57 protein-coding genes (2 of these 57 cut by a window edge) are annotated in these 55,444 nt (G+C 64.0%); 41 read left to right on the top strand and 16 right to left on the bottom strand.

The genetic code is table 11. The features are described 5' to 3' along the window. Positions 1 to 576, top strand: partial view of an SCO family protein gene (locus tag KTQ36_RS09665; RefSeq protein WP_255554504.1) — the 3' portion only. It extends 24 nt beyond the left edge of the window; the window shows 576 of its 600 coding nt (coding positions 25–600); its start codon lies beyond the left edge, outside the window; it ends in the stop codon at positions 574 to 576. Here KTQ36_RS09665 and KTQ36_RS09670 read toward each other — a convergent pair. Next, positions 573 to 1,433, bottom strand: coding sequence for an alpha/beta fold hydrolase (locus KTQ36_RS09670; RefSeq protein WP_218633454.1), 861 nt, complete (start codon positions 1,431 to 1,433; stop codon positions 573 to 575). The two genes, KTQ36_RS09665 and KTQ36_RS09670, sit on opposite strands and share 4 nt — an antisense overlap. 41 nt (positions 1,434 to 1,474) lie before the next feature. On the opposite strand from KTQ36_RS09670, the gene KTQ36_RS09675 reads away from it, so the two are divergent. Both KTQ36_RS09675 and astD read left to right on the top strand, forming a co-directional pair. Continuing rightward, entirely contained in the window at positions 1,475 to 2,857 is a 1,383-nt protein-coding gene (locus KTQ36_RS09675) for a protein adenylyltransferase SelO family protein (protein ID WP_218633455.1), read from the top strand. Positions 2,858 to 2,889: 32 nt separating this feature from the next. Next, positions 2,890 to 4,320, top strand: a complete 1,431-nt coding sequence (astD, locus tag KTQ36_RS09680; RefSeq protein ID WP_218633456.1) for a succinylglutamate-semialdehyde dehydrogenase — start codon at positions 2,890 to 2,892, stop codon at positions 4,318 to 4,320. On the opposite strand, the gene KTQ36_RS09685 is transcribed toward astD, so the two are convergent. Next, positions 4,317 to 5,807, bottom strand: coding sequence for a replicative DNA helicase (locus KTQ36_RS09685; RefSeq protein WP_218633457.1), 1,491 nt, complete (start codon positions 5,805 to 5,807; stop codon positions 4,317 to 4,319). The two genes, astD and KTQ36_RS09685, sit on opposite strands and share 4 nt — an antisense overlap. 119 nt (positions 5,808 to 5,926) lie before the next feature. Between KTQ36_RS09685 and dcd the strand changes: the two genes are divergently transcribed. Then, positions 5,927 to 6,481: a dCTP deaminase gene (gene dcd, locus KTQ36_RS09690; RefSeq protein WP_218633458.1), complete on the top strand. Its 555-nt coding sequence runs from the start codon at positions 5,927 to 5,929 to the stop codon at positions 6,479 to 6,481. Here the strand turns inward: dcd and KTQ36_RS09695 are convergent. The 5 genes from KTQ36_RS09695 to rnr all read right to left on the bottom strand — a co-directional run bounded on the left by KTQ36_RS09695 (position 6,478) and on the right by rnr (position 10,853). Further along, positions 6,478 to 6,999, bottom strand: coding sequence for a redoxin domain-containing protein (locus KTQ36_RS09695; protein ID WP_218633459.1), 522 nt, complete (start codon positions 6,997 to 6,999; stop codon positions 6,478 to 6,480). The genes dcd and KTQ36_RS09695 overlap by 4 nt on opposite strands. Before the next feature lie 40 nt (positions 7,000 to 7,039). Beyond that, on the bottom strand, positions 7,040 to 7,609 hold the full coding sequence (locus tag KTQ36_RS09700; RefSeq protein ID WP_218633460.1) for a hypothetical protein: 570 nt from the start codon (positions 7,607 to 7,609) through the stop codon (positions 7,040 to 7,042). A gap of 72 nt (positions 7,610 to 7,681) precedes the next feature. After that, entirely contained in the window at positions 7,682 to 7,858 is a 177-nt protein-coding gene (locus KTQ36_RS09705) for a YegP family protein (protein WP_218633461.1), read from the bottom strand. Between the two features lie 55 nt (positions 7,859 to 7,913). After that, the gene (locus KTQ36_RS09710; RefSeq protein ID WP_218633462.1) at positions 7,914 to 8,495 is read right to left on the bottom strand and encodes an NADPH-dependent FMN reductase; all 582 of its coding nucleotides are present in this window, start codon (positions 8,493 to 8,495) and stop codon (positions 7,914 to 7,916) included. Positions 8,496 to 8,546: 51 nt separating this feature from the next. Then, positions 8,547 to 10,853 (bottom strand): ribonuclease R, encoded by a 2,307-nt coding sequence (gene rnr, locus KTQ36_RS09715; RefSeq protein ID WP_218633463.1) that lies wholly within the window; start codon positions 10,851 to 10,853, stop codon positions 8,547 to 8,549. Positions 10,854 to 10,948: 95 nt separating this feature from the next. Between rnr and KTQ36_RS09720 the strand changes: the two genes are divergently transcribed. From KTQ36_RS09720 to metK, 21 genes are all read left to right on the top strand, one after another. Continuing rightward, the gene (locus KTQ36_RS09720; protein ID WP_218633464.1) at positions 10,949 to 12,448 is read left to right on the top strand and encodes a CoA-acylating methylmalonate-semialdehyde dehydrogenase; all 1,500 of its coding nucleotides are present in this window, start codon (positions 10,949 to 10,951) and stop codon (positions 12,446 to 12,448) included. Positions 12,449 to 12,602: 154 nt separating this feature from the next. Next, positions 12,603 to 13,541 carry a polysaccharide deacetylase family protein gene (locus tag KTQ36_RS09725; protein ID WP_218633465.1) on the top strand — a complete coding sequence of 313 codons (939 nt, stop codon included), beginning with the start codon at positions 12,603 to 12,605 and terminating at the stop codon, positions 13,539 to 13,541. Next, complete coding sequence (locus KTQ36_RS09730) at positions 13,531 to 13,917, top strand: RidA family protein (protein WP_218633466.1); 387 nt, start codon at positions 13,531 to 13,533, stop codon at positions 13,915 to 13,917. The genes KTQ36_RS09725 and KTQ36_RS09730 overlap by 11 nt, the downstream gene beginning before the upstream one ends. Further along, positions 13,910 to 14,308 (top strand): hypothetical protein, encoded by a 399-nt coding sequence (locus KTQ36_RS09735; protein ID WP_218633467.1) that lies wholly within the window; start codon positions 13,910 to 13,912, stop codon positions 14,306 to 14,308. The genes KTQ36_RS09730 and KTQ36_RS09735 overlap by 8 nt, the downstream gene beginning before the upstream one ends. A gap of 41 nt (positions 14,309 to 14,349) precedes the next feature. Continuing rightward, the gene (locus tag KTQ36_RS09740) at positions 14,350 to 15,492 is read left to right on the top strand and encodes an acyl-CoA dehydrogenase family protein (RefSeq protein WP_218633468.1); all 1,143 of its coding nucleotides are present in this window, start codon (positions 14,350 to 14,352) and stop codon (positions 15,490 to 15,492) included. A 7-nt stretch (positions 15,493 to 15,499) separates the two neighbouring features. Beyond that, the gene (locus KTQ36_RS09745) at positions 15,500 to 17,191 is read left to right on the top strand and encodes a PHA/PHB synthase family protein (protein ID WP_218633469.1); all 1,692 of its coding nucleotides are present in this window, start codon (positions 15,500 to 15,502) and stop codon (positions 17,189 to 17,191) included. A gap of 16 nt (positions 17,192 to 17,207) precedes the next feature. After that, the gene (locus KTQ36_RS09750) at positions 17,208 to 18,275 is read left to right on the top strand and encodes an enoyl-CoA hydratase/isomerase family protein (RefSeq protein WP_218633470.1); all 1,068 of its coding nucleotides are present in this window, start codon (positions 17,208 to 17,210) and stop codon (positions 18,273 to 18,275) included. Between the two features lie 10 nt (positions 18,276 to 18,285). Next, the gene (locus KTQ36_RS09755) at positions 18,286 to 19,062 is read left to right on the top strand and encodes an enoyl-CoA hydratase (protein WP_218633471.1); all 777 of its coding nucleotides are present in this window, start codon (positions 18,286 to 18,288) and stop codon (positions 19,060 to 19,062) included. A 110-nt stretch (positions 19,063 to 19,172) separates the two neighbouring features. Continuing rightward, entirely contained in the window at positions 19,173 to 20,084 is a 912-nt protein-coding gene (gene mmsB / locus KTQ36_RS09760) for a 3-hydroxyisobutyrate dehydrogenase (RefSeq protein WP_218633472.1), read from the top strand. Positions 20,085 to 20,114: 30 nt separating this feature from the next. Further along, on the top strand, positions 20,115 to 20,693 hold the full coding sequence (locus tag KTQ36_RS09765) for a NifU family protein (protein WP_218633473.1): 579 nt from the start codon (positions 20,115 to 20,117) through the stop codon (positions 20,691 to 20,693). A gap of 73 nt (positions 20,694 to 20,766) precedes the next feature. Beyond that, complete coding sequence (gene tsaB, locus KTQ36_RS09770) at positions 20,767 to 21,387, top strand: tRNA (adenosine(37)-N6)-threonylcarbamoyltransferase complex dimerization subunit type 1 TsaB (protein ID WP_345777704.1); 621 nt, start codon at positions 20,767 to 20,769, stop codon at positions 21,385 to 21,387. Then, the gene (locus KTQ36_RS09775) at positions 21,387 to 21,881 is read left to right on the top strand and encodes a GNAT family N-acetyltransferase (protein ID WP_218633474.1); all 495 of its coding nucleotides are present in this window, start codon (positions 21,387 to 21,389) and stop codon (positions 21,879 to 21,881) included. The genes tsaB and KTQ36_RS09775 overlap by 1 nt, the downstream gene beginning before the upstream one ends. A gap of 94 nt (positions 21,882 to 21,975) precedes the next feature. After that, positions 21,976 to 22,395 carry a Ros/MucR family transcriptional regulator gene (locus tag KTQ36_RS09780; protein ID WP_218633475.1) on the top strand — a complete coding sequence of 140 codons (420 nt, stop codon included), beginning with the start codon at positions 21,976 to 21,978 and terminating at the stop codon, positions 22,393 to 22,395. A gap of 84 nt (positions 22,396 to 22,479) precedes the next feature. Next, positions 22,480 to 22,899, top strand: a complete 420-nt coding sequence (locus tag KTQ36_RS09785) for a Fur family transcriptional regulator (RefSeq protein WP_218633476.1) — start codon at positions 22,480 to 22,482, stop codon at positions 22,897 to 22,899. Between the two features lie 4 nt (positions 22,900 to 22,903). Further along, the gene (locus KTQ36_RS09790) at positions 22,904 to 23,635 is read left to right on the top strand and encodes a lysophospholipid acyltransferase family protein (protein WP_218633477.1); all 732 of its coding nucleotides are present in this window, start codon (positions 22,904 to 22,906) and stop codon (positions 23,633 to 23,635) included. Between the two features lie 10 nt (positions 23,636 to 23,645). Next, positions 23,646 to 24,974 carry a tRNA (N6-isopentenyl adenosine(37)-C2)-methylthiotransferase MiaB gene (gene miaB / locus KTQ36_RS09795; RefSeq protein WP_218633478.1) on the top strand — a complete coding sequence of 443 codons (1,329 nt, stop codon included), beginning with the start codon at positions 23,646 to 23,648 and terminating at the stop codon, positions 24,972 to 24,974. Continuing rightward, positions 24,974 to 25,969 (top strand): PhoH family protein, encoded by a 996-nt coding sequence (locus KTQ36_RS09800; protein ID WP_218633479.1) that lies wholly within the window; start codon positions 24,974 to 24,976, stop codon positions 25,967 to 25,969. The genes miaB and KTQ36_RS09800 overlap by 1 nt, the downstream gene beginning before the upstream one ends. Continuing rightward, positions 25,969 to 26,475 carry an rRNA maturation RNase YbeY gene (gene ybeY, locus KTQ36_RS09805; protein ID WP_218633480.1) on the top strand — a complete coding sequence of 169 codons (507 nt, stop codon included), beginning with the start codon at positions 25,969 to 25,971 and terminating at the stop codon, positions 26,473 to 26,475. Before KTQ36_RS09800 ends, ybeY begins: the two co-directional genes overlap by 1 nt. Positions 26,476 to 26,477: 2 nt before the next feature. Continuing rightward, complete coding sequence (locus tag KTQ36_RS09810) at positions 26,478 to 27,344, top strand: hemolysin family protein (RefSeq protein WP_218633481.1); 867 nt, start codon at positions 26,478 to 26,480, stop codon at positions 27,342 to 27,344. Beyond that, positions 27,341 to 28,882 carry an apolipoprotein N-acyltransferase gene (gene lnt, locus KTQ36_RS09815; RefSeq protein ID WP_218633482.1) on the top strand — a complete coding sequence of 514 codons (1,542 nt, stop codon included), beginning with the start codon at positions 27,341 to 27,343 and terminating at the stop codon, positions 28,880 to 28,882. The genes KTQ36_RS09810 and lnt overlap by 4 nt, the downstream gene beginning before the upstream one ends. Positions 28,883 to 28,921: 39 nt before the next feature. After that, positions 28,922 to 30,136, top strand: a complete 1,215-nt coding sequence (gene metK, locus KTQ36_RS09820; protein WP_218633483.1) for a methionine adenosyltransferase — start codon at positions 28,922 to 28,924, stop codon at positions 30,134 to 30,136. On the opposite strand, the gene KTQ36_RS11520 is transcribed toward metK, so the two are convergent. Then, complete coding sequence (locus tag KTQ36_RS11520) at positions 30,133 to 31,311, bottom strand: GGDEF domain-containing protein (protein WP_218633484.1); 1,179 nt, start codon at positions 31,309 to 31,311, stop codon at positions 30,133 to 30,135. The two genes, metK and KTQ36_RS11520, sit on opposite strands and share 4 nt — an antisense overlap. Positions 31,312 to 31,410: 99 nt before the next feature. Between KTQ36_RS11520 and trmB the strand changes: the two genes are divergently transcribed. Then, positions 31,411 to 32,115 carry a tRNA (guanine(46)-N(7))-methyltransferase TrmB gene (trmB, locus tag KTQ36_RS09830; RefSeq protein ID WP_218633485.1) on the top strand — a complete coding sequence of 235 codons (705 nt, stop codon included), beginning with the start codon at positions 31,411 to 31,413 and terminating at the stop codon, positions 32,113 to 32,115. Here the strand turns inward: trmB and KTQ36_RS09835 are convergent. Continuing rightward, the gene (locus KTQ36_RS09835) at positions 32,112 to 32,462 is read right to left on the bottom strand and encodes a hypothetical protein (RefSeq protein WP_218633486.1); all 351 of its coding nucleotides are present in this window, start codon (positions 32,460 to 32,462) and stop codon (positions 32,112 to 32,114) included. The two genes, trmB and KTQ36_RS09835, sit on opposite strands and share 4 nt — an antisense overlap. 82 nt (positions 32,463 to 32,544) lie before the next feature. Between KTQ36_RS09835 and KTQ36_RS09840 the strand changes: the two genes are divergently transcribed. Next, positions 32,545 to 33,585 (top strand): cysteine synthase A, encoded by a 1,041-nt coding sequence (locus KTQ36_RS09840; RefSeq protein WP_218633487.1) that lies wholly within the window; start codon positions 32,545 to 32,547, stop codon positions 33,583 to 33,585. A 17-nt stretch (positions 33,586 to 33,602) separates the two neighbouring features. Beyond that, the gene (locus KTQ36_RS09845; RefSeq protein WP_218633488.1) at positions 33,603 to 34,259 is read left to right on the top strand and encodes a peroxiredoxin; all 657 of its coding nucleotides are present in this window, start codon (positions 33,603 to 33,605) and stop codon (positions 34,257 to 34,259) included. A 48-nt stretch (positions 34,260 to 34,307) separates the two neighbouring features. Here the strand turns inward: KTQ36_RS09845 and KTQ36_RS09850 are convergent, their stop codons facing one another. Continuing rightward, entirely contained in the window at positions 34,308 to 35,507 is a 1,200-nt protein-coding gene (locus tag KTQ36_RS09850) for a PQQ-dependent sugar dehydrogenase (protein WP_218633489.1), read from the bottom strand. A 187-nt stretch (positions 35,508 to 35,694) separates the two neighbouring features. Between KTQ36_RS09850 and rimP the strand changes: the two genes are divergently transcribed. From rimP to KTQ36_RS09880, 6 genes are all read left to right on the top strand, one after another. Further along, entirely contained in the window at positions 35,695 to 36,225 is a 531-nt protein-coding gene (rimP, locus tag KTQ36_RS09855) for a ribosome maturation protein RimP (RefSeq protein ID WP_218633490.1), read from the top strand. A gap of 8 nt (positions 36,226 to 36,233) precedes the next feature. Next, positions 36,234 to 37,895 carry a transcription termination factor NusA gene (nusA, locus tag KTQ36_RS09860; protein WP_218633491.1) on the top strand — a complete coding sequence of 554 codons (1,662 nt, stop codon included), beginning with the start codon at positions 36,234 to 36,236 and terminating at the stop codon, positions 37,893 to 37,895. After that, positions 37,882 to 38,574 (top strand): DUF448 domain-containing protein, encoded by a 693-nt coding sequence (locus KTQ36_RS09865; protein WP_218633492.1) that lies wholly within the window; start codon positions 37,882 to 37,884, stop codon positions 38,572 to 38,574. The genes nusA and KTQ36_RS09865 overlap by 14 nt, the downstream gene beginning before the upstream one ends. A gap of 1 nt (position 38,575) precedes the next feature. Next, positions 38,576 to 41,065: a translation initiation factor IF-2 gene (gene infB, locus KTQ36_RS09870; protein WP_218633493.1), complete on the top strand. Its 2,490-nt coding sequence runs from the start codon at positions 38,576 to 38,578 to the stop codon at positions 41,063 to 41,065. A gap of 24 nt (positions 41,066 to 41,089) precedes the next feature. Beyond that, positions 41,090 to 41,530 carry a 30S ribosome-binding factor RbfA gene (rbfA, locus tag KTQ36_RS09875; protein WP_218633494.1) on the top strand — a complete coding sequence of 147 codons (441 nt, stop codon included), beginning with the start codon at positions 41,090 to 41,092 and terminating at the stop codon, positions 41,528 to 41,530. A 79-nt stretch (positions 41,531 to 41,609) separates the two neighbouring features. After that, positions 41,610 to 42,104 carry a hypothetical protein gene (locus KTQ36_RS09880; RefSeq protein ID WP_218633495.1) on the top strand — a complete coding sequence of 165 codons (495 nt, stop codon included), beginning with the start codon at positions 41,610 to 41,612 and terminating at the stop codon, positions 42,102 to 42,104. Here the strand turns inward: KTQ36_RS09880 and KTQ36_RS09885 are convergent. Beyond that, positions 42,094 to 42,663 carry a protein-methionine-sulfoxide reductase heme-binding subunit MsrQ gene (locus KTQ36_RS09885; RefSeq protein WP_218633496.1) on the bottom strand — a complete coding sequence of 190 codons (570 nt, stop codon included), beginning with the start codon at positions 42,661 to 42,663 and terminating at the stop codon, positions 42,094 to 42,096. The genes KTQ36_RS09880 and KTQ36_RS09885 overlap by 11 nt on opposite strands. Positions 42,664 to 42,665: 2 nt before the next feature. Continuing rightward, positions 42,666 to 44,279, bottom strand: a complete 1,614-nt coding sequence (locus tag KTQ36_RS09890) for an AbgT family transporter (protein WP_218633497.1) — start codon at positions 44,277 to 44,279, stop codon at positions 42,666 to 42,668. Positions 44,280 to 44,330: 51 nt separating this feature from the next. Here KTQ36_RS09890 and KTQ36_RS09895 point away from each other — a divergent pair, with 51 nt between their 5' ends. The 6 genes from KTQ36_RS09895 to KTQ36_RS09920 all read left to right on the top strand — a co-directional run bounded on the left by KTQ36_RS09895 (position 44,331) and on the right by KTQ36_RS09920 (position 50,295). Then, positions 44,331 to 44,984: a thymidine kinase gene (locus KTQ36_RS09895; RefSeq protein ID WP_218633498.1), complete on the top strand. Its 654-nt coding sequence runs from the start codon at positions 44,331 to 44,333 to the stop codon at positions 44,982 to 44,984. Then, positions 44,981 to 45,382, top strand: a complete 402-nt coding sequence (locus tag KTQ36_RS09900) for a DUF6491 family protein (protein ID WP_218633499.1) — start codon at positions 44,981 to 44,983, stop codon at positions 45,380 to 45,382. Before KTQ36_RS09895 ends, KTQ36_RS09900 begins: the two co-directional genes overlap by 4 nt. A 41-nt stretch (positions 45,383 to 45,423) precedes the next feature. Further along, positions 45,424 to 46,314, top strand: coding sequence for a tRNA pseudouridine(55) synthase TruB (gene truB, locus KTQ36_RS09905; protein ID WP_218633500.1), 891 nt, complete (start codon positions 45,424 to 45,426; stop codon positions 46,312 to 46,314). A gap of 10 nt (positions 46,315 to 46,324) precedes the next feature. Next, positions 46,325 to 46,594 (top strand): 30S ribosomal protein S15, encoded by a 270-nt coding sequence (gene rpsO, locus KTQ36_RS09910; protein WP_218633501.1) that lies wholly within the window; start codon positions 46,325 to 46,327, stop codon positions 46,592 to 46,594. A gap of 171 nt (positions 46,595 to 46,765) precedes the next feature. Then, positions 46,766 to 49,105 (top strand): polyribonucleotide nucleotidyltransferase, encoded by a 2,340-nt coding sequence (gene pnp / locus KTQ36_RS09915; protein WP_218633502.1) that lies wholly within the window; start codon positions 46,766 to 46,768, stop codon positions 49,103 to 49,105. Positions 49,106 to 49,215: 110 nt separating this feature from the next. Beyond that, the gene (locus KTQ36_RS09920; RefSeq protein ID WP_218633503.1) at positions 49,216 to 50,295 is read left to right on the top strand and encodes a glycosyltransferase family 87 protein; all 1,080 of its coding nucleotides are present in this window, start codon (positions 49,216 to 49,218) and stop codon (positions 50,293 to 50,295) included. Here the strand turns inward: KTQ36_RS09920 and KTQ36_RS09925 are convergent. From KTQ36_RS09925 to KTQ36_RS09940, 4 genes are all read right to left on the bottom strand, one after another. Next, complete coding sequence (locus KTQ36_RS09925; RefSeq protein ID WP_218633504.1) at positions 50,276 to 51,007, bottom strand: glutaredoxin family protein; 732 nt, start codon at positions 51,005 to 51,007, stop codon at positions 50,276 to 50,278. The two genes, KTQ36_RS09920 and KTQ36_RS09925, sit on opposite strands and share 20 nt — an antisense overlap. 109 nt (positions 51,008 to 51,116) lie before the next feature. Then, positions 51,117 to 51,710 (bottom strand): DUF305 domain-containing protein, encoded by a 594-nt coding sequence (locus KTQ36_RS09930; protein ID WP_218633505.1) that lies wholly within the window; start codon positions 51,708 to 51,710, stop codon positions 51,117 to 51,119. Between the two features lie 69 nt (positions 51,711 to 51,779). After that, positions 51,780 to 52,901: a copper resistance protein B gene (locus tag KTQ36_RS09935; protein WP_218633506.1), complete on the bottom strand. Its 1,122-nt coding sequence runs from the start codon at positions 52,899 to 52,901 to the stop codon at positions 51,780 to 51,782. Continuing rightward, complete coding sequence (locus KTQ36_RS09940) at positions 52,898 to 54,643, bottom strand: copper resistance system multicopper oxidase (protein WP_218633908.1); 1,746 nt, start codon at positions 54,641 to 54,643, stop codon at positions 52,898 to 52,900. The genes KTQ36_RS09935 and KTQ36_RS09940 overlap by 4 nt, the downstream gene beginning before the upstream one ends. 85 nt (positions 54,644 to 54,728) lie before the next feature. Here KTQ36_RS09940 and KTQ36_RS09950 point away from each other — a divergent pair, with 85 nt between their 5' ends. Beyond that, positions 54,729 to 55,444, top strand: partial view of a metal-sensing transcriptional repressor gene (locus KTQ36_RS09950; RefSeq protein WP_425600730.1) — the 5' portion only. The gene runs 163 nt beyond the window's last position; only the first 716 of its 879 coding nucleotides appear in the window; it begins with the start codon at positions 54,729 to 54,731; the stop codon falls past the right edge of the window.

Below are 55,444 nucleotides of genomic sequence, written 5' to 3' on the forward strand. Positions count from 1 at the left end.
TGGGGGGTCCTCGGACTGGTCACGGCGGGCATGGCGGCGTTCATCGTCTTCGCTCCCGAGCCCGAACCCCGGATCGTCTCGCGTCCCGCCGAAAATGTGCAGGCATCGATCGGCGGACCTTTCACGCTCACCGATGCCGATGGTGAGACCTTCTCGAGCCTGTCGCTGGCGGGACGACCGCATGCGGTCTTTTTCGGCTTCACCAATTGCCCCGACGTCTGTCCGACGACGCTGGCGCGTCTCGTCCGGCTACGCGAGGAACTGGGCACCGATGCGTTCGACATCGTCTTCATCACCGTCGACCCCGAGCGCGACGGCCCCGATGAGGTCGGTAAATATGCCGCATTGTTCGACACGCCGATCATCGGCCTGACCGGCTCTCCCGAGCAGATTGACAAGGTCAAGGAACAGTATGGCGTCTATAGCGAGAAGTCGGGCGATGATCCGGCGGCCTATAATGTCGATCACACCGCGACCGTGTTCCTGATGGATGGCGAAGGCAATTTCGTGTCGACCATCGCGCAGGAAGAGGCTCGCGAGCCCGCGCTGGCCAAGCTGCGCCGGATCGCCGCCTAGACTTCGATTTTGGCGAGCAACCGTTCGAGCGCGGCGAGGCTTTCGGGCTCGTCGAGGCTCGGCGCGTGCCCGACGTCGGGGATGGTGACGAGCTCCGAATTGGCAAGCTCGCGCTCCATGCGCTTTGCCGTCGCCTCGTCGAACAAATCGCTGGTGCCCCCGCGCAGGATCGTCACCGGCTTGTCCTTGAGATTCTCGAGCAGGTGCCAGGCTGACACGGGCGGCTCGCCCTGCGCCTTCACGAAGTTGTCGCGGATCGCCATGTCGTAGGCGAGGCCGATGCGACCGTCCGCTTCCTCGCGCATGACGCGGCGCGCGAACCGTTCCCAGTCGCCCAGGTCCCAGGCAGGATAGATGGGCTTCATCCGCTCGGCGAACCCGGCGGCAGCGGCGGCCCAGTCGTCGAAATAGACGGGCACGCCGACATACTGACCGATCCGCGCGATCCCCTCGTCGACGATCTCGGGTCCGATGTCGTTGATCAAGGCGCCCGCGATGCGTTCGTCGTCGCTGTCGGCAAGCAGCATCGTGACGATGCCGCCCAGTGACGTCCCCACGAACACCGCATCGGCAATGCCGAGCTCGTCGAGAAATTTGAGCACGTCGCCGGCGTAGGTCTTGGGCACGTAATTGGCACTGTCGGGATCGTTAGCGCTCAGCCCTCGTCCGCGAAAACTCATCGCCAGCACGCGCCACTCGCCCCCGAACCGATCGCCGACCGGTTCGAAATCGCGCGCATTGCGGGTCAGGCCCGGCAGGCACAGGATGGGCGGCCTGTCGCGCGGTCCGTCATAATCGCGATAATGAAGCTTGAGACCGTTGGTGCTGTTGAAGAAACGGTCCTTGAAACGCGCCATTCACTCTTTCCCTGAAGCTGGACGCCACCTATCGCTGGTGCATGGCCAAAAGCCAACCCTATCGTCCCGATCCCAAAATCCTCGAGCTCGGGGACCGCTTCTTCGATCCCGTCGAGGCGGCCGACTTCCCGAGGACCGAGGAGCGCTTCTTCAATGCGCGCTGGGCAGAGAAGATCGGTCTCGGCGATCTGGATGCCAAGGCACGCGAGGCGCATTTCGGACGCTTCGAGCCGCTACCCGACAATCTGCAGCAGCCGCTCGCGCTGCGCTATCACGGGCACCAATTTCGGCACTACAACCCCGAGCTGGGCGACGGGCGCGGCTTCCTGTTCGCGCAGATTCGCGACGGCCACGACCGCTTGCTCGACCTGGGCACCAAGGGTTCGGGGCAAACGCCGTGGAGCCGACGCGGCGACGGGCGGCTGACGCTCAAGGGCGGGGTGCGCGAGATTTTGGCGACCGAAATGCTCGAGGCGCTGGGCGTCAACACGTCGAAAAGCTTCGCGCTCTACGAAACGGGCGAGGAATTGTGGCGCGGAGACGAGCCCTCCCCTACCCGCTCGAGCGTGCTGACGCGGCTTGGCCACGGCCATATCCGTATCGGCACCTTCCAGCGTCTCGCCTATCACAACGACAATGACGGCATCGCGGCACTGACCGACTATTGCCTGCGCCATCTTTACGGCGAGGCACCGACGGGAGACACGGCGGAGCATGCGGCGCGCTTGTTCGAGCTGGTCGTGGCGGCGACCGCGAAACTCGCTGCGTCCTACATGGCCGCAGGGTTCGTGCACGGCGTGCTCAACAGCGACAATATCGCGATCACCGCGGAAAGCTTCGACTACGGCCCATGGCGGTTCACGCCGATGTGGGATCCGGCCTTTACGGCCGCCTATTTCGACGAAGCCGGCCTTTACGCCTTTGCGCGCCAGCCCGAGGCGATCCAGTGGGACGTCGCGCAATTGGGCGGCGTCTTCTCGCTCGTCTGCCCGGCGGAGCGGTTGCAGCCCGCGCTCGAGGATTGGGGCCCGCAATTCGACCGCGCCGTTTCTCGCGCTTTGCTCGCCCGGCTTGGTGTCGGCGAGAGCGACGAAGATGCCGACCTGGCGCGGCTGCTGGTGGCTGCGCTGGCGACACAGGATGCGACGATCAATCGCGTTTTCTTCGACTGGCAAGGCGGGGTCGACCCGGGGGCCGACGCCTACCCTGCCCCGGCCTTCCGTGCGCTGGCCGAACGGCTGGATGGGCGCGGTGGCAAACGGCCAAACCACGAATATTGGTCCGATCCGGACCCGGTCGCTATGCCGATCGAGACGGTCGAGGCGCTGTGGGCGCATATCGACGAACGCGACGACTGGGCGCCGCTGCAACGGATGATCGCGAATATCCGGCGGATGGGGGAAGCGATGGCGCTTCGCGCTTGACCGCGGCGCGCGCATCTGGAACCTCGCGCGCCATGGCCGAAACGATGACGTCGCACGAACCCGCAACGGGCAAGAAACTCTGGAGCGGGAGCGCAGGCGACCCCGCCGCCGAGATCGCCAAGGCACGCGAGGCCTTTCCCGACTGGGCCGATCACAGCTTCACCTTCCGCGCCGAGACGATGCGCCGCGTCGCCAATGTCGTGCGCGCGAAGGAAAAGGAGTTCGCCGACCTGATCGCGCGCGAGACGGGCAAGCCGCTGTGGGAAGCGCAGCAGGAAGTCGGGATCGTCATCGGCAAGGTCGATATCTCGATCGACGCCTATTCCAACCGCACCGGTTCGACCACGTTCGAGGGCGCGCTCGGCTCGAAAGTCGCGGTGCGCCATCGCCCGCACGGCGTGTTGGGCGTGCTCGGGCCCTATAATTTCCCGGCCCACCTGCCCAATGGGCATATCGTCCCTGCGCTGCTGGCGGGGAACACGGTCGTCTTCAAACCGTCCGAAAAAACCCCGGCAAGCGGCGAATTCCTCGTCCAGTGCTTTCACGAGGGCGGCGTCCCCGAAAATGCGTTGCGCCTCGTCCAGGGCGGTATCGAGGTCGGCAAGGCGCTGGCGGGAGACGACGGGCTTGACGGCCTGCTCTTCACCGGCTCGGCGGGCGCGGGCAAGGCGCTCGCCAAGCAATATGCCGACACGCCGCACAAGATCCTCGCGATCGAGGCAGGCGGGAACAACCCGCTGGTCGCGTGGGACATGAAGGACATTCATGCCGCCGCCGCGATCATCACCCAATCGGCCTTCCTGTCGGCGGGGCAGCGCTGCACCTGCGCACGCCGCCTGATCGTGCCCGAAGAAGGCCATGAGGAAACGCTCGACGAAGTGCTGAAGCTGGTCGACCGGATCATCGTCGACCATCCCCACGCAGACCCCGCGCCCTTCATGGGGCCGGTGATCGACAATGCGGCGGCAGACAATGTGCAGGAGCAGTTCGTCGAGCTGATGATGAAGGGCGGCGTGCCGATCAAGAAGCTGCACCGCCCTGACGAGGAAAAGCCTTTCCTGACGCCCGCGATCATCGACGTCACCAACGTCAAGAACCGCCCCGACGTCGAGATTTTCGGCCCCGTGCTGCAGCTCGTCCGCGTGCGCAATTTCGAGGAAGCGATCGCGGAAGCGAACAAGACGCGCTTCGGGCTCGCCGCCAGCGTGCTGACGCGCTCACCCGAGCTCTACAAACAGTTCTGGCGCGGCGTGCGCGCGGGCGTCGTCAACTGGAACAAGCCGACCAACGGCGCTCCCTCGACTGCGCCCTTCGGTGGCGTCGGCATCTCGGGCAACCATCGCCCGAGCGCCTACTACGCTGCTGATTATTGCGCCTGGCCGGTGACCAGCGTCGAGGCGGAGCTGTGCCGTGCGAGCATCGGGACGGGCCTCAAGGACCCGGCGACCGAAAAGACCCGCTAACCGCGCGGTTCGGCGTAGTAACTCTCGTCGACGACGTCGGTGAAGCGGGTGACCGTGCGGTCGAACTTCATCATCACCTTGCCGGTCGAACCGTGGCGCTGCTTGGCGACGATCAGCTCGGCGAGGCCATAGAGACGGTTCATCTCTTCCTGCCACTCGACGAATTCGGGATGGTCGTCCTCGGGCTTGCGCATTTCGAGATAATAGTCGCCGCGATAGACGAACCAGACCATGTCGGCGTCCTGCTCGATCGAGCCCGATTCACGAAGGTCGGAAAGCTGCGGACGCTTGTCCTCGCGCTGCTCGACCGCACGGCTGAGCTGCGAAAGCGCGATAACGGGGCAATCCAGCTCCTTGGCGAGCTGCTTGAGGCCACGGCTGATCTCGGAGATTTCCTGAACGCGGTTGCTCTCGCTCGAGCGACCGGTGCCCGAGAGCAGCTGGAGATAGTCGACCACGACCATACCGATGCCCTTCTGCCGCTTGAGGCGGCGAGCACGGGTGCGCAGCGCGGCGATCGAAAGACCGGCGGTATCGTCGATATAAAGCGGCAGGTTTGAGAGTTCGGCCGAAGCGCGCGCGAGGTTCTGGAACTCGTCGCGGCCGATCTTGCCCATGCGCAGCTTTTCCGAGCTGATCCCGCTCTCGGCGGCGAGCACACGCGTGGCGAGCTGGTCGGCGGACATTTCAAGGCTGAAGAAGGCGACCGGCGCGCCGGCGGCCTTTTCGGGCGGGATGCCGTCCTGCTGGTCGCGCACGAAACGCTGGGCGCAGGAAAAGGCGATGTTCATCGCGAGCGATGACTTGCCCATACCCGGACGTCCGGCGAGGATGACGAGGTCGGAGCGCTGGAGGCCACCGGTCTTGCCATTGATGCCCTCGATCCCCGAGGTGAGCCCTGACAGTTTGCCGCCGAAATTGAGTGCCTTTTCGGCCATTTCGAGCGCCAGCTTGGTGGCTTCGGAAAAGCTCTTCGCCTTGCCTTCCGCGCCGCCTTCCTCTGCCACTCGGTAGAGTTCGGTCTCGGCACGTTCGATCTGGTCGAGCGGGGCGACGTCCTCCGACGTGTCCATCGCGCCTTCGACCAGTTCGCGCCCGACGCCGACGAGCGAGCGGAGCAGCGCGAGATCGTAGACCTGCGCGGCGAAATCTTTCGCGCCGATCACGCTCGCACCCGATCCGGTGAGCTTGGCGAGATAGGCCGGCCCGCCCACTTCCTTCATCGGTTCGTCCGCCTCGAACAGCGGCTTGAGGGTCACCGGGTTGGCGACCATGTTCTTGTCGGTGAGCTTGAGGATCTGGTCGTAGATGCGCCCGTGGAGCGGCTCGTAAAAATGATGGGCGCGCAGCTTCATCTGCACGTCCTCGACGAGCCTGTTGTCGATCATCAGCGCGCCAAGCAGCGCAGCCTCCGCCTCGACATTGTGCGGCAATTTCTGTTCGGCGTTCGAGCCCCCGCTCTCGCCAATCTGGATCACTTCGGCCATGGGATCATGCCTTATAGCAAAAAGTCCCGCGCGGGGGCGTCCAAAAATTTTTTCCGTGGAATGCGTGTGGATAACTCGCACGATTGCGTGGATGGATTTTTGCCGCCACACAAAGGCGCATGAGCATTCTATCCGATAAGTGGATTCGCCAGAAGAGCCAGGACGACGGCATGATCGAGCCGTTCGTCGAGGCGCAGCGGCGCGAGGGCAATATCAGCTTTGGGCTTTCGAGCTACGGTTACGACGCGCGGGTCGCGGACGAATTCAAGATCTTCACCAATGTCGACTCAAGCGTCGTCGATCCCAAGAGCTTCGACCCCAAGAATTTCGTCGACCGGCAGACCGACGTCTGCATCATTCCGCCCAACAGCTTCGCGCTGGCGCGGACGGTCGAATATTTCCGCATCCCCGAGGACGTGCTGGTCATCTGCCTCGGAAAGTCGACCTATGCGCGGTGCGGCATCATCGTGAACGTCACCCCGCTCGAGCCGGGCTGGGAGGGGCATGTTACGCTGGAATTTTCCAACACGACGCCGCTCCCCGCCAAGATCTATGCCAATGAAGGCGCGTGCCAGTTTCTGTTCCTCAAGGGGAACGAGCGGTGCGAGACGAGCTACAAGGACCGCGCCGGCAAATATATGGGTCAGCGCGGGGTCACGCTGCCCAAGCTTTAGGTCGCGGCGCCGCGGGGCGGATAATCCTTGTCGCGCACGAAATCGAGCGCACCCATCAGCGTTTCCCAATCGGGCCGTGTGAACGGCATGGTCTGCCACACGCCGGCGTAAAGCGTCTGGTCGGGATGGACGAGCAACAGGCCGGGCTCGCAGAAGCGGTCGGGCTCTTTCGATCCTTCGCGCTTGGTCGAGATGTAGCAACCAAGGCTCCGCGCCAGCTCTTCGCTCATGCCATAGGCGAGCGGGACGTTGTCGATGTTCCAATCCTTTTGCGAGAGCCGGGCGCGCGCTTCTTCGTCCATGCTCATCGCGGTCACATTGATCCCGCGCTCCGCATATTGGTCGACCAGCCCGTCCAGCTGCTCGAGCCATTTCTTGCACAGCGGGCAGTGCACCCCGCGATAGATGGCGAGGATCGAGAGGAAGTCGGGATTGTCGCCCGCCAGGCTGAACCGGCCATCGGGAAGCATCGGCAGGTCGACGTCGGGGACGGGTTGCGTAGGGATCAGTTGGGACATGCGTGGCTCCTTCGGGAGGCCAACGCGAAAGCGCGCAATCCTATCCCTCGATACAGGGAATCCGTGTCGCCTTGAGCATGATCGGGGGCAGCGGATTGCCCTCCGCATCGAGCGCATGATGGACGCGCATCCATTGATCCGGACCCAGCCGCTTGAAGGTCGCCTCGAAGCCTTTTCGCTCGGGATGAACCTGCGTCATCACCGGCTCGCCCTTGTCGTTGATCGTGGCGACGAGGTGCTGCGCCGAGAAGGACGGCTGCGCGAGCCAGACCATTTCCCAGACTCCATCGTCGCGCTTCATGCGCACATTGACGCCCGAACCTTTCTGCTCCTCGAAACCGGGATCGACATTGAACCATTCGTCGATGACCGCGGTGCCGCCCAGTCCGTAGCGGCCATTCCAGCGCGAGGGCGGGGTATTGGGACGCGGCGGCGACCATTGGGTACCCAGCCACATATGGCCGGTGACCCAGAAATCGCCGATCAGGAAATCGAAATCTCTGAGCCGCTCGCGCTGCTCGGGGGTCGCCTCGCCGGTTTCGCAGGCCGCGGGCGCGATGCCTTCGGGTGGTAGCGGGACGCTAAAAAGAAGAAAGGCCAGGCCGGTCATGTCGATGCTCCCTCTGTTCGGGACCAGTCGACAGGCCGGCCTGGCCCTTGGCTATACGTCTTCTACGAAGCGTCAGGTCTCGTCGACGACCTCGGCGCCCGGGCCGTTCTTCAGGATCGAGTCGATCGCGTTCTTCGCGCTGCTCTTGGAGCTATAGCCCTCGGTCCAGAAGATCTTCTCGCTGTTATAGTTGAAGGACACGCGGAACTCGCCCTTCTTGTCTTTGGTGATGTGGAACCGATGCGGCAATGGAGCCTCCCTGCGTTTCGTGGAGCGAGGAGACTGTCAGCCAGCCGACAAAGCGTCAACCGGCATGTTCGCTGCCACCACGCACCATCTGCTCGATGTGACTGGCGAAAGCTTTTGCAAAGCGGGAGACCTCCTTGCGCAACCCGTTGTCATGGATGGTGCCGTCGAGGTCGATCTTGTCGTCGCTGATGCCGCCATAATAGGCCTCGGGCTGTCCCATGTCGGGCATGTCGAGCGTTTTGAAGCAGGGCAGGATGGCGAGGCTGCCGCCCAGCGCGCCGGTCGACCCGGGCGTGGTCGAGAAGACCGCGCAGGGCTTGCCGATCAGCACGCCCTTTCCATAGGGGCGCGAGCCGACGTCGATGGCATTTTTGAGCGCGCCGGTGATCGAGCGGTTCCATTCGGGGCTGGCGAACAGGACGGCATCCTTTCCCTCGATGGCGTCGCGATAGGTTTGCCACGCCTCCGGCCGGTCGTCATTGTCGATGTCCGGATTGTAGAGCGGGAGATCGGCGATCGCGACTTCCTCGATCTCGAGGCGGTCGGACACCATGTCGGCGATCGCCTTGCCAATGCGGCGATGGAAGCTGGCTTCGCGGATCGACCCGCAGATGAAGGCGACGGTGGGCTTGGTCATGAAATTCTCCGTTGGTTTCCCGACCAACGGGCGCGGACCGCACGGGTTGCGTCAGCGCCCCCTGCCCTTTGGTCCAGCCTTGCTCGACTTGCCGCGACGCCCCCCGCCGTCGCGGTGGCGTTTGCGCGCCCCGGTGCGGCGTTCCTGGCCATCGCGCCGTCCACCGCCACCCTCGCGGGACCCGGTGCGGCGATCCTGGCTGTCACCGCCATAGCTGCCCTCGGGAAGTTCGAAGCGCAGCGCGCCCGAAACCGGATCGGCCTCGACCAGCTTGAGCTCGAGCCGCTGGCCGCCGCGATATTCGTCACCGCTATCCTCGCCGATCAGCGACTGGCGTTTCTCGTCATAGCGGAAATATTCGCGGCCCAACGTCTTGGCGAGGACGAGCCCGTCGCCGCCCAACCCGTCAACCGTGGCGAAGAAGCCGAAGGGCTGCACGCCCGTGATGCGCGCCTTCACCAGCTGGCCGACCTGGTCGGCAAGATAGGCGGCGACATAGCGGTCGACTGTCTCGCGCTCCGCCTCCATCGCACGGCGTTCGAGGCCTGAGATGATTTCGCCAATCTTGCCGAGATCGTCCGCCTGCCCTTTCTCCAGCCCGCCGGGGCCAAGATCGTATTTCGACACGAGCGAGCGATGGACGATGAGGTCGGCGTATCGGCGGATGGGCGAGGTGAAATGGGCGTAGCTCCCCAGCGCGAGGCCGAAATGGCCGAGCGGTTCGGGGCCGTAGCGCGCCTGCATCTGGCTGCGCAGGATCTGCTCGGTAATCTCGATCCGGTTGTCGTGGTCGGGGCCGAGCCGTTCGAGGATGCGGTTGAACGTCTTGGGCTGGATGACCTGTCCGAGCGCAAAGTCGATATCGAACGTCTTGAGATAATCCTTGAGCGTGACGAGCTTTTCGCGATCGGGCACCTCGTGGATACGGTACATGACCGGCGCCTTCTTCTTCTCCAGCGCCTTGGCGGCCGCGACGTTGGCGGCGATCATGAAATCCTCGACCAGCCGGTGCGCATCGAGCCGTTCGCGCGGCGCCACCGACATGATGCGGCCCTTCTCGTCCAGCTGGACCCGGCGTTCGGGCAGGTCGAGGTCGAGCGGCTCACGCGCATTGCGCGCCTCGAACATGACCTTCCAGCAATCCCAGAGCGGCTTGAGCGAATGTTTGACGATCTCGGGGTCGACGCGCCCTTCCTCGCCATCGATCGCGGCCTGTGCGTCTTCATAAGCGATATTGGCGGCGATGCGGACTTTCGCGCGGGTAAAGCGGAAATCCTTCATGTTGCCGCCGCTGTCGAAGCGGATGTGCGCGACCATCGCGGCGCGGTCGGCGCCCTCCTTTAGCGAGCAGATTCCGGCCGACAATTCCTCGGGCAGCATCGGCACGACCTGGTCGGGGAAGTAGACGCTGTTGCCGCGCTTCAAGGCTTCCTTGTCGAGCTCGCTATTGGGGCGGACATAGTAGCTGACGTCGGCGATCGCGACGATCGCCTTGTAGCCGCCCGGATTGTCCTTGGCGTCGTCATGCGCGGCCCAGATCGCATCGTCATGATCGCGTGCATCCTCGGGGTCGATCGCGACGATCGGCACGTCGCGCAAATCCTCGCGAAAGTCGCCGAGGTCCAACTTGGCCACCTTCTCGGCTTCGCGCAGCACGCTTTCGGGAAACTTGTCGCGGATACCGTGCTTGTGGATCGCGATCATGGAGAAGGACTTGGGCGCGAACGGATCGCCGAGCACCGCGTCCACCTTGGCAGTATTCTGCCGCCCGCCACTCTTGGTCGGCTCGGCGAGCACGAGATCGCCAACTTCTGCTTCGCCCAGATCGGTAAGCAAGAAAGTGGTGCGCACTTTCTTGTCGATCGGCGCGAGAAAGTGGCGGCTGCCTTCCTTGCGCACGACGCCCATCAGCATCTCGGCCGAGCGGGCGAGCTTCTTCATGACGTGCGCGACATGGCCCTGCCCGCGCTCCTCGGTGCGCGAGAGGATGCGGTCGTTGACCGCAAGCGCGGAACGCCTCCCTTTCTCGATCACGCGGATCTTGGGCGCAGGGGTTTCGGCGTGCCAGTTTTCGGGGGTCGCCCAGACTTCGCCATCCTCGGTCGAGACGACCCGCAACACGGTCACGCGCGGCACGCCGCCCATCTTGTGGAAGGCGCGGCCCGGGCTGCTGTCGATCAGCCCTTCGTCGGCCATGTCCTTGAGCAAGCGCTTGAGCGCGATCTTGTCATTTCCTTTGAGCCCGAACGCACGCGCAATCTCGCGCTTGCCCGCCGGCTGGTCGGAGGACTCGATAAATTCGAGGATCTGCTTCTGGGTCGGAAGCCCCTGAGGCTTCTGCTTCGGTTTCTTGGCCATGATGTGCCATCGCATGAGGCGCGGAAAAGTGCCATCTGGCGTTTCCGGGTGCGGGTCGCTAGTCAGCGGGCGAACCGAATTCAGGAGTCGATTTCATGCGCAGCATCCAGCATTACATCAACGGCAAGAGCGTGAGCGGGGGCGACCGTAGCGGCGTCGTCTTCAACCCGTCCGAAGGCAAGCAGCAGGCGGAGGTCGCGCTGGGCGGCGCGGATGTCCTGCAGCAGGCGGTCGACGCCGCCAATGCGGCGCAGCCCGCATGGGCCGCGACCAACCCGCAGCGCCGCGCGCGCGTCATGTTCCGCTACAAGGAGCTGGTCGAGCAGCATATGGACGAGCTCGCCGAACTGCTGTCCAGCGAGCATGGCAAGGTCATTGCCGACGCCAAGGGCGACGTGCAGCGCGGGCTCGAAGTGATCGAATTCTGCTGCGGCATCCCTCACGCGCAGAAAGGTGAATATACCCAGGGCGCAGGCCCCGGCATCGACGTCTATTCGATGCGCCAGCCACTCGGCATCGGCTGCGGCATCACGCCGTTCAACTTCCCCGCGATGATCCCGATGTGGATGTTCGGCCCAGCCATCGCGACCGGCAACGCCTTCATTCTCAAGCCCTCCGAGCGCGACCCGAGCGTGCCCGTGCGCCTCGCAGAACTGATGACCGAAGCCGGACTTCCCGACGGCATCCTCAACGTCGTCCACGGCGACAAGGAAATGGTCGATGCGATCCTCGACCATGACGACATCAAGGCGGTCAGCTTCGTCGGTTCGTCCGACATCGCGCAATATATTTACTCGCGCGGCACCGCGAACGCGAAGCGCGTGCAGGCCTTCGGGGGCGCGAAGAATCACGGCATCGTCATGCCCGACGCCGATCTCGACCAGGTCGTCAACGACCTCACTGGCGCCGCCTTCGGCTCGGCGGGCGAGCGCTGCATGGCGCTTCCAGTGGTCGTGCCCGTGGGCGACGACACCGCTGCGCGCCTGCGCGAAAAGCTAGTCCCCGCGATCGAGAAGCTGCGCGTCGGCGTTTCGACCGATCCCGACGCCCATTACGGCCCGGTGGTCAACGAAGCCCACAAGCAGCGCGTCGAAAACTGGATTGCCAAATGCGCCGACGAAGGCGGCGAACTGGTCATCGACGGTCGCGGTCTCGAACTGCAGGGCACTGACGGCTGGTTCGTCGGCCCGACCTTCTTCGATCACGTGAAGCCCGAATTCGAAAGCTACAAGGAAGAGATTTTCGGTCCCGTGCTCCAGATGGTCCGCGCCGATACGTTCGAAGAGGCCGTGCGCCTGCCGAGCGAGCATCAATATGGCAACGGTGTCGCCATTTTCACGCGTAACGGCCACGCCGCGCGCGAATTCGCGCATCGCGTCAATGTCGGCATGGTCGGCATCAACGTGCCCATCCCCGTGCCGGTCGCCTATCACACGTTCGGCGGCTGGAAGCGTTCGGGCTTCGGCGACATCGACCAGCACGGCCCCGACGGCATCCGCTTCTGGACCAAGGCGAAGAAGATCACCCAGCGCTGGCCCGACGGCATCGTGGGTGGCGACAACAAGGACGCGTTCGTCATCCCGACGATGGGGTGACGCCCCAAGCCGGTCCGGGGGACCGGCGGTGGCGTCACCAACAGTTTTGCCATGACGGTAAAACTGGGGCGGGGTACAAAACACTCCCGGCGTAGCCGGACCATACTGCCGCACGAAACTGGACAATGAAGGGGGCGCGTGGCCATCTGCCGCCATGCGTCCCCTTCTCTTTCTTGCGCTCCTGCTTCCCGGATGCGCGACCGCCCATCCTGTAGAACCCACCAAGCGCGTGGCGCTGTCGTTCGACGACATTCCGCGCCATGCGGGCGCATGGTTTACGCCCGACGAGCGTACCGATCGGTTGATCGAGGAGCTCGACAAGGCGGGCGTCGCGCAGGCCGCCTTCCTCGTCACGCCCGGCAACCTCGACAGGCCCGATGGCGCGGGCGGCAAGGAGCGCATCGAGCGCTATGTCGCGGCAGGCCACGTCATCGCCAATTACAGCTGGTCGCACCCCTGGCTCCACCGTACCGAGACCGACGACTATATCGCCGACATCGACAGGGCGGCGGCATGGCTTGAAGGACGCGCGGGGTATCGCCCCTGGTTTCGTTACCCCTATCTCGACCACGGCCGCCGCGACATGGTGAAGCGCAAATCGGTCGAGGATGCGCTTGCGGCGCGAGGGCTGACCGACGGGCATGTGACGATCGACAATTATGACTGGGCGCTCGACGGGCTGGCGAACACGGCCAAACGCGAGGGGCGCGAGGTCGATCTGCCGGCGTTGTGCGATCTCTATGCCGAAACGTTGGTGCAGGCGTCCGAATTCACCGACGCGATAGCGCGCGAGACCATGGTCCTCTCGCCCGCGCACGTCCTACTGCTCCACGAGACCGATATCGCCGCGAACTGCATGGGCACGCTGGTACGCGCGTACAGAGAGGCCGGTTGGCAAATCATCACGGCCGACGAAGCCTACGAAGACCCGCTCTTCGGCGCGAAGATCGACAGCCCGTTCATGGGTGGAGGCCATGTCTCCGCACACGCCCACGCTGCGGGCCGACCGGCAAGAGACTTGATCCACGAGCGCACCGACGAAAAGGTGCTTGCCGCATTGTTCGAAGAAAGGGTGATGGCCAATGACGACTGAGCGGGCGCACGGGACCAGTCCTTTTGAAAAGCGGTACGGATTCTGCCGCGCGCTGAGGACGGGCAATCGCATTCTCGTCGCGGGGACAGGGCCGGTCGAAGAAGACGGATCGACGGCGCCCGGCGATGCGGCGGCGCAGGCGCGGCGCTGCTTTTCCATCGCGCTTCAGGCCATCGCGGAACTGGGCGGTTCCGCCAGCGACGTCGTGCGCACGCGCATGTTCATCACCGATGCCGACGATGCCGACGCGATCGGCACCGTCCACGGTGAAGTCTTCGCCGACGCGCCGCCGACCGCAACGATGGTGGTCGTCGCAGGGCTCGTACGCCCCGAATGGCGCGTCGAAATCGAAGCGGAGGCCGAAGTTGATGCGTAGTCTGTCGATCCTTGCCTTGCTCACGCTGATCGCTTGCGAGAACACGGTCGAGGATGCCGGGTCGGTCGCCTACGAAGGGCCGAGCGAGCTGACCGCCGCGCCCGACGATCCGCAGCGCGATGCGGTCGTTGCGGCGGGGGCGGCGAGCGGGCTCGACGGGCGCTACGGGGCAAGCGCGGCCGACTGCGCGTCGGACAATCGCTACATGACCGAATATCTCGAAATCGACGGACCCACCTTGTCCTATCGCGGGCAGGACAGCGTCATCGCGATCGTACGCGAGGACAGTATCGTGCTGCGCGGCGGCGAGGAATTGGCGCGTGAGGAAGACCGGCTCGTGCGCTGGCCCGACCAGCGCCGCAAGCGCACCGTTTACACGCGCTGTAGCTGACCCCTTTGCGCGCCGCCATGGGGGTGCTAGGGGCGCTTCCCATGACCCAGTTCGACCTGACAGACGATCAGCGCCAGATCCAGGAAATGGCGCAGAAATTCACCGCCGACGCCATCACGCCGCATGCCGCGGAATGGGACGAGAAACATATCTTCCCCAAGGACACGATCCGGCAGGCTGCCGAACTCGGCTTCGGCTCGATCTACGTTTCCGAAGAAAGCGGCGGCATCGGGCTTGGACGGCTCGAGGCAGCGCTGATCATGGAAGCGATGGCCTATGGCTGTCCCTCGACCAGCGCCTTCATCTCGATCCACAACATGGCCGCATGGATGATCGACCGCTTCGGCTCGGACGAAGTGAAGCAGAAATATCTGCCCTCGATGGTCACGATGGAGCGGATCGGCAGCTACTGCCTGACCGAACCCTCCAGCGGGTCGGACGCCGCAGCGCTCAAGACCAAGGCAGTGCTCGACGGAGACCATTACGTCGTCTCCGGATCGAAGGCCTTCATCTCGGGCGGCGGCGAGAACGAGATCTACGTCACCATGGTCCGCACCGGCGAGGACGGCCCCAAGGGGATCAGCTGTCTCGTCATCGAAAAGGACATGGATGGCGTCAGCTTCGGCGCGCAGGAGAAAAAGCTCGGCTGGCACTCGCAGCCCACGTGCCAAGTCAATTTCGACGAGGTCCGCGTACCCGTCGCCAACCGCGTCGGGGGCGAGGGCGAAGGCTTCCGCATCGCGATGATGGGCCTCGACGGCGGCCGTCTCAACATCGGCGCCTGCTCGCTCGGCGGTGCGCAGCGCAGCCTTGATGAAGCCATCGCCTACACCAAGGAACGCAGCCAGTTCGGCAAGAACATCGCCGACTTCCAGAACACCCAGTTCATGCTCGCCGACATGGAAACCGAGCTTCAGGCCGCACGCACCCTGCTCTACCAGGCGGCGGTCAAGGTGACCGAGAATGCGCCCGACAAGACCCGCTTCGCGGCGATGGCCAAGCGGCTGGCAACCGACACGGGCTCTGCCGTCGTCGACCGCGCGCTCCAGCTCCACGGCGGCTACGGCTACCTCCAGGACTATCCGATCGAGCGTTTCTGGCGCGACCTTCGCGTGCATTCGATCCTCGAGGGCACCAACCAGATCATGCGCATGATCATCGCGCGCGACCTGTTGCGCCAGTAGGCCCGCCATGATCGACACGATGAGCGATTTCGCCAAGCGGCTCAATGAGGCCGCCGAAGCCATGACCGGTGCCAAGACCGCCACCCTGCCCTTCGATCCGTTCGCGATCGCCAAGGCGCAGAGCGAATGGGCGATGGGGCTGGCCAGCCGCCCCACCGACCTTCTCGAAGTGCAGATGGAAGCCGCCGCGCAGTGGGGCGAATTCTGGAAACGCACGCTGTCGGGAGAGGCCGGCGAAGCGCCGCGCGACCGCCGCTTCCGCTCTGCCGAGTGGCAGGATGACGGCTATTATCGCGGTCTTCGCGACGCCTATTTGCTAGCCAGCGAACAGTTGCAGTCGGTTGTCGAGATGGGCGGTGGTGAAGAGTCGACCAAGTCGATGATGCACTTCCTTCTCGACCAATATCTCAATGCCGTGTCGCCCGCGAACTTTGCCGCGACCAACCCGGACGTGGTGGCGAAGACCAAGGAAACCGGCGGCGCGAACCTCGTGCGCGGCTTTGCCAACCTCGTCGAGGACGTCGCGAGCGGCAAGGGCATCGTCCAGCGCCGCACCGACCCCACCGCGTTCGAAAAGGGCAAGACCATCGCCGCAACGCCCGGCGAAGTCGTGTTCCAGAACGAGCTGTTCCAGCTGATCCAGTACACGCCCGCCACCGACAAGGTCGCGGCCGAGCCGCTGCTCTACGTGCCTCCGCTGGTCAACCGCTTCTACATGATCGACCTCGACCCCTCGCAGTCCTTCGTGAAGTGGCTGGTCGAGGAAGGACGCACCGTCTTCGTGATCAGCTGGGTCAATCCCGGCGACGAGCATAAGGACAAGGGCGTCGGCGACTATGTGCTCGACGGCATCGTCACCGCCGCCAGCGAAGTGAAGAAACGCACCGGTGAAGCGCCCGACCTGTTCAGCTTCTGCCTCGGCGGGACGCTGGTCGCGATCGCCCTCGCCTATCTCGCCGCCGAAGGACGCAGCGACGAGGTCAACAGCGCGACGCTGATCGGCAGCCTCGTCGATTTCGCCGACATGCGCGACTGGTCGGCCTTCGTGCACGAGGGCCATCTCGATGCGCTCGACGACCATCTCGAGGCCCAGGGTTATATCGACAGCCTCGAGCTGCAGCGCCTGTTCGCGGCGATGCGCGCCAACGACCTCATCTGGTCTAGCGTCATCAATCATTACCTCCTCGACCGCGATGCGCCGCCCAGCGACCTGCTCTACTGGTTCGAGGACGGCGCGCGCATCCCCGCCGCCTTCCTCAAAAGCTATAATCGCGACCTCCTGCTCGACAACAAGCTGGCCGAACCGGCCGGCTTCGAAGTCGGCGGAGTGACGATCGATCTCGCCAAGATCGAGATTCCGATGATGGTCATCGCGCTCAAGGACGATCACGTGTCGGCCTGGGAAGCGGTCTATCGCGGTGCCCGCGACATGGGCGCGGAGTTCATCCTGGGCGGCTCGGGCCACAATGCCGGGGTCATCAACCCGCCCAGCCGCAACAAGCACGGTTTCTGGACCGGTGGAAAAACCATGCCCGAAGACGCCGATGCCTGGCTCGCCAAGGCCAAACGTCACGAAGGCAGCTGGTGGCCAACCTGGACCCAGTGGCTCGACAAGCATGGCGACGGCAGACAAGTCGCCGCCAGGAAGATCAAGGACGGCATCGAACCGGCACCCGGTTCCTATGCGATGATGCCGTAATCCAAAGAAAGAATTCATGAGTAACAGCCAAGACGTACTGACCTTCAAGGAGGGGCTTGCCGGCCGCCTTCGTCTCAACCGCCCTAAAGCGCTCCACAGCCTGACGCGCGACATGTGCCTGTACATGACCCAGGCGCTCGAAGCCTGGCGCGACGATCCCGATGTGCGGATCATCATGATCGACCATGCCGACGGACGCGGCTTCTGCGCCGGCGGCGACGTGGTCAGCATCGTCAAGTCGGTCGAGGGACAGGGCCGCGCCGCGCGCGCCTTCTTCGCCGACGAATATCGCCTCAACCATCTCGAATATACCTACCGAAAGCCGGGCGTCGCCTTCATGGACGGCATCACGATGGGTGGCGGGGTCGGCATTGCCTGCCCGTGCCGCTACCGCGTCGCGACCGAGAATACGGTCTTCGCGATGCCCGAGACGACGATCGGCATTTTCCCCGACGTTGGCGGCGGCCGCTATCTCTCGCGCCTGCGCGGACGGATGGCGCAATTTCTCTCGCTGACCGGTGCGCGGCTCGACGGGGCGGAGTGCAAGGCGCTGCGGCTCGCGACCCACTACATCAAGTCGGAGAAGCTCGAGGCGGTGAAGCAAGCGATCATGGAAGACCCCTTCCGTGTGCAGGCGATCCTCGACGAGGCTGCCGAGGTCGACATGCCCGAAGCGCGGATCATGTCAAACCTCGACAAGATCAACGAGTATTTCGCCTCCGACACGCTCGAGGAGATTCTCGGCGCGCTCGATGCGGGCGCTGCGGCGGGTGACGAATGGGCGGCGACCGAAGCGGCGACCATTCGCAAGAAGTCGCCCATGGCGTGCAAGGTCAGCCTCAAGCTGATGACCGAGAGCCCCAAACAGCTCCATTTCGTCGACGAAATGGAGATGGAGTATGGGATCATGGTCCGCCTGATCTATCACCCCGACTTCGTCGAGGGCGTTACTGCGCTCTTGATCGACAAGACCAACGACCCGAAGTGGAGCCCTGCGGACCCGAGCGAGATTAGCGACGAGGAGGTCGAGGCCTTCTTCGAACCGCTGCCGCCCGAGGAACGTTGGACCCCGCTGGACCAATAGGAGCGCATTCATGAGCGACTACGAAACCATCCTCGTCGAGAAAAAGGGCGCCGTGACGCTGGTCACGCTCAACCGTCCGCAGGCGCTCAACGCGCTCAACAGCGACGTGCTTGCCGACCTGATCAACGCCTTCGCGAACTATGACGCCGACGACAGCCAGCGCTGCCTGGTCCTGACCGGGTCGGAAAAGGTGTTCGCGGCCGGTGCCGATATCAAGGAGATGCAGGACCAGTCCTTCGCCGACATGTACAAGTCGGACTTCTTCAAAGGCTGGGAAAAGGTCACCGCGACCCGCAAACCGTGGATCGCCGCAGTCGCGGGCTACGCGCTCGGCGGCGGGTGCGAAGTCACCATGATGGCCGATTTCATCATCGCCGCCGACACCGCCAAGTTCGGCCAGCCCGAGATCAAGTTGGGCGTGACACCGGGCATGGGCGGCTCGCAACGTCTCACCCACGCCATAGGCAAAGCGAAGGCCATGCACATGTGCCTGACCGGGGAGATGATGGGCGCCGAAGAAGCGCTGTCGAGCGGGCTGGTCGCAAAGGTCGTGCCCGCCGCGGACCTGATCGACGAAGCGATGAAGACCGCCGAGACGATTGCAGGCATGGCCCCGCTTGCCGCGATCGCGAACAAGGAAATGGTCAATGCGGCCTATGAAATGACGCTGGCCGAAGGCATCAACTTCGAACGCCGCCTGTTCCACGGCCTGTTCGGCACGCAGGATCAGAAGGAGGGCATGAAGGCCTTCGTCGAGAAACGTCCGGGTAATTGGACGGGCAAGTAAGTAGAAAAACCGTTCGTCCTGAGCTTGTCGAAGGACCGCCCTTTTCCAGGGCACGGTGAGAAGAGTAAGGACTGGGCTTCGACAGGCTCAGCCCGAACGGAGAGGGAAAAATGGCACGCATCGCATTTATCGGGCTCGGCAACATGGGCGGCGGGATGGCCGCGAACCTGGTGAAGGCCGGGCATGAGGTCGCCGCGTTCGACCTGTCACCCGACGCGCTGGAGCGGGCCAAGTCCAACGGCTGCGAGATCGCCGATGACGCCGCGAGCGCGGTCAAGGGCGCCGACGCCATCGTCACCATGCTGCCTGCGGGCAAGCATGTTGCGGCGGTCTATGCCGAGAGCGTCATTCCCAACGCGTCGAAGGATGCCATCCTGATCGATTGTTCGACCATCGACGTCGCCACCGCGCGCGAGGTTGAAAAACAGGCTGCCGACGCCGGTCTCGCCATGGTCGATGCGCCCGTCTCGGGCGGTATCGCGGCAGCCGATGGCGGCACGCTGACGTTCATGGTCGGCGGCACCGACGACGGGTTCGAAAAGGCTAAGGTCATCCTCGACCCGATGGGCAAGGCCGTGATCCATGCCGGCGACGCCGGCGCGGGCCAGGCGGCGAAGATCTGCAACAACATGCTGCTCGGTGCGACCATGGCAGCCACCGCAGAGACGTTCGCGCTGGCCGAGAAGCTCGGCCTCGACCTCCAGACCTTTTACGACATCAGCTCGCAGGCCTCGGGCCAGAGCTGGTCGATGACGAGCTATTGCCCGGTGCCGGGCGTCGGTCCGGAAACGCCCGCCGATCGCGACTATGACGGCGGTTTTGCCTCCGCGCTGATGCTGAAAGATCTGCTGCTCGCCATGCAGGCGGCGAAGAATGCCGACAGCTACACGCCGATGGGCGCCGAAGCCGCCGACCTCTACCAGCGCTTCGTCGACCGTGGTGGCGCGGGCAAGGACTTCTCCGCCATCATCAAGATGATCGACGACAGCTGGAAGGCCCCGGACGAGAACGGCTCCGCTTGATCGCGGCGCCGGCAACCCCACATTAGACCCATGTTGATCCAGACCGAACAGACGCCCAACCCGTCGACCCGTAAGTTCCTCCCCGGCCGCACCGTCATGGAGACGGGCGGGCGCGATTTCCCGACGCTTGAAAGCGCCGAGGCGAGCCCGCTCGCCGAAGCCCTGTTCGCGACCCAGATGGTCGACGGCGTCTATTTCGGGCGCGACTTCGTCTCGGTCAGCGCGGCACCGACAGTCGAATGGAGCCAGCTCGAGCCGATCGTGCTCGAAATCCTGCTCGACCATTTCGTCACCGAAGCGCCGCTCTTCAAACCGGGCAGCGCTGCCGAAATTTCGGTTGCGCCCGACGCGAGCGTCCAGTTCGAGGATCGTGAGGAAGACGCCGACATCATCGCGCAGATCAAGGAATTGATTGAGACGCGCGTGCGCCCCGCCGTCGCGCAGGATGGCGGCGACATTGTCTATCGCGGCTATCAGGACAACAAGGTCTATCTCGAGCTTCAGGGCGCCTGTTCGGGCTGCCCCTCTTCGACCATCACGCTCAAGAATGGGATCGAAGGGCTGATTAAGCATTACGTCCCCGAGGTCGAGAGCGTCGAAGCGGTCTGACCCGCTAGGACTTGCGCTTTCCCGCCAATTATGGTCGCTTCCCGACTCGGGGGGCGCAATGGAGTGACGCCCAGTGATTTTGGCGATCGACACATCGACCGGAGCGTGCAGCGTCGCCTTGTTCGGCGCTGACGGAGAGGTCATTGCCGAACGCCACGAGATTATCGGGCGCGGCCATGCCGAGAAACTCGTTCCGATGATCGAGGACGTCCTCGACCACCACCTTCCCAGCCAGATCCTCGTCGGCGTCGGTCCCGGCAGCTTTACCGGTATCCGCGTCGGTATTGCCGCTGCCCAGGGGCTCGCCATCGGCTGGGGTGTCCCGGTGCACGGACTGTCATCGCTCGCGCTGATCGCGGCCTCGGCGTGCGACAGCGAGCATCACGGCGGCAAGGTCGCCGCGGTCATGAATGGCGGCCATGGCGAACTCTTCATCCAGACCTTCTCATCGCCCGCCACCAAGCCGCTCGGCGAGCATGTCAGCCTTGCTCCCTCCGTCGCTGCGCGACAGATCGATGCGCCGCTGGTGCTGGGCCCGGCCGCTGAAACACTGGTCGAGGAACGGCAGGCCGGACAGGCGATCGTCTGCCATCCACGCGCGGCTCATGCGCTGCTCCTACCCCATGCGCTGCGCACCATGCCGCTGCGCCCGCTTTACGGCCGGGCGCCCGATGCGAAACCGAAAGCCGCCTGATGGCCACCTCCCCCGTCCCCCGCGAGATCCTGCTTGAGCCGGGCGGCTGGGAAGATATCGATGCGGTGATGGCCGTCATGGACGACGCCTTCCCGCCTTGCTTCGGCGAGCGCTGGTCGAAGAGCCAGATTGCCGGCGTCCTGCCGTTAACCGGCGTTCGCCTGCTGCTTGCGCATGATGGAGGGGCCGAGGCCCCGATCGTCGGCTTCGCGCTCTGGCGCACGGTCAGCGATGAGAGCGAATTGCTGCTGCTGGCCGTCCACACGTCCGCACAGGGGCAGGGCCTTGGCCGCGCGCTGCTCGAGGATTTTGCCGAGCAGGCGATTGCCGATGGGGCCACGCGGCTCCACCTCGAGGTCCGCGACGGCAACCCTGCCAATCGCCTCTATGCGAGCGAGGGTTTCGACGTCGCCGGCCGCAGGCGCGCTTATTATCGCGGTGTCGACGGAGAGCGGCACGACGCCCTGACTTACGTCCGTATGGTCAGCCAGTAACAACCTGGGTCAATTGCAGTCTCTATTGGTCGCGAGTAAGAACGCGCCAGTAATCGATTCGCGGATCGACTCACCTGCTCGGAAAGAACTCAAAATGGCCGAAGAAGAACTGCAAGACGACACGCTCATTACACTCACCGCCGACATCGTCGCGGCGCATGTCAGCAATAACATGGTCGCTGTGGGCGATGTTGCCCAACTCATAGAAAACGTCCACAATTCACTAGCCAAGTTGCATGGGGCGCCGGCTCAGGAAGAAAAGCCCGAACCGGCAGTCTCCATCCGTTCTTCGATCAAGCCCGACTATATCGTCTGCCTCGAAGACGGGAAGAAATTGAAGATGCTCAAGCGGCATCTGATGACCCATTACAACATGACGCCCGACGAATATCGCGAGCGTTGGAACCTGCCGTCGGATTATCCGATGGTCGCGCCCAACTACGCCGAACAGCGTCGCCAGCTCGCCAAGAAAATCGGACTAGGCACCAAGGCCAAGCGCGGCAAGCGCAAGTAATCGGCTCGTAGAAAAGGGGGCGCGCGCGAGATAAGATCGCCGCGCCCCTTTTCATACGCGCTGTCCGGCCCTATCCATGCGCCCATGACACGCAAGATCGACGTCGAGGCGCTGTGCGCCGACAAGGGCCTCCGGATTACCGAGCAACGCAAGGTGATTGCGAAGGTGCTGGGCGAAAGCGAAGACCATCCCGATGTCGAGGCGCTGCACCGGCGCGCCTCGCGGGTCGACCCCAACATCTCGATTGCCACCGTCTACCGGACGCTCCGCCTGTTCGAGGAAGCGGGCATCCTGGAGCGTCACGAGTTCGGCGACGGCCGCTCGCGCTACGAAGCCGCGTCCGATGCGCATCACGACCACCTGATCGATGTCGAGACGGGCGATGTGATCGAATTCGTCGACGAGGAGCTGGAAGAGCTGCAGCGCCGCATCGCCGAGAAGCTCGGTTTCCGGCTCGTCGATCACCGGATGGAATTGTACGGCGTCCGGACCAAGCAGGACTAGGCCCATGCTGATCGCGGTCCGCGCGGTCCTGCTGGCACTGCTGCTAGCGCTCTTCATCGTCCCCCACGTCATCATTCGCGCCCTGACGGGGCGCAGCCCGCTGGCGCGCACCTTCCTTCGCATCGCGGGCTGGATCATGGGGCTGAGGGTGCAGCGGGTGGGCCCCAAGCCGCCGGTCCGTTCGCTGCTGCTCGCCAACCATCCGAGCTGGCTCGACATCCCCGTCCTGATCGGCGCGACGGGATGCGCGTTCGTGTCCAAGGCGGAGGTCAGAAACCATTGGCTGGTCGGATGGCTCGCAGACCAGCGCGACACGCTTTACGTCAACCGCGACAAGCGCAGCGAACTCAAGGCGCAGGTCGCGGCGATCCGCGAGCGTTTCGATCACTACCTCCCTCTCGCCATTTGCCCCGAAGGCACGACCAGCGACGGCGTCAAACTGCGCCCCTTTCGTCCCGCGCTGCTGTCCGCCGTGGCGCCGCCGCCGGATGGTGCAAAAATCATTCCCGTTGCGATCGACTATGGCGATGACCGCGAATTCGTTTCCTGGACGGCGGGCGAGACCGGTGTAGAGAACGCGAAACGCATCCTGTCGCGCTGGCGTCCGATCGGGGTAAAGGTGCGCATGCTCGACCCGCTCGATCCGGCGCTCGACCGCAAGGCGATGGCCGCAACGGCCTATGAAGCGATCGCCGATGCGCTCGGGCCTTCAAGTCGTGGCGGATCGGCCCTATAGGGCACCCCAAATGACCGATCCCAAAACCTTCCGAATCAAGAGCTTCGGCTGCCAGATGAACGTCTACGATGGCGAGCGCATGGCCGAACTCATGGCCAAGCAGGGCCTGACCGCAGCCCCCGAGGGCGAGGATGCCGACCTCGTCGTGCTCAACACGTGCCACATCCGCGAAAAGGCGGCGGAAAAAGCCTATTCCGATGTCGGCCGCCTAAAGCGCGAAGATGGCAGCCGTCCGATGGTTGCGCTCGCCGGCTGCGTCGCGCAGGCGGAAGGGGCGGAAGCCCAGCGCCGCAGCGACATGATCGATATCGTCGTCGGACCGCAGGCCTATCACCGCCTCCCCGATCTTGTCGCGGAAGCGCAGAAGGGCAAACGCCCTGTCGATACCGACATGCCCGCCATCTCGAAGTTCGACGCGATGCCCGCGCGTAAGACGGTTGGCCCATCGGCCTTCCTCACCGTTCAGGAAGGCTGCGACAAGTTCTGCACCTATTGCGTCGTTCCCTACACGCGCGGTGCGGAAATCAGCCGACCGTGGGGCGACATCGTCAACGAGGCGCTCTCGCTGGTCGAGCGCGGCGCGCGCGAGATCACGCTGCTGGGGCAGAATGTCTCGGCCTGGAGCGGGATCGACGAAAAGGGCCGCGAAGGCGGGCTCGAACTGCTCGTCCGACGCCTCGCCAAGATCGATGGGCTCGAGCGCATCCGCTACACGACCAGCCATCCTGCAGACATGGACGAGGGGCTGATCGCCGCGCATAGCGAGGTCGAGAAGCTGATGCCCTACCTCCATTTGCCCGTGCAGGCGGGCAGCGACCGGATCCTCAAGGCAATGAACCGCTCGCACACCGCCGAGTCCTACCTGAAACTGCTCGACCGCTTCCGCGCCGCGCGGCCCGACATGGCGATTTCGGGCGACTTCATCGTTGGCTTTCCAGGAGAGACGGAAGAAGATTTCCAAGAAACGCTCGCCATCGTCGATGCGGTCGGTTACGCTTCGGCCTATAGTTTCAAATATTCGGCCCGTCCGGGCACTCCGGCGGCCGAGATGGAAGGAGCGGTCGACGCACACGTGATGGATGACAGGTTGCAGCGCCTCCAGGCGCGCCTTTCCGCACACAGTCTCGCATTCAACCGGTCGAAGGTCGGCGAGACGATGTCCATCCTCATCGACCGCAAGGGTAAGCGCCCGGGCCAGATGATCGGCAAGTCGCCCTGGCTCCAGTCCGTGTTCGCCGAAACCGACGCCCCGATCGGCACGATGCTCGAGGTCGAAATCCTCGAAGCGCTCCCCAACAGCCTCGGTGGCCGCGTGTTGCGACAAGAGGTCGCCGCCTGATGGCCAAACGCGCCGAAGACGCCGCCGTCGAGCAACACGCCCGCCTCGAACTCGAATTCGACCAGCCCTTTCTGCTTGGCCCGCTCTTTGGAGAGTATGACCGCCATCTCGTCATCATCGAGGATCGGCTCGGCGTGAACATCGCCGCGCGCGGCAACCGCGTGCAGATCGAGGGCGACGCCGACGCGTCCGCGCGTGCTCGCGAAGTGCTGCTCGGCCTCTACGAGCGTCTGGATCGAGGACAGGATGTCGATGCCGAAGCTGTCGAGGCGGTGATCGGCATGGCCAACCAGCCTGCATTGGACGGCATCATCGACAAGGAAGTCGCCGATCCGCCCAAGGTGCTGATCCGCACGCGCAAGAAGACGATCGCCCCGCGCAGCGCCAACCAGACGGTCTATATGAAGGCCTTGGCGCGCGACGAGATGATCTTCGCGCTGGGACCCGCAGGCACCGGCAAGACCTATCTCGCAGTCGCGCAGGCGGTTTCGATGCTCATCACCGGAGCGGTCGAACGGCTGATCCTTTCGCGTCCCGCGGTCGAGGCCGGAGAGCGCCTCGGTTTCCTGCCGGGCGACATGAAGGAGAAGGTCGATCCCTATCTCCGCCCGCTCTACGATGCACTGTACGACATGCTGCCGGCCGAACAGGTCGAGCGGCGGATCGCGTCCGGCGAAATCGAGATCGCGCCCATCGCCTTCATGCGTGGCCGCACGCTCAACGACGCCTTCATCATCCTCGACGAGGCGCAGAATACGACGCCGGCGCAGATGAAGATGTTCCTGACCCGCTTCGGGATGCGCAGCCGCATGGTCATTTGCGGCGACCCGATGCAGGTCGACCTGCCCGATCCGGGTGCGAGCGGGCTGGCCGATGCGGTCGGCAAGCTCGAAGGGGTCGAAGGCATCGCTACCGTCCGCTTCACCGCGACCGACGTCGTGCGCCACCCGCTGGTCGGACGCATCGTCGAGGCGTATGAGGGACAGCAAGGCTGATGCTCGACCTCGTCCTCGAAACCGATCCCGAATGGGAGTCTAGCGGCACCGATTGGGCCGTCGTGGCCGATCGCGCGGTTCGCGCTGCGGTCTCGGCGTCCGCATTTCCGCAACTGCTCGCCACCGAGCGCCTGGTCGAATTGTCGATGAGCCTTGCCACTGATGATGATGTCCACACCCTCAACGAACAATGGCGTGGGAAAGATAAGCCCACCAATGTGTTGAGCTTCCCGATGACCGACGCCGATGAACTGGATGCGGAGCCCAGCAGTTCGCTGCCGCTGATGCTTGGCGATATCATCCTCGCGCACGGCGTGTGCACGCGCGAGGCCGACGACAAGGGCATCGCCTTTGCCGATCACGCGCAGCATCTGATGGTGCACGGCACGCTCCACCTTCTGGGCTACGACCACCTCGAGGACGAGCAGGCGGAAGCGATGGAAGCGCTCGAGCGCCAGGCGTTGGCCGGCCTCGGTATCGCCGACCCCTACCGGGCGGAGGCGTAACGATGGCGACGCGTCCCGAAGAAGGATCGAGACTGTGGCGCGGCATGCGCTCGCTGCTGTTCGGCGAAGATAGCGAACCGTCGCTGCGCGAAGAGATCGAGGCCGCAATCGACGAAGCGGATGCCGAGCCTCCGATTGCCGGCGACCTCACCTCGTCCGAACGCACGATGCTGCGCAATTTGCTGCATTTCGGCGACCGGACCGCGGGCGACATTTGCGTCCCGCGCGGCGAAATCGTGTCGGTCGACGCCAGCTCGAGCTTCGATGACATCGTCGACGCCTTTGCTGAGGCCGAGCATAGCCGCCTGCCGATCAAGGCCGGCAGCCTCGACGACATTGTCGGGATGATCCACATCAAGGACCTGTTCCAGGCCAAGGTCGGCAGCCGCAGCCGCGATCTCGACAAACTGATGCGCACGCCGCTCTTCGTCCCCGAGGCGATGGGCGTGCTCGACCTGCTTGCCCGCATGCGCGCCGAGCGCACCCACCTCGCCATCGTCGTCGACGAACATGGTGGCACCGAGGGATTGGTTACCATCGAGGACGTCGTCGAGGAGATTGTCGGCGAGATCGAGGACGAGCATGACGAGCAGGAAGAGGCGATGCTGGTCCAGATCGGCGAAGGCCGCTGGGAAGCCGACGCCCGCGTCGAGCTTGAGCAGATCAACGCCGATGTCGATGCGCGCCTCACCTGGGACGAAGACGATGTCGAGACGATTGGCGGGCTGGTGCTCGCCATCGCCGACCGCATTCTCGAGCCCGGCGAAGCAGTCTGCCATCCGAGCGGCTGGACGCTCGAATGTGTCGATGCAGATGCGAAGCGCATGACACGCATCCGCCTCACCGCACCAGAACCCGCGGGCGAATGACCAAGCTCCTGGCGCATCTCGGCGGGCCCCGCGCGCCGTGGATCGCGCTGGTCACCGGACTGCTGAGCGCGTTCGCGTTCCAGCCGGTCGGGTTGTGGCCGCTCATGCCCCTCGCCTTCGCGTTGCTGGCCGCCATGCTATGGGTCGCGCCGACCTGGAAACGCGCGGCGCTGATCGGATGGATGTTCGGGCTGGGCCAGTTCGTGCTCGGCCTCAACTGGATCGCCACCGCGTTCACCTTCCAGGCAGCCATGCCCGCTTTTTTCGGCTGGATCGCAGTCGTGCTGCTGTCCTTCTACCTTGCGGTCTATCCGATGCTCGCCGCGCTGGCCGGATGGTTCGCGCGCCAATCACCGACCGGCATGGTCCTGGCGCTAGGTGGCGGGTGGGCGATCGCCGAATGGCTGCGCGCCAACGTCTTCACGGGCTTCTCCTGGAATCCGGTCGGGGTGGCCTTGGCCGACACGCCGTGGCGCGAGACGGCCCAGCTGGTCGGCACCTATTCGCTAAGCGCCATCGTCGTGCTGCTGGGCGGCGCGATCTGGCTGGCGTCGACGCGGGCGTGGAAGGCCCCCGTTGCCATTGCAGCGACCTGCTTTCTTCTGCCCTTCTTCGCCAATAACGATTTGAAACCGGAAACTTCAGTACCGATCCGCGTCGTGCAACCGAACATCCCGCAGGAGGAAAAATATCTGCCGGGTGGCGATGCGGTGGCTGCTGGTCGATTACTGGGACTGTCGAGGGACGCGCGGCCCGAGACCGGTGCATCTCCAGCCATCGTCTTCTGGCCCGAAGCGGCGATGACCGCGCCGATGCGCGACGAGCGGCTGGTTGGCAGCGGCCTGGCATTGCGCCAACGCGAAGTCGCGGCCGACGCCATCGCATCCGACGCCATCTTGCTGGCCGGAGGGGTCGGCATCGAGTCCGCCAACGGCCGCGACGTCACCGGCGCGACCAACAGCGTCTATGCCATCGACGCCAATGGCAGCATCGTCGGCAGCTACGACAAGGCGCACCTCGTCCCCTATGGCGAATATCTGCCGATGCGCTGGCTGCTCGAACCGCTCGGCCTGTCGCGACTGGTGCCCGGCAGCCTCGATTTCACCCCCGGCCCGGGCGCACGGAGCATCGACCTGCCCAACGGGCTCAAGGCGGGCCTGCAGGTCTGCTACGAAATCATCTTCTCGGGCGAAGTGGTCGACCGCGAGAACCGTCCCGACTTCATATTCAACCCGTCGAACGACGCATGGTTCGGCGCCTGGGGCCCACCTCAGCACTTGGCGCAGGCACGGCTGCGCGCCGCCGAGGAAGGGCTGCCCGTCATTCGCGCGACCCCGACCGGGATCAGCGCCGTGATCGCCGCCGACGGATCGCTGGTCGAGACGATCGGCATGGGCGAGCGCGGCGCGATCGACACGATCCTGCCCGCCCCCGCGCTGCGCCCGACACCCTTTGCGCATCTCGGCAACTTCATCCCGCTCCTGCTCTCGGCCCTGCTGCTGATCACTGGCGTTGCCCTCGCGCGGCGCGCTCGTTAGACCGAGGCCAAGCACGTTTCTCAAAGGCACGAACACCCCATGCGTTCATCCTATCTCTTCACGTCGGAAAGCGTTTCCGAGGGTCATCCCGACAAGGTCGCGGACCAGATCAGCGACGCCATCGTCGACTTGTTCATCTCCAAGGACCCCGAAGCGCGCGTCGCGTGCGAAACGCTGGTGACGACCAACCTCGTCGTGCTGGCAGGCGAGATTCGCGGGCAGGGCGTGATGGATACGGACGGCAACTGGGCGCCCGGCATCAAGCGCGAGATCGAGGACCGCGTGCGCGCGACGGTCAAGCGGATCGGCTACGAGCAGACGGGCTTCCACTGGGACAAGCTTGATTTCGAAAACCATCTCCATGCCCAGTCCGCGCATATCGCGCAGGGCGTCGATGCCAGCGGCAACAAGGACGAGGGCGCGGGCGACCAGGGCATCATGTTCGGTTTCGCCTGCGACGAGACGCCCGACCTGATGCCCGCGGCGATCGATTACAGCCACAAGATCCTGCAAAAGCTGGCGCGCGACCGTCATGACGGGGTCGCTCCCTATCTGGAACCCGATGCCAAGAGTCAGGTGACGTTGCGCTACAAGGACGGACGCCCGGTCGAATGCACCGCAGTCGTCGTGTCGACCCAGCATGCCGAAGGCTATGACGAAGGCGACAAGCTCGAGGAGCTACACAATTACGTGAAATCGGTTGTGGCCGAGGTGCTTCCCGACGGCCTGCTCACCGACAACACCGTCTATCACATCAACCCGACGGGCAGCTTCGTCATCGGCGGTCCCGACGGTGACGCGGGCATTACCGGCCGCAAGATCATCGTCGACACCTATGGCGGTGCAGCGCCCCATGGCGGCGGTGCCTTTTCGGGCAAGGACCCGACCAAGGTCGACCGGTCGGCAGCCTATATTTCGCGCTATCTGGCCAAGAATATCGTCGCGGCCGGCTTGGCCAAGCGCTGCACGATCCAGCTCGCCTACGCCATCGGCGTGAGCCAGCCGCTGTCGCTTTACGTCGACACGCACGGGACGGGCACCGTTCCCGACGATGCGATTGAGGCCGCGATCTTCTCGATCGAGAAACTGGGCGGTCTCACCCCCCGCGCGATCCGCACGCATCTAGGCCTCAACAAGCCGATTTACGAGCGCAGCGCAGCCTATGGCCACTTCGGGCGTCAGGCGCGCGACGACTACTTCCCATGGGAAGCGACCGACCTGGTCGACGATCTTACGGCTGCGGTAACGCTCTAGGCGCTTTTCTCGAGCGCTTCGGTCATGACGGTCACGCCGTTGGCGTGGCGCGCGCCGACGACGCAATCCCGGCCCAGTCCCTTGGCGCGATAGAGCGCCTGGTCGGCCAGCCGCATCGCCTCGGTCAGGGTCGCTCCGGCATTGCGGACATGGAAACCGACCGACGCGCTCGGCTGGTAGCCGGCGAGCGGACCGTCGAGGCTGACATCGCCGATCGCCTCGTGCGCGGCGACGGCGAGTTCCTCGAGCCGCTCCTTATGCTCCTGCTCGATCAACGCCATGAATTCTTCGCCACCCAATCGGCAAAGGTGGCCGCATTCGCCGATCCGCTTCTCGAGCGCTTTCGCGACCGCTACGAGAAGGCGATCACCTTCGGGATGGCCGAAGCGGTCATTGACCGACTTGAAATGGTCCATGTCGATGGCGATCACGCCACCGCAGCGCCATTTGCGCCGCCCCTCCATGTCGATCGCATCGTCGAGCGCGCGGCGATTGCCAAGACCGGTCAGCGGGTCGATCGCGCTCTTGCGGGCATGTTCGAGCACCGTGTCGACGCCGATCGCCACGAGCAACGCCAGTCCCGCGAGGAGACCGAAAGCCGCCGACGTCAGGTGGAAGACGATATTGTAGGTATCGTCGAAGAAGCGCCCCGCGCTGTCTTCGGTGACGAAGGCGCCGAATACGAATATTCGGACGAGATAAGTGACCGAACCGAAGCCGAGCACGGCGATCGCGATCTTGTCGATCAGCGCATCGCCGCGCGTGCGCACCAGCTGCCAGACCACCGAAGCGGTGAGGATGAAGGCTGCGATCTGGACCGCGATAGTGCGGGTATTCTCGCTATGATCGACCCCGAAGAGCGGGAAATAGAGGATCGGAATAGCCAGTGTCGCGATTGCCGGTCCCGGAAGCGGGCTTCGTTTGCGAACCAGGAACGCCTTGGAGAGGAGCAGCAGGGTCGCGAAGTGAATGGTGAGCGTGAGCCACTTGAGCCACTCGTCGCCGGGTGGGCGGAACAGGTCGACGATCGCGCCGATCCCCGCCACCAGAAAGGCTGCCGCGCCCCAGATCGCGCTCTTGCGCCCCCGATCCTCGATCGCGAGCAGGGCAAGGATGAGCGCGAGCACAAGAAAGAAGCCCGGTACGACCAGCAGGAAGATGGCTGAATCGATCACCGTGTGTGTTCTAAACGCAGATCAATATTTTTGAAGTTCATATTCTTCCCGCTCTGACCGCCATTGCCTGTCGCGCGCCCTTCGAATAGATCGCGCCGCATGACGGCACACAAGCAAGGCGACCCGACAACCCTCAATCGGCTTTACGGCCGTTCCAGCGGCCACCGGCTGCGCAAAACGCAGCAGGATTTAGTGGACAACCTGCTGCCGCAGCTGGAGGTTCCGGACGAAGGGCCCATTACCGCTCAGTCGCTGTTTGGCGAGGACCGGCCGCTTCATTTCGAAATTGGGTTCGGCGGGGGCGAGCATCTCGCCTATCGCGCGGACCTGCTGCCCGACCACGGGTTCATCGGCTGCGAGCCGTTCCTCAATGGCGTCGCCCAGGCGCTGACGCATATCCGCAACGGGACGCTTGCCAACATACGCCTGCACATGGGCGACGCGCTCCAGGTGCTGCGCCGCGTGCCCGACGGCGCGCTCAGCTTCGTCTATCTCCTCCACCCCGATCCGTGGCCCAAGGCGCGCCATGCCAAGCGGCGGATGATGAATGACGGTCCGGTCGACCTGATTGCGAGCAAGCTGAAGTCTGGCGGCGAGTTCCGCGTCGCCACCGACCATCCCGTCTATCTTGAATGGGCGCTTATGGTCATGCAGCGCGCGAGCCATCGCGAGCAATTCGACTGGGTGATCGAGGACGCCATGGGGTTCCTGGAAAAGCCGGGCGGATGGATCGACACGCGCTATGCCGCCAAGGCGCGGCGCGAGGGGCGCCGGCCCTATTACCTGCGCTATCGCAAGCGCTAGTCCTGCTGGCAGACCATCGACTGGGTGCGCGTTTCGGTCCGAAAGGCGCCGACCCACTCGGTGCCGGTCTTGCGCGCTTCGATCCGCGCAACGCGGGTCAGCGTCTCGCTGTTGACAATATCGACATAGAGCCGCTCGTCGTCGATCCAGTGCTGCCCGATCTCGCGGTCGATCCAGCGCTCGCCCTGCTGTTCCTTGATCGACCAGGTCGCGGCCGCGTGCGTGCCCGCCATCAGGCTATAGACCCGCTCGGGGCCCTCGATCGTGCTGCACACGATGCCCTGCGTTGCCGACGCGGGCGACGCGAGCAGGACAGCGGCGAAGGCGGAAAGAATTACACTACGCATTTCAGCGATTTAGGCACCGTTGGATGAACACCAAGTTACCAACCCCTTATCGCGGCACGCTCGACACCCTAGATAGGCGGGCATGACCATCCGCAACTCCGTCCTCGACGCCATCGGCAACACGCCGCTCATCAAGCTCCAGCGCGCGTCGGAGGAAACCGGCTGCACGATCCTTGGCAAGGCGGAGTGGATGAACCCGGGCCAGTCGGTGAAGGACCGCGCGGCCAAGTTCCTGGTCCTCGACGCCATGCGCGAAGGCCGGATCGAGCGCGGCGGTACGATCGTCGACGGCACGGCGGGCAATACCGGTATCGGGCTCACCATGGTCGGCAATGCGCTGGGAATGGAGACGGTGATCGTCATCCCCGACACGCAGACCGAGGAAAAGAAGCAGACGCTTCGCATGCTCGGCGCGCAGCTCGTCGAGGTGCCGGCCGTCCCGTACAAGAACCCCAACAATTATGTGAAGGTCGCCGGCCGGATCGCCGAGCAACTTGCCGGGACCAAGGCGGGTGGCGCGATGTTCGCGGACCAGTTCGACAATCCGGCCAACCGTCAGGCGCATGTCGAGACGACCGGCCCCGAAATCTGGACCCAGACCGACGGCAAGGTCGACGGTTTCATCTGCGCGGTCGGCACCGGCGGCACGCTTGCGGGCACGGCATTGGCGCTTCGCGAACGCAAGAGCGACGTGCAGATCGGGATCGTCGATCCGCCCGGCGCCGCCCTCTTTTCCTATTTCACCGACGGCGAATTGAAGGCCGAAGGCAGCTCGATCACCGAAGGCATCGGGCAGGGCCGCATCACCGGCAACCTCGATGGGCTCGAAGTCGATCATGCCTTCCGGGTCGAAGACCAGGAAAGCCTCGACGTCAATTTTGCCTTGCTCGAAGAAGAAGGCCTTAACCTGGGCCTTTCCTCGGGCATCAATGTCGCTGGCGCGATCCGTCTCGCGAAGGAAATGGGGCCCGGCCACACCATCGTGACCGTCCTGTGCGATCCCGGCACTCGCTATGCCTCGCGACTGTTCAATCCGGAATTCCTGGCCTCGAAGGGCCTCGAAGTCCCCGCATTCCTGACCCGCGAAACGCAGGTCGACATCCCCTATCAACCCACCGAATAAGAAGAGGAGCTCCCACCATGACACTTTCCATCGGCTCGACCGCGCCCGATTTCACTGCCGAGACGACGCAAGGCTCGATCAGCTTCCACGACTGGATCGGCGACAGCTGGGCGATCCTCTTCTCGCACCCCAAGGCGTTCACGCCGGTTTGCACGACCGAGCTTGGCTACATGGCCGGGCTCACCGACGAGTTCGCCAAGCGCAACACCAAGATCATCGGCCTGTCGGTCGACAGCAGCGAGGACAATCGCAACTGGCTGCCCGACATCGAGGACGTGTCCGGAAACAGCGTCGGTTACCCGGTGATCGGTGACGTCGACCTCAATGTCGCAAAGGCCTACAACATGCTGCCGGCCGACGAGAGCGGCACGGCGGAAGGCCGCACCGCCGCCAACAACGCGACCGTGCGCACCGTCTACATCATCGGCCCGGACAAGAAGATCCGCGCGATGCTGCTCTATCCGATGAGCTCGGGCCGCAACTTCGACGAGGTGCTGCGCCTGCTCGACAGCGTCCAGCTGACCGAATACAAGGGCGTCGCGACGCCGGTAAACTGGCAGGACGGCGACGACGTCATCATCCCGCCGACGGTCAGCGACGACGATGCGAAGGCCAAGTTTGGCGACTTCGAAACCGTCAAACCCTATCTGCGCCGCATCCCGCAGCCGCAGTAGTTTTCGGCGTGACGAATGAAGGGCGGTGCCGGGAGACCGGCGCCGCCCCTATTCTTTGGGCATCAGCTTGAGCAGGCGACCCTGCGAGTCCCCGCGGTCGTCTTCGAGCAGGTAGACCGCGCCGTCGGGACCCTGCACGACCTCACGAATGCGCGCGCCCATGGCGTAGCTGGTGACATCGGTGGCGCGATCGCCGTCGAGGCTCACCACGTTGAGTTCCTGCCCCGACAAGCCCGGGATCAGCGCATCGCCCGTCCAGTCGGCGAACAGGTCACCCGAATAGATAAGCAGGCTCGCCGGACTGGTCGCCGGATCCCAATAGGCGACCGGCTTCACATAGGGATCGTCCGCCGTGTGATCGGGGATCGGGGTGCCGTTATAATTGTCGCCATAGCTTGCCTTGGGCCAACCGTAATTGCCGCCCTTCGTGATGAGGTTCAGCTCGTCGCCGTGCTTGGGCCCCATCTCGATCTCCCAAAGTCGTCCATCTGGCGCGAAGTCGAGGCCGAGCAGGTTGCGATGGCCGTAGGACCAGATCTCGGCGGTCGAGCCGCCCTGGTCGTAGAGCGGATTCCCCTCCGCTGCACTGCCGTCGAGATTGAGCCGCAAGACGGTCCCGAGGTTGTTTTCATTGTCCTGCGCCGGGTCCTGCTCTTGGCGGTCGCCCGAGGTTACGAACATATATTGACCATCGGGGGAGAAGTGGATGCGGTGCGAATAGTGGCCGCGCCCCTCGGTCTTGTCCTGACGCCACAGCACCTCGACACCGGTCAGGCGACAGGCCTCTTCGCTCTGGCACAGGAGCTTGCCCTTGCCGACGACCGCGCCACGGCTGTTGCCTTCGCCCGCCTCGACCCAGCTCATGTAAAGATCGCCGCCCTGCCCCATCGGGCTTTCCCAGTCGGGGCCGAAAGCGATATCGCCGAAGCCGCCCTGCCCACCATAATCGACCTTCGGAACGCCGCTGACCGATCCGGTCGAGCCGCTCTCGACGTCGACGAACCAGAGCCGGCCCTCCTTGCCGCTGATGAACAGGAGGTTCGTGCCGGGCATGAAATCGGCGGCCCACGGCTCGTCATATTCGCCCATCGCCTCGACCGTGAACGGCGCATCGGCCTGTGCGACTTCGTTATGCGCGGAGATCGGCGCGATCGAGCTCGAGCTGCTCGCCGCTGGCTCTGCCTCGCCCGGCGCGGAAGCCGTGCAGGCGGCGGTGACGAGGGCTAGCGGGATCAGCGAGGCGCGCATTTCATTCTCCTTTTTGGGACGGGCATCATGACGCCAACGCGGGCAAGCCACAATGGTGTCATGGATCGCTTGCATAGGAGGCCGCTCGCGCCTATATGCGCATCACCTCCTCACATCGTTAGCGATCTGAGGCTGGTCCCGGGGATCGGGGCCGGCACCGGGGCCCATTGCTTGTGAAAGACATGATTTGACCGACACTGCCGCCATTGCGACCATTATCGAACCCATCGTCGAGGACATGGGATTCAAGCTGGTGCGCGTGAAGATGATCGGCGGGGCGGAGGAGCCCACGCTCCAGGTCATGGCCGAGCGTCCCGACACGCGGCAGCTGACCATCGAGGATTGCGCCGACATTTCGCGCGCGCTCGACGAGCCGCTGGAAGAGGCGGACCCGATCGATCATGCCTACCGGCTCGAAGTGTCCTCGCCCGGCATCGACCGTCCGCTGACCCGTTGGCAGGACTATGTCGACTGGACCGGCCACCTCGCGCGCATCACGCTCGAGAAGAAGCATGAGGGCCAGAAGAAATTCAAAGGCGAGCTTGAAGGGGTCGACGAGGACGCGCGCACCATCGCGCTGACCGACGACCACGACCAGCGGCACGTCATCCCGTTCGACCTGATCGAGGATGCCAAGCTGCTGTTCACCGACAAGCTGCTCCAGGAAACCCAGCCGCTGTCTGCTGACGGCGCCGACGAAATCAATGAAGAAGGGTAAGACGAATCATGGTTGAGACCCAGCCGAACCCCCCGGCCCCCGCAGCCGCCTCCGCCAACAAGGCCGAGCTGCTCGCGATTGCCGACGCCGTCGCGCGTGAAAAGCTGATCGACAAGGCCATCGTCATCGAGGCGATGGAAGACGCGATCCAGCGCGCTGCCCGCGCCCGTTACGGCAACGAAAACGACATCCGCGCGAAGCTCGACCCTAATTCGGGCGACCTGCGCCTGTGGCGTGTCCTCGAAGTCGTCGAGGACGTCGAAGACCATTTCAAGCAGGTCGACCTCAAGGGTGCGCAGAAGCTGCAGGACGGGGCCGCCATCGGCGACTTCATCGTCGACCCGCTGCCCCCGATCGAATTCGGGCGCATCGCCGCGCAGGCCGCCAAGCAGGTCATCTTCCAGAAGGTCCGCGACGCCGAGCGCGAGCGTCAGTATGAAGAGTTCAAGGATCGCGCGGGCGAAGTCATCACCGGCGTCGTCAAGCGCGTCGAGTTCGGCCATGTCGTGGTCGACCTGGGTCGCGCCGAAGGCGTCATCCGCCGCGACGCACAGATCCCGCGCGAAATGGTGCGCGTCGGCGACCGTATCCGCTCGCTGATCATGCGCGTCAGCCGCGAAACCCGCGGTCCGCAGATTTTCCTTAGCCGTGCGCACCCCGATTTCATGCGCAAGCTGTTCGCGCAGGAAGTCCCCGAAATTTACGACGGCATTATCGAGATCAAGGCCGCCGCCCGCGACCCGGGTTCGCGCGCCAAGATCGGCGTCATCAGCTATGACAGCTCCATCGATCCCGTCGGCGCCTGCGTCGGCATGAAGGGCAGCCGCGTCCAGGCGGTCGTCCAGGAATTGCAGGGCGAGAAGATCGACATCATCCCGTGGTCGGAAGACCTCGCGACGTTTGTCGTCAACGCGCTCCAGCCCGCGACCGTCAGCCGCGTCGTCATCGACGAGGAAGAAGGCCGCATCGAAGTCGTCGTTCCCGACGACCAGCTTTCGCTTGCCATCGGTCGCCGCGGCCAGAACGTGCGTCTTGCCAGCCAGCTGACCGACAGCCAGATCGACATCCTCACCGAAGCCGATGCCAGCGAGAAGCGGCAGAAGGAATTCGTCGAGCGTACCGAGATGTTCCAGAACGAACTCGACGTCGACGAAACCCTCGCCCAGCTGCTGGTCGCCGAAGGCTTCACGAGCCTCGAGGAAGTCGCCTACGTCCCGCAGGACGAGCTTTCGACCATCGAGGGCCTCGACGAGGAAATCGCCGAAGAGCTGCAGAGTCGTGCCAAGGAAGCGCTCGATCGTCAGGAAGAAGCCGCGCGCGAGAAGCGCCGCGAGCTGGGCGTCGAAGATGCGGTGGCCGAGCTGCCGCACATCTCCGAAGCCATGGCGGTCACGCTTGGCGAAGCCGGCCTGACGACTCTCGACGACGTCGCCGACCTTGCCACCGACGAGTTGATCCAGAAGAAGCGCGAAACGCCGCGCCGTCGCGCCGACAGCAAGCGCCCCGAAGACAAGGGTGGCGTGCTGGGCGAATATGGCCTGAGCGAAGAGCAGGGCAATGAGATCATCATGGCCGCCCGCGCGCACTGGTTCGAAGACGAAGACGAAGCCGAGGCTCCCGCCGAAGCTGCGCCCGAAAAGGAGGACGCGGCTGCGGATGGGGACCAATGATCGCCTGACGACGGATAAGACCGCTCCCGAGCGGACCTGCATCCTAACCCGCGAGGCAGCGCCCAAGGCGCGCCTCGTGCGGTTGGTCGTGGGTCCGGACGGTGCCGTGCATCCCGACGTGCGCGCCAAGGCTTCGGGCCGCGGCGCCTATCTAGGCGTGTCTAAAGCCGCGCTCGAAACCGCGGTCGCCAAGGGCACGCTGAAGGGCGCGCTGGCGCGGGCCTTCAAGGGCTCGGTCGCCTATCCTGACGACCTGCCCGAGCGTATCGAAGCCGCGCTGGAGCGCAATGCGCTCGACCGGCTGGGGCTGGAGGCGCGGGGCGGCACGCTGGTCAACGGTGCGGAGAAAGTCGAAACGGCCTGCCGCAGCGGCCAGGCGCGGCTGCTTCTCCATGCAGCGGACGCCTCCGAAGGCGGCCGCAAGAAGATCGACCAGGCGTGGCGCGTGGGCGGGCAAGAAGGCCGGGGGCTTGTCCTTCCAGTCGACCGTACCCACCTCTCGATGGCGCTTGGACGCGAAAATGTGGTACATGTGGCATTGATCGATGCCGCAGCCGCCAGGCGGGTGCTGGATGCGCTCGAGCGGTGGCATGCTTTCCTTGATGCCGATGCTGGGCTAGACGGCGGCAACGCCGTCGATGGCGAAGCATCGGCGAATGACGAGACGACGAAGGATTAGAATGAGCGACGACAAGAAAAAGCTGGGTACACGAGCGCCGCTGGGCATCAAGCGGACGGTCGAAGCCGGCAAGGTGAAGCAAAGCTTCAGCCATGGGCGCTCGAACACCGTCGTGGTCGAGGTCAAGAAGCGCCGCATCCTCAAGCCCGGCGATGCCGCGCCGGAGCCCAAGGAAGAGGCGAAGAAGCCCGAGGAAACGAAGGCTGCGCCCGAGAAGAAGGCGCCCGAGCCCAAGAAGGCCGCACCGCGCAAGAAGACCGAGGCCGAGGAAATCGCCGAACGCAAGGCGATGCAGGAAAAGCTCGTCCGCGAGGCCGAAGAGGCGCGCATGGCGGCTTTGGAGGAATCGCGCCGCCGCGACGATCAGGCCAAGGACCGAAAGTCCAAGGAAGAGGCCGAGCGCGCCGAAGCCAACCGCAAGGCCGAGGAAGAAGCTGCCAAGAAGGCCGAAGAGGACGCCAAGAAGGCGGCCGAAGACGCACAGAAGCAGGCGGCCGCCGAAGCCGACGCACAGCGCGAGGAGCCGCACGGCCATCGCAAGGCCGCGCCGGCCAAGAAAGCCGACAGCAAGAAGGGTCACGACAAGGGTCGTCCGGCCCCCGATCGCCGTTCGGGCAAGCTGACCGTCAATCGCGCACTGCGCGGTGGCGATGGTGGCCGCGCCCGCTCGCTCGCAGCGCTCAAGCGCAAGCGCGAGAAGGAAAAGCGTGCCCAGTCGCATTCGGGCCCGCGCGAGAAGCAGTATCGTGACGTCGTGGTGCCCGAGAGCATCACGGTCGCCGAACTGGCGAAGCGTATGGGCGAAAAGTCGGCCGATCTGGTCAAGAGCCTGTTCAACATGGGCATGATGGTCACCATCAACCAGAACGTCGATCAGGACACGGCCGAGCTGCTGGTCAACGAGTTCGGGCACACCGTCCAGCGCGTGAGCGAGAGCGACGTCGACATCGACACCTCCGAGGACGTCGATGCCGAAGACACGCTCAAGCCGCGTCCGCCGGTGGTCACCATCATGGGACATGTCGACCACGGGAAGACCTCATTGCTCGACGCCATTCGCGGCGCCGACGTCGCGGGTCACGAAGCCGGTGGCATCACCCAGCATATCGGCGCCTACCAGGTCACGCCCAAGGGCGGCGATCCGATCACCTTCCTCGACACGCCGGGCCACGAGGCCTTCACCGAAATGCGTGCGCGCGGGGCCAACATCACCGACGTCGCGATCCTCGTGGTCGCCGCCGACGATGGCCTAAAGCCGCAGACGGTCGAGGCGATCAACCATATCAAGGCCGCCGAAGTGCCGATGATCGTGGCGATCAACAAGATCGACAAGGACGGCGCCAATGCGCAGAAGGTGCGCGAGGAGCTGCTCCAGCACGAGATCATCGTCGAGGCGATGAGCGGTGAAGTGCAGGACGTCGAAGTCTCGGCGCTCAAGAAGACCGGTATCGACAAGCTGCTGGAAGCGATCAACCTACAGGCCGAACTGCTCGAACTGAAAGCCAACCCCGACCGCAACGCCGACGCTACCGTCGTCGAAGCCAAGCTCGACAAGGGTCGCGGCCCGGTCGCGACCGTGCTGGTACAGCGCGGCACGCTCAAGGTCGGCGACACGTTCGTTGCGGGTCCCGCGGCCGGTAAGGTCCGCGCGCTCGTCGACGATCATGGCAAACGCGTCAAGGAGGCCGGTCCGGCCTTCCCCGTCGAAGTGCTAGGCCTGTCGAGCCTGCCGAGCGCGGGCGACCCGTTCACGGTGGTCGAGAACGACCAGCGTGCGCGCGAAGTCGCCGACTATCGCCAGCGCAAGCTGGACGAGAAGCGCACGACCAGCGCGCCGATGAGCCTCGATGCGATGTTCGCCAAGAAGGGGTCGGAAACGATCAGCTTCCCGATCATCGTCAAGGCCGACGTGCAGGGCACCGCCGAAGCGATCGTCAACGCGCTCCACAAGATCTCGACCGAAGAGATCGAGGTTCGCGTGCTTCATTCGGGCGTCGGTGCGATCACCGAAAGCGACGTGACGCTCGCCGCCTCGACCGGTGCGCCGATCATCGGCTTCAACGTGCGTCCCAACGCAAAAGCCCGCGAAGTCGCCAAGCGCGACCAGGTCGAGTTCCGCTATTACGACGTCATCTATCACCTCACCGACTGGGTGAAGGAAGCGATGGCGGGCGAGCTTGGTCCGGAAATCGTCGAACATGTCCGCGGCCGCGCCGAGGTTAAGCAGGTGTTCAAGTCGGGCAAGAAGGACAAGGCCGCCGGCCTCCTCGTGGTCGACGGGGTCATCCAGAAGGGCTTCCACGCCCGCCTCACCCGCGACGACGTCATCGTCTCGAAGACGACCATCGCCTCGCTCCGCCGCTTCAAGGACGACGTCAAGGAAGTCGAAGCCGGCACCGAGTGCGGCGTGGTCCTGGAGGACACCAACGACATCGAACCGGGCGATATGCTCGAAGTGTTCGAAATCGAGGAAAAGGATCGCGTGCTCTAACGAGCCGCGGTCCCCTCGCCGTCCATGGTCCAGAAACGCGCCACCTCCACCGAGCCCTCCGTCCGCATGCTGCGGATGGGCGAGCAGGTGCGTCATGCGCTCGCCGAAGTGCTGATGCGCGGCGACGTGCATGACCCGGCGCTGGAAGGCGCGACCATTTCGGTCACCGAGGTGCGCATGAGCCCCGACCTGCGCCACGCGATGGTGTTCGTCAAACCGCTCTTGGGCGGCGATGAAGAGGCGGTCCTGACCGCGCTCAAGAAGAATGTGCGCTACTTGCGCGGCGAAGTCTCGCGCCGGGTGAACCAGAAATATGCCTGCGACCTGAAGTTCAAGATTGACGAGAGCTTCGACGAAGGCAGCCATATCGACAGCCTGCTGCGCACCGCCCACGTCGCGCGCGACCTGGGTGCCCAGGATGAAGGCGACGGCCCGGATCCCGGTTCCGCACCCGAGACGGACTGAGGCCCTTTTCGACAAATGGGGGTGGCGAAGCCGCTCCGACCTGTTATTGCGAACGCATCGCAATAAAGGAATTCAACTCATGCGTTTTCTCATGACCTCCGCCCTTGTCGGCGCCCTCTCCCTCGCCGCCTGCTCCGAGCAGGTCGAAGCCCCCGTCGACGAAGACGTGTCGGGGACCAAGCCGGCTGACGTAATCGTCGAAAGCGACGCCGTGATCGACGTCAACGTCGCCGATGCTGACCAGCTGGCAGCAGTGGCGGACCTCACCGAAGAGCAGGCTGCTGCGCTCGTCGCCGCCCGTCCCTATGCCGATGCCGTCGCCTACAACACGGCGCTGGTCGCAGCGGTCGGCGAAGAAAAGGCCGCGATGGTTCGCGAAAAAATGTTCGTGCCGATCAACCTCAATACCGCCAGCGAAGAGGCCATCCGTCTCATCCCCGGCATGACCGACAAGATGGTCCACGAGTTCGAGGAATATCGCCCCTACGAAGACATGGCCGAGTTCGACCGCGAGATCGGCAAATATGTCGACGAAGCGGAAGTCGCGCGCCTGCGCCAGTACGTCACGCTCTAGCGCGTTGCAGCCAGAGCCTTGCGATCTCGATCGCCGCCAGGACTCCTGCGTGGATCCAGGCGGTGGTCGGGTCGAAGGCCGACCAGATCCAGTGCAGGAAGGTGAGGATTGCCGCCGGATAGACCAGCCGGTGCAGCGCCTTCCATGACTTTTTCAGCCAGCGCATCGAGACGTCGTTCGACGTCACCGCCAGCGGCACGAACAACGCCAGCGCCAGCCAGCCGCTCCAGATGAAATCCTGCGGCAATTCCTCGAGCACGTTGGCGAGCGTCGCCTTCTTGTCGAGATAGACGAGCGTGTGCAGCGCCGCATAAGCGAAACTCGCCACGCCCAGATCGCGCCGATAGCGCACCAGCCACTTGGCCAGCGCGCTGCGCCGGAAGGCCAATCGCATCGGCGTGACTGCCAGCGTGACCATGAGCAGCCATGCCGCCCATTGGCCGCTGTCGGCGATGGCATGGCCGTAGCCATAGGCGTCGGGTGTCAGCGCCCACCGCCCCACCAGCCACCAGCCCGGCAGCGAAAGCGCCAGCCACAGCAGCAGGCGCTTCGCGCTCATCGTCAGTTCGCCTCGGCAGGTCCGGTCGGATTGATGCCGTAGGCGGCGGGGTCGGTGAAGACCCCCGCCCCCGGCCCGAGCGGCAGGTCGAGCCCGACCCAGACCATAATGAGCGCGGTCCCCGCGATCAGCAGGCCGATCGAATAGGGGATCATCATCGCCATCAGGCTGCCGAGCCCGAAGTCTTTCTGCCAGCGCTGGCAGAAGATCAGGATCAGCGGCAGGTAGACCATCAGCGGGGTGATGATGTTGGTCGCGCTGTCACCGACGCGATAGGCGGCGGTCGAGGTCTCCGGGCTGATGCCGAGCAGGATCAGCATCGGGACGAGCACCGGTGCGAGCAGCGCCCACTTGGCGCTCGCCGAGCCGACGAACAGGTTGAGGAAACCCGAAAAGAGCACGATCGCGGCCAGCAGCACCGGCGCCGGCAGGTCGAAGCCCTGCAGGAAGTCGGCGCCGTTCACCGCAAGGATCAACCCCAGGTTCGACCAGGCGAACATCGCGACGAAATGCGCCGCGGCAAAGGCCAGCACGAGATAGTAGGCCAGGTCCTCCATCGCCCCGGCCATCATCTTCACCAGCACGCGATGATTATTGATCGTGCCGGCAGCGGCGCCATAGGCCCAGGCCGACAGGAGGAAGAGGATGAAGAAGCCGGCGACGAGGCTCTGGTAGAAAGGCGTCAGCCGCGCTTCGGGATTGGCGGTTTCGTCGATCAACGGCGTGCCCGGCCCGACCGTGAATATCACCCAGGCCACGATCACGCCCAGCGCCGCGAGACCCGCGCGCTTGAGGCCCTTTTTCTCGCCTGCGGTCAGCGGACGGTCTTCGGTCGCATCGTCGACCTCGTGATCCGCCTTCGAGGAGTCATACGCGCCGAACTTAGGTTCGATCACGCGGTCGGTGAGGTACCAGATCACGGGCAGGAAAATGAAAGTCATCGCCGCGATGAAGAACCAGTTGCCCGCGATGTTGGCGGTCCAGTCTCCAAACACGGTTTCGACCGACGCCTCGGTAATGCCGAACAGGAGCGCGTCGAGCTGTCCGGGCAGGAGGTTCGCCGAAAAGCCACCCGACACGCCAGCAAAGGCGGCCGCGATGCCGGCGATGGGATGGCGACCGGCGGCATGGAAGATGATCCCTGCGAGCGGGATGAGTACCACGTAAGCGGCGTCGGCGGCGAGGTTGCCGATCATGCCGACCAGCACCACCAGCGGCGTCAGCAGCGCCTTGGGAGCGTTGCGCACGCCTGCGCGCATTGCGGTGCCGAACAGGCCCGCGCGTTCCGCGACCCCGGCACCCAGCATCACGACCAGCACGTAGCCGAGCGGGTGGAAGTGGGTGAAGGTTGCGGGCATTTCGACCCACAGGCGGCGGATATTGTCGGCCGACAGCAGCGACTGCGCCGTGATAATCCGCGCCGCGCCCGTCTCCGGATCGATTTCGGCGGGATGCGCCGCGCTGGTCCCCGTCGCCGCGGCAATGACCGAGATGACGATCAGGATCGCGATGAGGTAGAAGAAGATGAAGACCGGGTCGGGCAATCGGTTGCCGGATCGCTCCACCCATCCCAGGAAGCCCTTGTTGACGCTCGTGCTCGCGGTCGTGTCGGTCATTCAACGCTCCAAATGCAATTGTGCTTGGTCAGTCCCGCGTTAAGGTGGGCCATGGCCAAGCTCTATTTCTACTATGCGGCGATGAATGCCGGGAAGTCCACCACCCTGCTGCAAGCAGACTTCAATTATCGTGAGCGGGGCATGAACACGATGCTCTGGACCGCCGCGCTCGACGACCGGATGGGCGAGGGAACGATCGGATCGCGCATCGGGCTCGACGCCACCGCGCACAAGTTCGAGGACGACACCGACCTGCTCTCCGCCGTCATGGCGCAGCATGACGAACAGCCGCTCGACTGCGTACTGGTGGACGAGGCGCAATTTTTGACCGAGGAGCAGGTGATCCAGCTTTCGCGGCTCGCCGACGAATTTCACATCCCGGTGCTGTGCTACGGGCTGCGCACCGATTTCCAGGCCAAGCTGTTCCCGGGGTCGGCGACCCTCCTCGCGCTCGCCGATGCGCTGGTGGAGCTCAAGGCCGTGTGCGAATGCGGGCGCAAGGCGACGATGAACCTTCGCGTCGATGGCGAAGGCAAGGCGGTCGCGGCGGGCGCGCAGACCGAAATCGGGGGCAACGACCGCTACGTCGCGCTGTGCCGCCGCCATTTCTTCGCCCGCCTGCGTGCAGCCGAAGAGGAAATGGCGCGTTCAGGTGAGGATCATGCAAGCCAGCCTATGGCTGAGACAGCAGGAGACGTCCGATGACCCGCTTAGCCCCCCTCGCCGCTTTATTGGCGCTTGGCGCCTGCGCCACTGCCGAGAAGACCTCGTTCAACAGCGATATTCCGGGTGTCGCAGCCCAGGAAGCGAGTTTTTTCTCCGGTACGATCCGCAACGTCTATCGCGGCGACAATGACATCATCTTCGTTCGCGCCGCCGGCAGGTGGTATCGAACAGCATTGAACGAGGGTTGCCTCGACAGCATCGTCGCGACCAACCCGACCTTCATCTTCGACAGCCAGGGAACCAGCAAGGTCGACCGCTTCACCCGCGTCCACGTGGTCGATGGCGGGGGCATGCCGCTCCAGTGCCAGGTCCGCTCGATCCGCCAGTCGCTCGCGCCGCAGATGGTGGACGCGAGCTCGATCGTGCCGCGCGGCTGAGCCGCTTGCCAACCGGCCGTGCGCTCGCCTAGGCGGCGGGCATGCATGGCTGGCTGATCATCGACAAACCGCTGGAGATTGGCTCGACCAAGGTGGTCGGGCGGGTGAAGGGCGTCATGCGTCGACTGGGCATCAAGAAGCCCAAGGTCGGCCATGGCGGGACGCTCGATCCGCTTGCCAGCGGCGTGCTGCCCATCGCGATCGGCGAAGCGACCAAGCTTGCCGGGCGCATGCTCGATGCCACCAAGGCATACGACTTCACCGTGAAATTCGGCGAGGAAACCGACACGCTCGATACCGAGGGTGCGGTGATCACCGAAAGCGACGTCCGCCCTACCCGACAGGAGGTCGAGGACGTCATGCCGGGCTTCACCAGCACGATCGAGCAACTGCCGCCGGCTTATTCCGCGCTCAAGGTCGACGGCAAGCGCGCCTACGACCTTGCACGCAAGGGCGAGGCAGTTGACCTCAAGAGCCGAACGGTGGTGATCCACGAGCTGCTGCTGACCCAAACGACCGACGACAGTGCGACCTTCTCGGCGACCGTGTCCAAGGGCACGTACATCCGATCGCTGGCACGGGATATCGCACGCGCCCTTGGAAGCGTCGGTCACGTCACCATGTTGAGGCGAACGCGCGCCAGTCCGTTCTCGCTCGAACAGGCGATTCCACTGGACTTTCTCGATAAAATCGCTAGTGCGCGCGATCTGACGGACTTGCTGTTGCCGCTCCAAGCGGCGCTGGACGACATCCCGGCCTTGTCCGTCACGCCTGAAGAGGCCCGCCTGCTCCGGCATGGCCAGCGTCTCCAAGGGCACCCCGCATCGCCGGGCCAGTATTTCGCGACTCAAGGGCAAGCCCCTGTCGCGCTGGTTTCGGTGGAGGAGAATGGCGAGGTCGCCGTGATCCGCGGGTTCAACGTTTCAGAATAAGGAGTAGACGATGTCGATCACTGTTGAACGCAAGGCCGAGCTGGTCAAGGAACATGGTCGCGGCGAAGGCGACACGGGTTCGCCCGAAGTCCAGGTTGCCATCCTCACGGACCGCATCCAGACGCTGACCGAACACTTCAAGACCCACAAGAAGGACAACCACTCGCGTCGTGGCCTTCTGATGCTCGTCAACAAGCGTCGCAGCCTGCTTGATTATCTCAAGCGCAAGGACCACGCCCGCTACACCGACCTGATCGGTAAGCTGGGCCTGCGTAAGTAACCAGTTTCAGCAAGGGCGCCCACGCGGCGCCCTTCGCATATCCGGGCCCCTGCAATCCGGCAGAGGCCATGATGGGGGCAAAAAGACAAAGCCCCGAACCGCGACGGACCGGTCAGTCCGTCATCTGAAAGAGGCCCCGCGCGGCATCCGGCCCGCGGGTGACACAAAAATATGTTTGATGTGAAAACTGTAGAAATCGATCTTGGCGGCCAGACCCTCAAGCTCGAAACGGGCCGCATTGCCCGTCAGGCCGATGGCGCCGTGCTGGCGACCCTCGGCGAAACCGTAGTGCTTTGCGCGGTCACCGCCGCCAAGAGCGTCAAGGAAGGACAGGACTTCTTCCCGCTGACCGTCCACTACCAGGAAAAATTCTCGTCGGCCGGGCGCATCCCGGGCGGCTTCTTCAAGCGCGAAGGCCGCGCGACCGAGAAGGAAACGCTGACCAGCCGTCTGATCGACCGCCCGGTTCGTCCGCTCTTCCCGGAAGGCTTCTACAACGAAATCAACGTCATCGCCCAGGTGCTGAGCTATGACGGCGAAAACGAGCCCGACATCGTCGCGATGATCGCCGCTTCCGCCGCGCTCACCATCTCGGGCGTGCCTTTCATGGGCCCGATCGGCGCCGCACGCGTCGGCTTCGTCGATGGCGAATATGTCCTCAACCCCAAGGTCGACGGCATTTTCGAAGAAGGTCGTCTGGACCTCGTCGTTGCCGCCACCCGCGATGCGGTGATGATGGTGGAATCGGAAGCCAAGGAGCTGACCGAGGACGAAATGCTGGGCGCCGTCCAGTTCGCTCACGAAGCTTCGAAGAAGGTCGTCGACGCGATCATCTCGCTGGCCGAACAGGCAGCCAAGGATCCGTGGGAACTCGACAAGGTCGAAGACAAGTCGGCGACGCTCGACGAGCTTCGCGGTGTCATCGGCGACGATCTCGCCGCTGCCTACAAGATCACCGACAAGTCGGCTCGCCAGGACGCGGTCAACGCCGCGCGCGAAAAGGCCCGTGATCATTATGCCGATCTCGCCGAGAGCGATCCGGCCGAATATATGGGCCGCCTCAAGCTGGTGAAGAAGCTGGAAAGCGACATCGTTCGCAAGGCCATCCTCAAGGACGGCCAGCGCATCGACGGTCGTAAGACCGACCAGGTCCGCCCGATCGAGGCGATGGTCGGCCTCCTGCCCCGCACCCATGGTTCGGCGCTCTTCACCCGTGGTGAAACGCAGGCGATCTGCACAACCACGCTGGGCACCAAGGACGCCGAGCAGATGATCGATGGTCTGGAGGGTCTCTCCTACAACCACTTCATGTTGCACTATAACTTCCCGCCTTACTCGGTCGGCGAAGTGGGTCGCTTCGGCTTCACCAGCCGCCGCGAAACGGGCCATGGCAAGTTGGCCTGGCGCGCGCTGCACCCGGTGCTGCCGACCCATGAAGACTTCCCCTATACGATCCGTATCCTGTCGGACATCACAGAGTCCAACGGCTCGAGCTCGATGGCGACGGTCTGCGGCGGCTGTCTGTCGATGATGGACGCCGGCGTGCCGATCGAACGCCCGGTTTCGGGTATCGCTATGGGCCTCATCCTCGAGGGCGACGACTATACCGTCCTGTCGGACATCCTGGGTGACGAAGATCACCTCGGCGACATGGACTTCAAGGTCGCGGGTACCGAAGAGGGCATCACCTCGCTCCAGATGGACATCAAGGTTGCCGGCATCACCGAGGAAATCATGAAGACCGCCCTCGCCCAGGCGAAGGAAGGTCGCAGCCATATCCTCGGCGAAATGGCCAAGGCGCTCGACCACAGCCGTGGCGAAGTGTCGAAGCACGCGCCGCGTATCGAGACGATGCAGATCGACAAGTCGAAGATCCGCGACGTCATCGGCACGGGCGGCAAGGTCATCCGCGAAATCGTCGCGGAGACCGGTGCCAAGGTCGACATTGACGATGAAGGCATCATCAAGATCTCGTCGTCGAACCTCGACGAAATCGCCGCTGCCAAGAAGTGGATCGAAGGCATCGTGGTCGAACCCGAAGTCGGCACGATCTACACCGGCAAGGTCGCCAACATCGTCGATTTCGGCGCGTTCGTGACGTTTATGCCGGGCAAGGACGGCCTCGTCCACGTCTCGGAAATGAAGAACGAGCGTGTCGAGAAGGTCACCGACGTTCTCGAGGAAGGCCAAGAAGTGAAGGTCAAACTTCTCGAGATCGACCAGCGCGGCAAGGTCCGCCTGTCGATGCGCCTGGTCGACCAGGAAACCGGCGAAGAGCTGGAAGACACCCGTCCGCCGCGCGAACCGCGCGGTGACCGTGGTCCCAGAGGCCGAGACGGTGGTCGCGGCGGTCGTGACGGTGGTCGTGGTCCGCGTGGCGGCGGTCGTGATGGCGGCGGCCGTGGCCGCGGTCCGCGCCGTGACGACAAGCGCTCGGAAGACAAGGGCGGCGACAAGGCCGATCCCGACTTCTCGCCCGCCTTCCTGACCGAAGGCCGCGACGACGACTAAGTCCTCGCGACAAGCGAAACAGATCAGCCCCGGTCGGAAACGGCCGGGGCTTTTCTTTTGGCGACCATGTTCGCGATTGCGCTTTGACCCCATACGCGCATGATGCGCGCATGCCGCGCTGGATCTGGATCGCAATCGTAGCCTACGCGCTCGTGATGATGAGCGTCAGCGTGATCGTCGTTCGCGATCTTCCGTGGCGCGAAGCGCTGATGGCGCGCGATTTTTCCAATGTCTGGATTGCCGGACAGGCAATTCTCTCGGGTGACGCCGTCCTGCTTTATGACCGTGAAGCGTTCACGCGACTGAGCGAGACGCTGCTCGGTTTCACGTGGGGGAATAATTACAGCTACCCGCCGCACAGCCTGTTCCTGGCGGCGCCGTTCGGATTGCTCTCGCACCCCCCCGCCTTCTTCATCTGGAACGTCGCTGGCGTTGTCCTCTTCGCCCTTGCCGCGCGGCCCTATTTGCCTCCCGCTCTGCCCTGGTGGGCCGCTGTCCTCAATCCAGCGACGCTGGTGTGCATCGTCTACGGCCATTACGGCCTCCTGATCGGCGCGCTCTGGCTCTGGTCGTTCAGAGGCTCGGGGATCGCTGCCGGACTCGCGACGCTCAAACCGCATCTCGGCCTCATGATCTTCATCCGAACGCTTGCCGACCGGCGGCAATTCCTGATCGCTGTCGTGACGACCCTCTTTCTTGTCACGCTCAGCGCCGCCGCGTTCGGGATCGACACTTGGCGCGCATTTGTCTCGGACACGTCCGCCTATCAGTCCGGCCTGTTCATGACGCCCAGCGATGGTGCAAGGCGATCGATGGTCGTGCCGTTCGTGTCCTACGGCCTGCTCGGCCAGATGCTCTTTGCCGTCGCCGCAATCGTCCTTTTGAGCCGTCACTTCTCCGTCTTCACCGCCGCCACGGCGACCTTCCTGATCCTGCCATATGGCTATCACTACGATATGACCGTCGCCTGCTTGGGCTTCGCAGTCCTCGCGGCAAGTCGCTGGGAAACGCTTGCTTGGTGGGAAAAGGTGGCGCTGCTGGTTGCCTTCTTCGTTCCGCAGTTCGTGCGCTATGGGGCCTTCATCGCGCCACCGATATTGTTGCTCGCCTTGTGGCTACAAGTCAGGCATCGCCAGGGCGACCCGGTGTTCGGGACCCGATCGGCCGCCTCTACCCCATCGACGGTTTGACCAGCATCCAGATCGCCATGCCGATCATAAACAGGTTCTCGGTCAGCGACACGAAGCCCAGCGGCACGTTGCTGTTACCGCCCACGCAGGCGCATTTGAGCGAGCGTTTGTCGAGATAGACCGCCTTGAAGACGCTCACCGCTCCGATCGTGCCGATAAACAGCGCCACCGGGATCGAGATGAAATCAAGGATGTGTGCGGTCATCAGGACGCCAGCGAGCCCTTCCGCCCAAGGATAGATGAAGCTGTACGGCACCCAGCGCCGTGCGAGCAGGTCATAGTTGACGAAGCTCAGTGAGAACGCCTCGATATCGCGCAGCTTGAGATAGGCGAGCGCACACATCGAGAAGCTGACGAACCATTCGGCGGCGAGGATCGAGATTGCCTCGCCGGTGGCCACCCATCCCGCGCCCAGCGCCATCAGCGCAGTCATCGCGAACAGGATGCCGACGGGCCAGTAGGTCGTGCCCTCCTTCACCTTGCCGAGATGCTTGCGCAGGTCGCTATAGCCGCCGATCCGCTCGTCCCCGATCCAGATTTGCGGGGTCGTGGCGACGCCATGTTCGGCCTTGAAGGCATCGACCTCCGGCCGACTGGTGAGCGGACGATCGTCGACTTCGAACCCCTCGCGCTTGAGCAGGTCGAGGGCTTTGAGTCCGGACGGGCAGAGGTGGTCTGGCATGACCATGCGGTGGAGGCGCGGTTCTTTCATCGTTTGGCTTCCTCGAAAAGAGCGACGGGGTCGAAATGATGCGAGTTGCAATACGAATTGATACAGACGCGGTTTGCGCCCGACTTCACGCTACCTTGCGACTTCCACTTCATCGCACCTCTGGCTCCACGACCGGCTCGACAGGCTTTTCAGCCTTTTCCAGTAGCTCCGGCGTGAGATCCGCTGTGCGCGGGGGTAACGCCGAACCGTCACCCTGCTTTCCATTCACTTCGATGTCCTCGAGCAGCATCTTCATCTCGGCAATTTCCTTGACCTGTGCCTTCATGATATCGTCGGCGAGCTTGCGCACGCGCGGATCGGTGATCGTCGCCTTGCGCGAGTTGTTGATAGCAATCGAATGGTGGGGGATCATCGAGCGCATATAGCCTTCATCTCCGATCAGCACCTGCTGGCGGTTGACGAAAAGCAGGCCGACAAACACGATAGCCGCGCCTACCACGACCATCTTCTTCAGGGCGGGGTCGCGATACATGCTCCACATGAAACCGAGCATGATGATCACCATGGTCGAGCCCGAGACAAGCGACGCGATGAAGCGGTTGAGGCTGAAGGTCAGGTGGTCAGCCTCGTAGACTAGCTGATGCATCAGGACGAACATGACAATCGTGGACGTTGCGATCATCCCCGCAAACTTCATCCACATCTGCTTCTGACTCTTGTGGCCTTCGTGTGTCTCGTTCATGGACCTTCCCTCTGAATTTCTCTGCAGTGACATGCTTCGCGCCATCGATGGCGAAGTGCTGTGGTTCGGTCAGAACCAGGCTCGCACCCCCGCAACGAACCGTGTGACGCTGATATTTTCGCCTTCCGCGCGGGCGAAATCGCCCGTGCGGCCAACCCGCCATTCGTGGGCAACGCCGATATAGGGAGCGAACTCGCGAGAAAGTTCGTAACGGAGGCGCAAACCTGCCTCGACGACGCTTAGACCTCTTCCGATCCCGAGTTCAGGCACATCCTGCGCCGAAAGTCGGACCTCGGCGCGCGGCTGCAGGATCAAACGCTGGGTGACCCGCTGATCCACTTCGGCTTCGAGCTGGGCAGTGAGGTCGCCCTTGGTCGAGAGATACGTCGTCGCATCGACCTCGAACTCATAGGGAGCCAAGCCAAGTATGCCAGCGGCGAGATAGGTGCGTTCGGGTCCCGTCAGGTCCTGGCGAACGCCGACCTGCGCGTCGAAGAAGGGCGCGATGGCATGGCTCCACAGCGCTTCGACGTCGGCGCTTTCCAGCGAACCACCGAACTCGCCTTCGCCCTCGCTCTTGATCCACAGCTTGTCGATGTCGCCGCCATACCACCCCTGCACATCCCAGAGGTAGGATTGATGACGGCCGTCAGTGCGCAACTCGGCGCGGTCGGCCATGACCAGCACGCGCGTGCCGCCATCAGTGTCTTCGATCAGGTCCTCACGCGCTTCGCGCATGGCCTCCTCACCCCAGATCGCGATCGCCGCGCGTGCCGGCCCGCTTCCTGCGGTGGCTGGTGGTCCGGCTAGCGGGATGTCTTCATCGCCGGGCATCGCGTGCCCCATCGCCGCGTGATCGACCTCCTGCACGTCGCCTTGCGGCGCGGCGTGCACGTCATGGCCCATCTGCTGATGTTCGCTAAGATCCTTCTTCGTGGTATCCGCAGGAGGATCGGCGCTCATCTCGTGACCCATCGCCGAATGGTCCATCGCATCATGACTCGTATTGCCATGGTCCTTGGCATCGGATGCCGGGGGATCCTCGACCGGCTCATGCGTGCCGGGACGTTGGTCTTGGCTCGTCGGCGAAGCGGGCTGCTCCGCTACCGGGGCGTGACCCGCATGCGCGCTGTGGTCCTGGTGGTCCTGGAGCGTAAGCGCGCCGGCCATCACGATCGGAAAGACGATCATGCGTCATCTCCCGACGGATTGGATACGGTCACGATCTGAAACATTCCCGCATGCATGTGGTAGAGCAGGTGACAGTGGAACGCCCAGTCGCCGGGCTCGTCCGCGGTGAGGTCGAACTCGACACTCTTGCCCGGCTGCACTGCAACCGTGTGCTTCAGCGGCTGATGCCCCTCGGGCGCGCCATTGACCAGTTCGAAGAAGTGGCCATGCAAGTGGATGGGATGCGCCATCATAGTGTCGTTGACCAGCTTCACGCGCACACGCTCGTTGTGAGCGAAGCGGATCGGCTCGTCGGCGACGGCAGAGAACTTCTTGCCGTCGAAAGACCACATGTAGCGTTCCATGTTGCCGGTCAGGTGAATGTCCATCCGCCGCGAGGGACGACGCGGGTCCTTGTTGCGTTTGGCAGCCTTTAGGTCGGCGTAGGTCAGTACGCGGTGATCGACATCGCGCAAGCCCAGACCGGGATCGTCGATTCCGCTGACCGGGTTCATCGCGACCATGTCCACGCCGACGCCCGCATCCACGGTCGGGGGCAGCAGTGACGTGTCGCGCATCTTCATGCCGCCACTCATGTCCATGTCGTTGCCGCCGCCCATGTCATGACCCTTATGCGCACCGTCGCCATCACCCATCGCTCCATGACCCATGTCCGCCATGGTCAGGATCGGGGGCGAGCGAAGCGCGGGCACCGAGGCGCGCGCACCGGGCTGGCTTGCGAGCGTCGCAACGCCCATGCCCGAACGGTCCATTGCCTCGGCGACTAGTGTGTAGGCATCGATCGCGCCGGGCTCGACGACCACGTCATAGGTCTCGGCAGGACCGATCTGGAATTCGTCGACTTCCACCGGAGAGACAGCTTGCCCGTCTACGTGCACCACCGACATCGGTAGACCCGGAATGCGCACGTTGAAAAAGGTCATCGCCCCGGCATTGATGAAGCGTAGGCGGACTCGCTCGCCGGGTCGGAACGCATATTCGAGCCCGTCTTTCGGTCCATGCCCGTTCAACAAGTAGGTGTAGGTCGAGGCAGTCACATCGAGAATGTCGGTCGGCATCATCCGCATGCGCGCCCACTCGCGACGTTCCTTGTCGGTCAACGGATAATCGTCTGACCATGTCCGCTTCTGGTAATTGAAATAGCCCTCGGCCTTCTTGAGCTTGTCGAAGATGACGTGGGGATGCATCGGGCTGAACTCACTCAGCACCACCACATAGTCGCGCGTCACTTCGATCGGGTCGCTGCCCGCGGGGTCGACCACGATTGGCCCGTAATGGCCCATCTGCTCCTGCAATCCCGAATGACTATGCCACCAATACGTGCCGCTCTGCCGCACGGGAAACTCGGCGACGAAGGTCTTGCCTGTCTTGATACCGGGGAAGCTGACACCGGGCACGCCGTCGAGCTGGAACGGCACGAGCAGGCCGTGCCAGTGGATCGAAGTGTCCTCGCCAAGCATGTTGTGGACGGCCAGGCGGACACTGCTGCCCTCCTGCAGTCTTAAGAGCGGTCCGGGAATGGATCCGTTCACTGCCACCGCGTGCCCAGCCCGTCCGCTTACAGCGAAGTTCGTGTGCGCGACATGCAGGTCGATTGCGGGACCACGAGCCTCGTCGAAGCCCTTGCGAACATCCTGCGCCATGATCGAACCGCCGCGCGCCCATGCTGGCAATGCGACCGAGGCAGCACTGAGCCCGCCCAGGGCGAGCAATGAACGCCGCGAAATGCGAGAATCGATCATCACGCTTGTGTCTCCTTCAATTTCGTGCATATATACCCCCTTAGGGTATTTGCAATAGGGTATTTGGGCCGTGAAAAGCGCAAACGTGATCAACCGTTTGAGGCGCATCGAAGGACAGGTGCGCGGCATCCAGAAGATGGTCGAAAGCGATCGCTACTGCATCGACATCCTCACCCAGATCCAAGCTATCAAGGCCGCAATCGGCAAGGTCGAGCGCGAGAGTCCTGCGAAATCACGCCAACCACTGCATCCAAGATGCAATCGCGAGCGGCGACGCGGACGATCAGGCGACGAAGTTTGCCGAATTGATCGACTTGTTCGAGAAGGTAAAACGATGAACAAGCGTCGTCTGCTCGTCTTCACTATTCTATTTGCCTGGTCTGCAGTCGCATGCGCCCACGAGGGCCATAAGGAAGACAAGACTGACGCTGAACTGATCGCAGAATCCGTCGCGGCGGAACATCGAGGACCTGACGAGCACGCGGATGCGCCATCTCTGTCGGCGGAGGAAGTACTTCAGCAAAGGATCGAGGCGAACCGACTCCAGTCCGCCGACAACCTGTTAGGCCGGCTGCACCCGGTTGCGGTGCACTTCCCTATCGCGCTCTTTCTGATGGCGCTGATTGCCGAAGTCATCCTGATGAGACGCCCGGCCGCGGGCATGGAAACGACCGTCAGACTGTTGACCGCCGGCGGTGCCGCCGGCGCGGTCGTTTCGGCACTTCTTGGCTGGTATGCTGCCGGCTGGCGCCTGTCCGATCGGTCTGAGACGCTGGGCCTGCATCGATGGCTTGGAACGGC

Source organism: Sphingomicrobium clamense (assembly GCF_019264355.1).
GTDB lineage: Bacteria > Pseudomonadota > Alphaproteobacteria > Sphingomonadales > Sphingomonadaceae > Sphingomicrobium > Sphingomicrobium clamense.

Bases quoted from the DNA above. Each gene is read 5' to 3' on its own strand.
- KTQ36_RS09670 (WP_218633454.1), bottom strand. From the start codon at position 1,433: ATGGCGCGTTTCAAGGACCGTTTCTTCAACAGCACCAACGGTCTCAAG.
- KTQ36_RS09675 (WP_218633455.1), top strand. From the start codon at position 1,475: ATGGCCAAAAGCCAACCCTATCGTCCCGATCCCAAAATCCTCGAGCTC.
- astD (WP_218633456.1), top strand. From the start codon at position 2,890: ATGGCCGAAACGATGACGTCGCACGAACCCGCAACGGGCAAGAAACTC.
- KTQ36_RS09685 (WP_218633457.1), bottom strand. From the start codon at position 5,807: ATGGCCGAAGTGATCCAGATTGGCGAGAGCGGGGGCTCGAACGCCGAA.
- dcd (WP_218633458.1), top strand. From the start codon at position 5,927: ATGAGCATTCTATCCGATAAGTGGATTCGCCAGAAGAGCCAGGACGAC.
- KTQ36_RS09695 (WP_218633459.1), bottom strand. From the start codon at position 6,999: ATGTCCCAACTGATCCCTACGCAACCCGTCCCCGACGTCGACCTGCCG.
- KTQ36_RS09700 (WP_218633460.1), bottom strand. From the start codon at position 7,609: ATGACCGGCCTGGCCTTTCTTCTTTTTAGCGTCCCGCTACCACCCGAA.
- KTQ36_RS09710 (WP_218633462.1), bottom strand. From the start codon at position 8,495: ATGACCAAGCCCACCGTCGCCTTCATCTGCGGGTCGATCCGCGAAGCC.
- rnr (WP_218633463.1), bottom strand. From the start codon at position 10,853: ATGGCCAAGAAACCGAAGCAGAAGCCTCAGGGGCTTCCGACCCAGAAG.
- KTQ36_RS09720 (WP_218633464.1), top strand. From the start codon at position 10,949: ATGCGCAGCATCCAGCATTACATCAACGGCAAGAGCGTGAGCGGGGGC.
- KTQ36_RS09725 (WP_218633465.1), top strand. From the start codon at position 12,603: ATGCGTCCCCTTCTCTTTCTTGCGCTCCTGCTTCCCGGATGCGCGACC.
- KTQ36_RS09730 (WP_218633466.1), top strand. From the start codon at position 13,531: ATGACGACTGAGCGGGCGCACGGGACCAGTCCTTTTGAAAAGCGGTAC.
- KTQ36_RS09735 (WP_218633467.1), top strand. From the start codon at position 13,910: ATGCGTAGTCTGTCGATCCTTGCCTTGCTCACGCTGATCGCTTGCGAG.
- KTQ36_RS09740 (WP_218633468.1), top strand. From the start codon at position 14,350: ATGACCCAGTTCGACCTGACAGACGATCAGCGCCAGATCCAGGAAATG.
- KTQ36_RS09745 (WP_218633469.1), top strand. From the start codon at position 15,500: ATGATCGACACGATGAGCGATTTCGCCAAGCGGCTCAATGAGGCCGCC.
- KTQ36_RS09750 (WP_218633470.1), top strand. From the start codon at position 17,208: ATGAGTAACAGCCAAGACGTACTGACCTTCAAGGAGGGGCTTGCCGGC.
- KTQ36_RS09755 (WP_218633471.1), top strand. From the start codon at position 18,286: ATGAGCGACTACGAAACCATCCTCGTCGAGAAAAAGGGCGCCGTGACG.
- mmsB (WP_218633472.1), top strand. From the start codon at position 19,173: ATGGCACGCATCGCATTTATCGGGCTCGGCAACATGGGCGGCGGGATG.
- KTQ36_RS09765 (WP_218633473.1), top strand. From the start codon at position 20,115: ATGTTGATCCAGACCGAACAGACGCCCAACCCGTCGACCCGTAAGTTC.
- KTQ36_RS09775 (WP_218633474.1), top strand. From the start codon at position 21,387: ATGGCCACCTCCCCCGTCCCCCGCGAGATCCTGCTTGAGCCGGGCGGC.
- KTQ36_RS09780 (WP_218633475.1), top strand. From the start codon at position 21,976: ATGGCCGAAGAAGAACTGCAAGACGACACGCTCATTACACTCACCGCC.
- KTQ36_RS09785 (WP_218633476.1), top strand. From the start codon at position 22,480: ATGACACGCAAGATCGACGTCGAGGCGCTGTGCGCCGACAAGGGCCTC.
- KTQ36_RS09790 (WP_218633477.1), top strand. From the start codon at position 22,904: ATGCTGATCGCGGTCCGCGCGGTCCTGCTGGCACTGCTGCTAGCGCTC.
- miaB (WP_218633478.1), top strand. From the start codon at position 23,646: ATGACCGATCCCAAAACCTTCCGAATCAAGAGCTTCGGCTGCCAGATG.
- KTQ36_RS09800 (WP_218633479.1), top strand. From the start codon at position 24,974: ATGGCCAAACGCGCCGAAGACGCCGCCGTCGAGCAACACGCCCGCCTC.
- ybeY (WP_218633480.1), top strand. From the start codon at position 25,969: ATGCTCGACCTCGTCCTCGAAACCGATCCCGAATGGGAGTCTAGCGGC.
- KTQ36_RS09810 (WP_218633481.1), top strand. From the start codon at position 26,478: ATGGCGACGCGTCCCGAAGAAGGATCGAGACTGTGGCGCGGCATGCGC.
- lnt (WP_218633482.1), top strand. From the start codon at position 27,341: ATGACCAAGCTCCTGGCGCATCTCGGCGGGCCCCGCGCGCCGTGGATC.
- metK (WP_218633483.1), top strand. From the start codon at position 28,922: ATGCGTTCATCCTATCTCTTCACGTCGGAAAGCGTTTCCGAGGGTCAT.
- trmB (WP_218633485.1), top strand. From the start codon at position 31,411: ATGACGGCACACAAGCAAGGCGACCCGACAACCCTCAATCGGCTTTAC.
- KTQ36_RS09835 (WP_218633486.1), bottom strand. From the start codon at position 32,462: ATGCGTAGTGTAATTCTTTCCGCCTTCGCCGCTGTCCTGCTCGCGTCG.
- KTQ36_RS09840 (WP_218633487.1), top strand. From the start codon at position 32,545: ATGACCATCCGCAACTCCGTCCTCGACGCCATCGGCAACACGCCGCTC.
- KTQ36_RS09845 (WP_218633488.1), top strand. From the start codon at position 33,603: ATGACACTTTCCATCGGCTCGACCGCGCCCGATTTCACTGCCGAGACG.
- KTQ36_RS09850 (WP_218633489.1), bottom strand. From the start codon at position 35,507: ATGCGCGCCTCGCTGATCCCGCTAGCCCTCGTCACCGCCGCCTGCACG.
- nusA (WP_218633491.1), top strand. From the start codon at position 36,234: ATGGTTGAGACCCAGCCGAACCCCCCGGCCCCCGCAGCCGCCTCCGCC.
- KTQ36_RS09865 (WP_218633492.1), top strand. From the start codon at position 37,882: ATGGGGACCAATGATCGCCTGACGACGGATAAGACCGCTCCCGAGCGG.
- infB (WP_218633493.1), top strand. From the start codon at position 38,576: ATGAGCGACGACAAGAAAAAGCTGGGTACACGAGCGCCGCTGGGCATC.
- rbfA (WP_218633494.1), top strand. From the start codon at position 41,090: ATGGTCCAGAAACGCGCCACCTCCACCGAGCCCTCCGTCCGCATGCTG.
- KTQ36_RS09880 (WP_218633495.1), top strand. From the start codon at position 41,610: ATGCGTTTTCTCATGACCTCCGCCCTTGTCGGCGCCCTCTCCCTCGCC.
- KTQ36_RS09885 (WP_218633496.1), bottom strand. From the start codon at position 42,663: ATGAGCGCGAAGCGCCTGCTGCTGTGGCTGGCGCTTTCGCTGCCGGGC.
- KTQ36_RS09890 (WP_218633497.1), bottom strand. From the start codon at position 44,279: ATGACCGACACGACCGCGAGCACGAGCGTCAACAAGGGCTTCCTGGGA.
- KTQ36_RS09895 (WP_218633498.1), top strand. From the start codon at position 44,331: ATGGCCAAGCTCTATTTCTACTATGCGGCGATGAATGCCGGGAAGTCC.
- KTQ36_RS09900 (WP_218633499.1), top strand. From the start codon at position 44,981: ATGACCCGCTTAGCCCCCCTCGCCGCTTTATTGGCGCTTGGCGCCTGC.
- truB (WP_218633500.1), top strand. From the start codon at position 45,424: ATGCATGGCTGGCTGATCATCGACAAACCGCTGGAGATTGGCTCGACC.
- rpsO (WP_218633501.1), top strand. From the start codon at position 46,325: ATGTCGATCACTGTTGAACGCAAGGCCGAGCTGGTCAAGGAACATGGT.
- pnp (WP_218633502.1), top strand. From the start codon at position 46,766: ATGTTTGATGTGAAAACTGTAGAAATCGATCTTGGCGGCCAGACCCTC.
- KTQ36_RS09920 (WP_218633503.1), top strand. From the start codon at position 49,216: ATGCCGCGCTGGATCTGGATCGCAATCGTAGCCTACGCGCTCGTGATG.
- KTQ36_RS09925 (WP_218633504.1), bottom strand. From the start codon at position 51,007: ATGAAAGAACCGCGCCTCCACCGCATGGTCATGCCAGACCACCTCTGC.
- KTQ36_RS09930 (WP_218633505.1), bottom strand. From the start codon at position 51,710: ATGAACGAGACACACGAAGGCCACAAGAGTCAGAAGCAGATGTGGATG.
- KTQ36_RS09935 (WP_218633506.1), bottom strand. From the start codon at position 52,901: ATGATCGTCTTTCCGATCGTGATGGCCGGCGCGCTTACGCTCCAGGAC.
- KTQ36_RS09940 (WP_218633908.1), bottom strand. From the start codon at position 54,643: ATGATCGATTCTCGCATTTCGCGGCGTTCATTGCTCGCCCTGGGCGGG.